The sequence below is a fragment of the Streptomyces sp. NPDC002537 genome (genome assembly GCF_053594975.1).
Window position 1 is genome coordinate 1 of sequence record NZ_JBSFWT010000053.1, and the last position, 52,211, is coordinate 52,211.

General features: G+C 71.8%; 42 protein-coding genes and 1 tRNA gene. 12 read left to right on the forward strand and 31 right to left on the reverse strand.

What is annotated here, in order from left to right; all coding sequences use genetic code 11:
- Positions 1-118 precede the first annotated feature (118 nt).
- Positions 119-847, reverse strand: a complete 729-nt coding sequence (locus ACWD4A_RS22730) for a mycothiol-dependent nitroreductase Rv2466c family protein (protein ID WP_451196642.1) — start codon at positions 845-847, stop codon at positions 119-121.
- Positions 848-926: 79 nt separating this feature from the next.
- Positions 927-1,850 (reverse strand): glucose-1-phosphate thymidylyltransferase RfbA, encoded by a 924-nt coding sequence (gene rfbA, locus ACWD4A_RS22735; protein ID WP_451196644.1) that lies wholly within the window; start codon positions 1,848-1,850, stop codon positions 927-929.
- Positions 1,851-2,079: 229 nt separating this feature from the next.
- Here rfbA and ACWD4A_RS22740 point away from each other — a divergent pair, with 229 nt between their 5' ends.
- The 4 genes from ACWD4A_RS22740 (at position 2,080) to ACWD4A_RS22755 (ending at position 5,775) form a co-directional block, all read left to right on the forward strand.
- Complete coding sequence (locus ACWD4A_RS22740; protein WP_451196647.1) at positions 2,080-3,204, forward strand: hydrolase; 1,125 nt, start codon at positions 2,080-2,082, stop codon at positions 3,202-3,204.
- A gap of 79 nt (positions 3,205-3,283) precedes the next feature.
- Positions 3,284-3,745 (forward strand): nuclear transport factor 2 family protein, encoded by a 462-nt coding sequence (locus ACWD4A_RS22745; RefSeq protein ID WP_451196649.1) that lies wholly within the window; start codon positions 3,284-3,286, stop codon positions 3,743-3,745.
- Positions 3,746-3,763: 18 nt separating this feature from the next.
- Complete coding sequence (locus ACWD4A_RS22750) at positions 3,764-4,834, forward strand: LLM class flavin-dependent oxidoreductase (RefSeq protein ID WP_451196651.1); 1,071 nt, start codon at positions 3,764-3,766, stop codon at positions 4,832-4,834.
- The gene (locus ACWD4A_RS22755) at positions 4,831-5,775 is read left to right on the forward strand and encodes a 3-hydroxyacyl-CoA dehydrogenase NAD-binding domain-containing protein (protein WP_451196654.1); all 945 of its coding nucleotides are present in this window, start codon (positions 4,831-4,833) and stop codon (positions 5,773-5,775) included. The genes ACWD4A_RS22750 and ACWD4A_RS22755 overlap by 4 nt, the downstream gene beginning before the upstream one ends.
- An 85-nt stretch (positions 5,776-5,860) precedes the next feature.
- On the opposite strand, the gene ACWD4A_RS22760 is transcribed toward ACWD4A_RS22755, so the two are convergent.
- From ACWD4A_RS22760 to ACWD4A_RS22810, 11 genes are all read right to left on the reverse strand, one after another.
- Positions 5,861-6,688, reverse strand: coding sequence for an AfsR/SARP family transcriptional regulator (locus ACWD4A_RS22760; RefSeq protein ID WP_451196656.1), 828 nt, complete (start codon positions 6,686-6,688; stop codon positions 5,861-5,863).
- 80 nt (positions 6,689-6,768) lie between these two features.
- Positions 6,769-7,674, reverse strand: a complete 906-nt coding sequence (locus ACWD4A_RS22765; protein WP_451196659.1) for an alpha/beta hydrolase — start codon at positions 7,672-7,674, stop codon at positions 6,769-6,771.
- Between the two features lie 64 nt (positions 7,675-7,738).
- On the reverse strand, positions 7,739-8,704 hold the full coding sequence (locus tag ACWD4A_RS22770; RefSeq protein WP_451196662.1) for a Gfo/Idh/MocA family protein: 966 nt from the start codon (positions 8,702-8,704) through the stop codon (positions 7,739-7,741).
- Positions 8,701-10,110 (reverse strand): NDP-hexose 2,3-dehydratase family protein, encoded by a 1,410-nt coding sequence (locus tag ACWD4A_RS22775; protein ID WP_451196664.1) that lies wholly within the window; start codon positions 10,108-10,110, stop codon positions 8,701-8,703. Before ACWD4A_RS22775 ends, ACWD4A_RS22770 begins: the two co-directional genes overlap by 4 nt.
- The gene (gene rfbH, locus ACWD4A_RS22780) at positions 10,107-11,411 is read right to left on the reverse strand and encodes a lipopolysaccharide biosynthesis protein RfbH (protein WP_451196666.1); all 1,305 of its coding nucleotides are present in this window, start codon (positions 11,409-11,411) and stop codon (positions 10,107-10,109) included. The genes ACWD4A_RS22775 and rfbH overlap by 4 nt, the downstream gene beginning before the upstream one ends.
- A complete protein-coding gene (gene rfbB / locus ACWD4A_RS22785) occupies positions 11,408-12,418 on the reverse strand; it encodes a dTDP-glucose 4,6-dehydratase (protein ID WP_451196669.1) in 1,011 nt (336 codons plus the stop codon). Before rfbB ends, rfbH begins: the two co-directional genes overlap by 4 nt.
- 147 nt (positions 12,419-12,565) lie before the next feature.
- Positions 12,566-13,510, reverse strand: a complete 945-nt coding sequence (locus ACWD4A_RS22790; RefSeq protein WP_451196671.1) for an aromatase/cyclase — start codon at positions 13,508-13,510, stop codon at positions 12,566-12,568.
- A gap of 51 nt (positions 13,511-13,561) precedes the next feature.
- Entirely contained in the window at positions 13,562-14,347 is a 786-nt protein-coding gene (gene fabG / locus ACWD4A_RS22795; protein ID WP_451196673.1) for a 3-oxoacyl-ACP reductase FabG, read from the reverse strand.
- Positions 14,348-14,548: 201 nt separating this feature from the next.
- Positions 14,549-14,818 (reverse strand): acyl carrier protein, encoded by a 270-nt coding sequence (locus ACWD4A_RS22800; RefSeq protein WP_451196675.1) that lies wholly within the window; start codon positions 14,816-14,818, stop codon positions 14,549-14,551.
- Positions 14,819-15,089: 271 nt separating this feature from the next.
- Positions 15,090-15,833 carry a response regulator transcription factor gene (locus ACWD4A_RS22805; RefSeq protein WP_451196678.1) on the reverse strand — a complete coding sequence of 248 codons (744 nt, stop codon included), beginning with the start codon at positions 15,831-15,833 and terminating at the stop codon, positions 15,090-15,092.
- Positions 15,834-16,030: 197 nt separating this feature from the next.
- Positions 16,031-16,798 carry an alpha/beta fold hydrolase gene (locus tag ACWD4A_RS22810; protein WP_451196681.1) on the reverse strand — a complete coding sequence of 256 codons (768 nt, stop codon included), beginning with the start codon at positions 16,796-16,798 and terminating at the stop codon, positions 16,031-16,033.
- 196 nt (positions 16,799-16,994) lie between these two features.
- On the opposite strand from ACWD4A_RS22810, the gene ACWD4A_RS22815 reads away from it, so the two are divergent.
- From ACWD4A_RS22815 to ACWD4A_RS22825, 3 genes are read left to right on the forward strand one after another with little or no spacing between them, the layout of a single operon-like run.
- A complete protein-coding gene (locus ACWD4A_RS22815) occupies positions 16,995-24,218 on the forward strand; it encodes an amino acid adenylation domain-containing protein (RefSeq protein ID WP_451196683.1) in 7,224 nt (2,407 codons plus the stop codon).
- Positions 24,219-24,220: 2 nt separating this feature from the next.
- A complete protein-coding gene (locus ACWD4A_RS22820) occupies positions 24,221-25,423 on the forward strand; it encodes an FAD-dependent monooxygenase (RefSeq protein ID WP_451196685.1) in 1,203 nt (400 codons plus the stop codon).
- Positions 25,413-26,291, forward strand: a complete 879-nt coding sequence (locus ACWD4A_RS22825; protein WP_451196687.1) for an SDR family NAD(P)-dependent oxidoreductase — start codon at positions 25,413-25,415, stop codon at positions 26,289-26,291. Before ACWD4A_RS22820 ends, ACWD4A_RS22825 begins: the two co-directional genes overlap by 11 nt.
- A 441-nt stretch (positions 26,292-26,732) precedes the next feature.
- Here ACWD4A_RS22825 and ACWD4A_RS22830 read toward each other — a convergent pair whose 3' ends face one another.
- The 4 genes from ACWD4A_RS22830 to ACWD4A_RS22845 form a co-directional block, all read right to left on the reverse strand.
- Entirely contained in the window at positions 26,733-28,175 is a 1,443-nt protein-coding gene (locus ACWD4A_RS22830) for an NAD(P)/FAD-dependent oxidoreductase (RefSeq protein WP_451196689.1), read from the reverse strand.
- Positions 28,176-28,200: 25 nt separating this feature from the next.
- Positions 28,201-29,562 carry a LuxR C-terminal-related transcriptional regulator gene (locus ACWD4A_RS22835; protein ID WP_451196691.1) on the reverse strand — a complete coding sequence of 454 codons (1,362 nt, stop codon included), beginning with the start codon at positions 29,560-29,562 and terminating at the stop codon, positions 28,201-28,203.
- Between the two features lie 55 nt (positions 29,563-29,617).
- Positions 29,618-31,372, reverse strand: a complete 1,755-nt coding sequence (gene paaN / locus ACWD4A_RS22840; RefSeq protein ID WP_451196693.1) for a phenylacetic acid degradation protein PaaN — start codon at positions 31,370-31,372, stop codon at positions 29,618-29,620.
- 399 nt (positions 31,373-31,771) lie between these two features.
- On the reverse strand, positions 31,772-32,968 hold the full coding sequence (locus ACWD4A_RS22845; RefSeq protein ID WP_451196695.1) for an MFS transporter: 1,197 nt from the start codon (positions 32,966-32,968) through the stop codon (positions 31,772-31,774).
- 146 nt (positions 32,969-33,114) lie between these two features.
- On the opposite strand from ACWD4A_RS22845, the gene ACWD4A_RS22850 reads away from it, so the two are divergent.
- On the forward strand, positions 33,115-34,029 hold the full coding sequence (locus tag ACWD4A_RS22850; protein WP_451196697.1) for a LysR family transcriptional regulator: 915 nt from the start codon (positions 33,115-33,117) through the stop codon (positions 34,027-34,029).
- 83 nt (positions 34,030-34,112) lie between these two features.
- On the opposite strand, the gene ACWD4A_RS22855 is transcribed toward ACWD4A_RS22850, so the two are convergent.
- The 5 genes from ACWD4A_RS22855 to lanKC form a co-directional block, all read right to left on the reverse strand.
- Positions 34,113-35,894, reverse strand: coding sequence for an ATP-binding cassette domain-containing protein (locus ACWD4A_RS22855; protein WP_451196700.1), 1,782 nt, complete (start codon positions 35,892-35,894; stop codon positions 34,113-34,115).
- Positions 35,891-37,696, reverse strand: a complete 1,806-nt coding sequence (locus ACWD4A_RS22860; RefSeq protein WP_451196701.1) for an ABC transporter ATP-binding protein — start codon at positions 37,694-37,696, stop codon at positions 35,891-35,893. The genes ACWD4A_RS22855 and ACWD4A_RS22860 overlap by 4 nt, the downstream gene beginning before the upstream one ends.
- A 155-nt stretch (positions 37,697-37,851) precedes the next feature.
- Complete coding sequence (locus tag ACWD4A_RS22865) at positions 37,852-37,968, reverse strand: SapB/AmfS family lanthipeptide (protein ID WP_451196703.1); 117 nt, start codon at positions 37,966-37,968, stop codon at positions 37,852-37,854.
- Between the two features lie 45 nt (positions 37,969-38,013).
- Positions 38,014-38,130, reverse strand: coding sequence for a SapB/AmfS family lanthipeptide (locus tag ACWD4A_RS22870; RefSeq protein WP_451196704.1), 117 nt, complete (start codon positions 38,128-38,130; stop codon positions 38,014-38,016).
- Between the two features lie 116 nt (positions 38,131-38,246).
- On the reverse strand, positions 38,247-40,988 hold the full coding sequence (lanKC, locus tag ACWD4A_RS22875; protein ID WP_451196707.1) for a class III lanthionine synthetase LanKC: 2,742 nt from the start codon (positions 40,986-40,988) through the stop codon (positions 38,247-38,249).
- Between the two features lie 738 nt (positions 40,989-41,726).
- Here lanKC and ACWD4A_RS22880 point away from each other — a divergent pair.
- Positions 41,727-42,437 (forward strand): ABC transporter ATP-binding protein, encoded by a 711-nt coding sequence (locus tag ACWD4A_RS22880; protein WP_451196732.1) that lies wholly within the window; start codon positions 41,727-41,729, stop codon positions 42,435-42,437.
- A gap of 5 nt (positions 42,438-42,442) precedes the next feature.
- The gene (locus ACWD4A_RS22885) at positions 42,443-44,980 is read left to right on the forward strand and encodes an ABC transporter permease (protein ID WP_451196710.1); all 2,538 of its coding nucleotides are present in this window, start codon (positions 42,443-42,445) and stop codon (positions 44,978-44,980) included.
- A gap of 65 nt (positions 44,981-45,045) precedes the next feature.
- On the opposite strand, the gene ACWD4A_RS22890 is transcribed toward ACWD4A_RS22885, so the two are convergent.
- The 4 genes from ACWD4A_RS22890 to ACWD4A_RS22905 all read right to left on the reverse strand — a co-directional run bounded on the left by ACWD4A_RS22890 (position 45,046) and on the right by ACWD4A_RS22905 (position 46,818).
- Positions 45,046-45,135, reverse strand: a tRNA-Ser gene (locus ACWD4A_RS22890).
- A gap of 101 nt (positions 45,136-45,236) precedes the next feature.
- The gene (gene tadA / locus ACWD4A_RS22895; protein WP_451196712.1) at positions 45,237-45,761 is read right to left on the reverse strand and encodes a tRNA adenosine(34) deaminase TadA; all 525 of its coding nucleotides are present in this window, start codon (positions 45,759-45,761) and stop codon (positions 45,237-45,239) included.
- Between the two features lie 34 nt (positions 45,762-45,795).
- Positions 45,796-46,323 carry a tRNA adenosine deaminase-associated protein gene (locus ACWD4A_RS22900; protein WP_451196714.1) on the reverse strand — a complete coding sequence of 176 codons (528 nt, stop codon included), beginning with the start codon at positions 46,321-46,323 and terminating at the stop codon, positions 45,796-45,798.
- A gap of 198 nt (positions 46,324-46,521) precedes the next feature.
- On the reverse strand, positions 46,522-46,818 hold the full coding sequence (locus ACWD4A_RS22905) for a hypothetical protein (RefSeq protein ID WP_451196715.1): 297 nt from the start codon (positions 46,816-46,818) through the stop codon (positions 46,522-46,524).
- Between the two features lie 181 nt (positions 46,819-46,999).
- On the opposite strand from ACWD4A_RS22905, the gene upp reads away from it, so the two are divergent.
- Positions 47,000-47,635 (forward strand): uracil phosphoribosyltransferase, encoded by a 636-nt coding sequence (gene upp / locus ACWD4A_RS22910; protein WP_451196717.1) that lies wholly within the window; start codon positions 47,000-47,002, stop codon positions 47,633-47,635.
- Positions 47,636-47,732: 97 nt separating this feature from the next.
- Here upp and ACWD4A_RS22915 read toward each other — a convergent pair whose 3' ends face one another.
- The 3 genes from ACWD4A_RS22915 to ACWD4A_RS22925 form a co-directional block, all read right to left on the reverse strand.
- The gene (locus ACWD4A_RS22915; protein ID WP_451196719.1) at positions 47,733-48,449 is read right to left on the reverse strand and encodes a LytR C-terminal domain-containing protein; all 717 of its coding nucleotides are present in this window, start codon (positions 48,447-48,449) and stop codon (positions 47,733-47,735) included.
- A gap of 180 nt (positions 48,450-48,629) precedes the next feature.
- Complete coding sequence (locus ACWD4A_RS22920) at positions 48,630-48,926, reverse strand: type II toxin-antitoxin system VapB family antitoxin (protein ID WP_003986294.1); 297 nt, start codon at positions 48,924-48,926, stop codon at positions 48,630-48,632.
- 127 nt (positions 48,927-49,053) lie between these two features.
- Complete coding sequence (locus ACWD4A_RS22925; protein WP_451196722.1) at positions 49,054-49,665, reverse strand: helix-turn-helix domain-containing protein; 612 nt, start codon at positions 49,663-49,665, stop codon at positions 49,054-49,056.
- Positions 49,666-49,727: 62 nt separating this feature from the next.
- On the opposite strand from ACWD4A_RS22925, the gene ACWD4A_RS22930 reads away from it, so the two are divergent.
- Positions 49,728-50,459, forward strand: a complete 732-nt coding sequence (locus ACWD4A_RS22930) for a B3/B4 domain-containing protein (protein ID WP_451196724.1) — start codon at positions 49,728-49,730, stop codon at positions 50,457-50,459.
- 14 nt (positions 50,460-50,473) lie between these two features.
- Here ACWD4A_RS22930 and ACWD4A_RS22935 read toward each other — a convergent pair whose 3' ends face one another.
- Positions 50,474-51,388 carry an AEC family transporter gene (locus ACWD4A_RS22935; RefSeq protein WP_451196727.1) on the reverse strand — a complete coding sequence of 305 codons (915 nt, stop codon included), beginning with the start codon at positions 51,386-51,388 and terminating at the stop codon, positions 50,474-50,476.
- Positions 51,385-51,984, reverse strand: a complete 600-nt coding sequence (locus ACWD4A_RS22940) for an HhH-GPD-type base excision DNA repair protein (RefSeq protein ID WP_451196729.1) — start codon at positions 51,982-51,984, stop codon at positions 51,385-51,387. Before ACWD4A_RS22940 ends, ACWD4A_RS22935 begins: the two co-directional genes overlap by 4 nt.
- Positions 51,985-52,211 lie beyond the last annotated feature (227 nt).

Here is a 52,211-nt window from a genome sequence, read left to right on the forward strand (position 1 = left end):
ACCGGCCCGCCGCCTCCGGGCGGCACGGCGGGGCGGGGGGTTTCAACCGGCCGGGGGCCCGGCGGACGGAAATCGTCCGCCGGGCCCCGAGCCGTTTCCATGCGGTGCGCCCAGGGAGTCAGTGCAGCAACTCGGGCCGGGGCAACGGCCGCGGGGTCACACGCCGGAGCTCGAGGAAGTCGTCCTCCAGGGCCAGAGCCCGGAACCCGTCCCACAGGCGGCCCGCGCGTTCCCCGGCCGGAACCGCGCCGAGCACCGGTCCGAAGACGCCGACCCCGCCGTCGACCGAGATCACGGGTACGCCGAGGATGTCGAGTTCCCGGCCGCCGGTCGGTATCGACTCGTGGGAGGCGCGCAGCTGTTCGTCCCACGCGGGGGAGTGCTGCTCCGCGGCCAGGGCGGCGGGCAGGCCGATCTCGGTGAGCGCTTCCGCTATCACCTCGTCCGACCGCTCGAGGAGTTCGCCCTGGAGAGCACGCTTGTCCTGCCGGTCGAGGCCGCGGGCACGCTCCGCGAGGCCGTCGTAGAGCCCGCCCGTCCCGTGGAAACGCCGCGCCGTCGCCTCGTACAGCGGGGCCACGGCATCCTCGCCGTGCTCCGCGCGGGCGGCGGCCAGCACGCGCACCGGCCTGGGCGCCCGCGCCAGGAACCGCGCGTGCTCGTCGTCCAGCCCCGGAGCGCCTTCCAGATACCCCAGGACAGTCGGGCGCAGTGACAGGGAGAGGGGGCGGACCGACTCCGCCTCGCGCAGCCACCGGTAGGTCACATAGGTCCACACGCACACGGGGTCGGCCCACAGGACCACATCGGTGCGGGCGGCGGCTTCGTCTGTGGTGCTCGTCGTCATCGTCAGCTCCTTCGGAAGTCAGACACAGATCATCTCCGGGCCGTGGCCGCGGAGAACGGCCGGGGTCGTCGCACGGCGGTCACGCCGGGGCCAGGCGGGCCAGTGAACCCGCACGCTCCTCGGGTCCGGCGTCCCACAGCGACGTGGCGACGTCCATGATGTAGCGGCCGTAACCGGATTTCCCGAGCTTCTCGCCGAGGCGGTGGCACTGTTCCGGGCTGATGAACCCCATCCGCAGCGCCACCTCCTCGACACAGGCGATCCGCAGCCCTTGGCGGTGCTCCAGCGTCTGGATGTACTGGCCCGCGTCCAGCAGGGAGTCGTGGGTGCCGGTGTCCAGCCAGGTGAAGCCGCGGCCCAGGTCGACCAGGCGGGCGCTGCCCCGCTGGAGGTAGTGCAGGTTGACGTCGGTGATCTCCAACTCCCCGCGCGGCGAGGGCCGCAGGCCGCGGGCGATGGAGACCACGTCGTTGTCGTAGAAGTACAGCCCTGTGATGGCCCGGTTGGAACGGGGCTTCTCGGGCTTCTCCTCCAGGGAGATCAGCCGTCCCTCCGCGTCCGCCTCGCCCACGCCGTACCGCTGCGGATCCCGGACGCGGTAGCCGAACAGCAGGGCACCCTCCGTATGCGGCACGTGCTCCTGCAGGAGGAGCGAGAAGCCCGGCCCGTGGAAGATGTTGTCCCCGAGCACCAGCGCGACGCTGTCGTCGCCGATGTGGCCGGCGCCGATGGTGAACGCCTCGGCCAGCCCCCGGGGTTCGGCCTGCTCGGCGTACGACAGGCTGATGCCGAGCGCGCTGCCGTCCCCGAGCACGGTACGGAACTGCGGGAGGTCCCGCGGCGAGGAGATGATCAGGATGTCCCGGATGCCGGCGAGCATCAGCACCGACAGCGGGTAATAGATCATCGGCTTGTCGTAGACGGGCAGGAGCTGTTTGGACACCCCCAGCGTGATGGGGTGCAGCCGGGTGCCGTTGCCCCCGGCGAGGATGATTCCTTTCACGGCGGTCTCCTCGTGTCGTCGTCACGGCGCCGCCGGTCTCCGGCCGTCGGCAGCCCACAGGGTTCCGAGGCTGGCCGGACCGGATCGAACGCGGGTCGAGACACCCGCCAGGCCGTCCTCCCGCCGGCCGTCGAGCGGCCTTCCAGCGGCCCTGGATCAGCCCTCGCGAAGGTGGCTGCGTCACCACCCGCACCGCGCGGCGCCACGTCGAACGAGGAAGTGGATCCTGATGCCAAGTCGGCCCGCCCCCGCACCGGGGCTACGGAGCAGAGCACGCGATCTCGCCGCCGTCGCGGCCCGTGACGCCCATCAGGCCGACAGCCTCCGGGAGTTGTCGGACGACGTCGCCGACGGCATCGTGGCCGCCGGGTTCGCCCGGCACTTCGTTCCCGCCCGGTGGGGCGGCGCGGCCGGCTCCGTCACCGAGCTCCTCCACGCCGTCTCCCACCTCGCCGAGGGCTGCACCTCCGCCGCCTGGTCCGCCTCCGTCCTCGCGGGCGCGGCCAGGATGGGGGCCTTCCTCCCCGAGGAGGGGCAGCGCGAACTGTGGGCCAAGGGCCCGGACACCGCCGTGGTGGGCGCGCTGATCCCCCGCGGCGGTGCCACCGCGGTGGCCGACGGCTGGCGGGTGACCGGCGAGTGGAGCTTCACCAGCGCGGTCGGCATCTCGGACTGGGCACTGGTGTCCGCGCTGGTCCCCCGGGAAGGCGGCCGGGAGCCGTGGTTCTTCGCGCTGCCGCGCCGGGACTACCGGGTGATGGACACCTGGACGTCGTCGGGCATGCGCGGGACGGGAAGCAACACCCTCCTGGCGGACAACGTGTTCGTCCCGGTGCACCGCGCCTTCCCCCGCCAGGACATGATCGAGGGCCGCAGCGTCGGTTCGGACGCCCGGTGCCACACCGCCCCCCTGCGGCTGCTGAGCGGGCTGCTGTTCGGGGCCCCCGCGCTGGGCGCGGCGCGCACCGCGCTGCGTCTGTGGCGGGAGCAGTCCGGGACGTGCCCGCAGGAGGCGGACGCCGGTGCCCGCAGGGCCCTGGCCAGGACCGCGATCGCCGTCGACGGCGCCGCGCTGCTGATGGAACGCGCCGCGCAGGTCGCCGACGCCCCGCACGCCTCCGCGCACGAGGCGGCACGGACCCCCGCGGACTGTGCCTACGCCGTCGGACAGCTCGTCGACGCCGTGGAGTGGACACTCCGCGCGTCCGGCAGTTCGGCGCAGCTCGCCGGGCATCCGCTGCAGCGGATCTGGCGGGACGTGCACAGCCTGGCGAGCCATGTGGCGCTGCGCTTCGACCCGGCGGCCGCCGCCTACGGCTCCCAGCTCCTGGCCGCCGCACCGGCCGCCGCGTGACCACGAAGAGCGAAGACGTACCGCTGCCGGTCCACCGGCACACCCAGAGAACCGGCACACCCAGAGAAAGGCAGCTCGCATGAGCGACACCCCATCCAGCACCCCCGCGGAGACGGCCGTCCCCGCCGAGCTCTACACCCAGGTGCAGCAGTTCTACGCCCGCCAGATGGGCCTCCTCGACGACGGCCGCCCCGACGACTGGGCGGAGACGTTCACCGAGGACGCCGTCTTCCAGGAGGCGAGCCGTCTCAACGAGCCGCTGCGCGGGCGGGACGCCATCAGGGAGTCCTCGCGGGCCCGCAAGAAGCGGCTCGACGACGACAAGCTCGACTTCCGCCACTGGCTGGGCATGCTGGACGTCCGTCCGCAGCCGGACGGCTCCCTGCGCACCCGTTCCTACGCCCTGGCCATGCGCATCCCCCAGGGCGGCGCGCTCGACATCTTCGCCAGCGTCGTCTGCCACGACCACCTGGTGTCCGTGGACGGCACCTGGCAGGTGTGCCACCGCGACCTCCACCACGACGGCTCCGGCCGCGACTGACCCGGCAGAGGAGCCCTCGTGAAGTTCGGAATCGTCTTCTTCCCCACCGTGGGACCGGCCGACAAGTCGGGCCGGCAGTACTTCGACGAGGCGCTGCGCCTCGTCGACCTCGCCGAGGAACTCGGCTTCGACCATGTGAAGATGGTCGAGCACTACTTCTTCCCCTACGGCGGCTACAGCCCCGACCCGGTGACCTTCCTGGCAGCCGCGGCGGGCCGCACCGAGAAGGTCCGGCTCGGCACCAGCGCCACCATCCCCGCCTTCCAGCACCCGGTGAAGCTGGCGGGCAAGCTGGCCATGCTGGACAACATCTCCGGCGGCCGGGTCGACGCCGCCTTCGGCCGGGCCTTCCTGCCGGACGAGTTCAAGGCGTTCGGCATCTCCATCGACGAGTCCAAGGACCGCTTCGTGGAGGGCGTCGAGGCGATCAAGCGGCTGTGGTCCGAGGAAGACGTGGTCTTCGACGGGGAGTTCCACCGGTTCGGCCCCGTCACGCTGCTGCCCCGGCCGGTGCAGGAACCCCATCCGCCGGTGTTCGTCACGACCGCGCGCAGCGCCGAGTCCTGTGCCGAGGCGGGCCGCCGCGGGCACAACCTCCAGTCGGTGCCCAATGTGATGTCCACCGAGGAGCTCCAGCGCCGGCTGGAGATCTACCGCGCCGAGTGGGCGGCCTCCGGCCGTACACCGGGCACCGAGCAGATCCACTTCAGCTACCCCTGTGTGGTGGCGGAGGACGGCGAGGAGGCCCGGCGCAAGGGCCGCTACGACGACGACCGCAACTCCGCCGCGATCCGCGACGCGGTCGCCTCGTGGGCCGACGTCCGCTCCGACGCCTACCCGGGTTACGAGAAGCTCGTCGAGGCCACCAGGCGTTCGCACTTCGACGAGAAGATGGCGCAGCGGAAGCTGCTCATCGGCGCCCCCGAGCAGGTGCGGGCCCAGCTGGAGCAGATCGGCGAGTGGTTCGGCGACGACATCTCCATCAGCCTCGGTGTGCACTCGGGCCACCTGTCCTTCGAGGACGCGGCGACGACGATGCGGCTGATGGCCGAGCAGGTCATCCCGAAGCTGGGCGGAGGCCGGGCATGAGCGTGACGCGACAGCGAACGGTCACCGTGATCGGCGCGGGGACCATCGGGCTGGGGTGGATCGCCCTGTTCCTCGGCCACGGGCTGAGGGTGCGGGTCAACAGCCGCCGGGAGAACGCCCCGGAGATCGTCGAGGAGGCGCTGCGGCTGTTCGCCCCGTTCCTGCCCGAGGGGACCGACGGTCCGGCCGCGTTCGGCGACCGCCTGGAGTTCGAGCCGGACCTGGAACGGGCCGTCGCCGACGCCGACTTCGTCGTCGAGAACGCGCCGGAGAACCTGGAGCTCAAACAGGAGCTGTACGAGCGCATCGGGAAGGCCGTCCCCGCGCACGCGCTGCTGCTGTCCTCGACCTCCACGCTCAGCCCCGACGACATGGGGGCCCGGATGGCGGACTCGGCGCGCCTGGTGGTCGGGCACCCGTTCAACCCGCCGCACGTGGTGCCGCTCGTCGAGGTGGTCGCCGGGGAGCGGACCGCGCCCGAGGCGGTCGAGGAGGCCGTCGCGTTCTTCGCGTCGGTCGGCCGGGTGCCGGTGGTGCTGCGCAAGCCGATCCTGGCGTTCGCCGCCAACCGTCTCCAGTCGGCACTGCTGCGCGAGTCCGTGCACCTCGTGCGCGAAGGCGTCGTCAGCCTGGCGGAGCTGGACCAGGTGGTCACGCACTCCATAGGCCTGCGGTGGGCGACCATCGGCCCGTTCCTCGCCTTCCATCTGGGCGGCGGGACCGGCGGTCTGAGCAAGTGGCTCACCACGCTGGGAGCCGGTCTGGAGCAGGGCTGGGAGTTGCTCGGGCGGCCCCCGATGGACGACGCGACCGTCGCCCTGCTCATCGACCAGGCGGAGCAGGCCTACGGCGGCACGTCGTACGAGGACCTGGTGCGCGAGCGCGACACCAAGCAGACAGCCGTCCTGCGCGCCCTCGACGAGGTGCGGCGGGCGGGATGAGCACGGCTCGTGGGTGCGGTGCGTTCACCACGCGCACCGCACCCACGAAGGTCTTCCCGCCGCGCCCCGCGCACGGCCCGGGGCGTCAGACGGCGGAGGCCGCGGCGAGCAGCTCGGGCCGGGACCGGCCCCGGGACGACCAGGTGTCCGCGTCGTGGGGGCCCGCGCTCAGCAGCCGGGTCAGCAACTCCCGGAGTTCCACGGAGGGTTCCAGGCCCAGTTCGTCGGCGAGCAGCCGGCGCACGTGGTGGTAGGCCTGCAGGGCCTCCGCCCGTCGGCCCGCGGCCCCCAGCGCGGCGATGAGCTGGGTGTGGAACCACTCGTTGAGCGGGTACTGGCTGATCAGCCGGCGCAGCTCGGGGATGGATTCGCGATGGCGTCCGAGCTGCTCCTCCGCCTCGATCTGGATCTCGAAGGCCCGGATGCGCAGCTCCTCCAGGTGCACGATGTGCCCCTGGAGCACGTCGCCCGCCTGGAAGTTGGACAGGGCGGGGCCGCGCCACAGCTCCAGCGCTTCCCGCACGGTGCGCAGGGCGGACGGCGCGTCGCCGTTGCCGAGGTGGCCGCGTGCCCTCTTCACCAGCTTCTCGAAGACCCGGATGTCCACCTCGGAGTCCTCGACCTGGATCGCGTAGCCGGGCGGAGTGGTGACGATCAGCGGGCGCCCGGGGGCGGTCAGGCCTTCGTTCTGGAACATGCGGCGTGCGTGGTAGATGTACGTCTGCAGGGTGGTGACGGCGCTGCGCGGCGGACGCTCCCCCCACAGCTCCTGGATGAGCGACTCGGCCGTGACGATCTCGTGCGGCCGGGTCAGCAGCAGGGCGAGCGTCTGACAGACCTTCGGAGTTCCCGGACGGTAGACCCGTCCGTCGTCGCTGACGATCTCGAAGGGGCCGATCAGGTTGAAACGCATGGACGCAACTCCTCGTCGGATAACGGCGGTGGCTTGTCGGTCCCGTCCGGCGCGCCACGGCCGTGGCGGTGCCGGATCCGTCACGCGGGGCTCACGGCGAGAGGCGACGGCAACGTGGTGTCCCGGGCCAGCAGGCACTCCTCCAGGAAGGCGAGCGCCCGGAGGTGGTAGGTGCGGGCGGCCCAGCCCTGGCTGATGTTGTGGCCCGCGGACGGCTGCCGGCAGACCTCGGAGCGGGCCGCGGCCAGCGGCGCCAGCAGTGCGGCGACGGACTCCTCGTCGTGGTGCCACCACTGTTCCTGCTCGGCGAAGGTGAACCGCACCGGCACGGTCACCCGCGCGGCGACGCCGGGGTACATCCGCGGCCAGGCGGGGGCTTCCTCCGCCTCGCGCGGGGGAATGGGGGCGACCAGGGACGCGCCGAGCCGGAAGGCGTCCGGCGGATACAGCCGCAGGGGGCCCCAGTGGCGGCGCCAGGCGCCCGGCCCGTCGGCGTGGGGCAGCTCCCGCCGGTCCACCGCGAGGCGGCTGCCGAGTCCGGAGATGTCCAGCCCGATGAGGCCGGCGCCCCGCTCGTCCGCGGCGGCGCACAGGGCGACCTTGCCGCCGTAGGAGTGGGCCACGACGAAGAATCCGGCGCCCGTGTCCCGGTGCGCGGCGAAGTCGGCCAGGGCCAGGTGCAGGGTCCGTGCCTGGTCGGCCAGGCCCTGCCCCTCGGGCAGGTGGGGTGCCGAGGCCCCGTACCCCGGCCGGTCCAGGGCGAGCACGCTGTAGCCGAGCTCGGCACCGAGGGAGAGCAGCGACAGGCCGGGGCGCGCCCGACTGTCGAAGTAGCCCGCGCTCGTCCCTCCGCCGTGCACGGCGACCACGACCGCGCGGGGCGGTGCGGATGCCGGCTGTGCGAGCAGGCCGGACAGGGGCAGTCCCCCGGCGTCGAGGGTGATGGGTCGGGCTTTCGGCGGGGTCTGACGGGACGGCTGATCCATGGGGGGTGCTCCTGGGTGGGGGAGAGGGAGTGCGCACCGGTCCGCGGACGGCGGACCGGTGGCGTCATCCGGTGGTGCCGCGCCGGCGCAGCTCGTCCAGCAGGTCCGCCTGCCGGAGGACCACCGGGCTCAGGGGGGCGGAGGCACGGGCGGCCCGTGCGAACGCGGAGAGCGTGCCCTGGACCTGGTCGTCCGGGGCGAGATCGAGGCGCTCGGTGCCGTCGGGCCGTTCCAGCAGCACGCTCGGCACATGGTCGGCCGGCGGGGTGAAGGCCCGGTCGACGGTGATCCTTCCGGTGCTGCCCCAGATCGTGTACGCGGACCGGTAGGCGTGGTCGAAACCGTAGGTCAGGTGGGCGGTGACGCCTTCGGGCGTGTGCAGCAGCGCGGCGCCCGAGGTGTCGACCGCGTACCCCTGGTCCCGGACGGAGACACTGCCCGCGACGCGCAGCCGGTCACCCAGCAGGTGCAGGGCCGCCCGGACCGGATATACGCCGGTGTCCCACAGGGCTCCTCCGCCGAGCGCCGGGTCGAGCCGGATGTCGCCGTCCGGCAGCCGTGGAATGGTGAACGTGGCCTGCAGGACGCGTGGTTGTCCGATCGCGCCGTCCGCGACGAGGCGGCGTACCGCCGCGTGCTGGGAGTGGTGGACGAACATGACGTTCTCCGCGAGCGCCAGGTTCTTCGCGGCGGCCAGGCGGGCCAGCCGCCTGGTCTCCTCCGCGCCGGTGGTCAGCGGCTTCTCCGCGAGGACGTGCTTTCCTGCCCGGAGGGCCGCCGCCACCCATGCGCCGTGCAGTCCTGTGGGAAGCGGGACGTACACGGCGTCGATGTCCGCACGCTCCAGCAGTGCCGCGTAGCCGTGTTCGGCGTCGCAGCCGAACGCCTCCGCCGTGGCACGGGCCGTGGCCGCGTCGCGGCCGGCGACCGCGACGAGTTCCACGTCCGGGCAGGTCTTCATGGCGGGGAGCACACGGCGCCGCGCGATGCTCGCGCAGCCCAGGACGCCCATGCGCACCGCCGCCGTCAAAGGACCGCTGCTTTCGAGGTCAGGCAGGAGAGGAGGGTGCGGGCCTGCACATTGACGTAGTGGTTGTGCCGTACGCAGTCGGCGAGTTGGTGCGGTGTCACCCACAGGTAGCCGGGTGGCGCCTTGAGCGGTGCGTCGGCCTCGTCCGCCTCCACGATCAGGTAGCGGCTCTCGGCGTTGAGGAAGCGGCCGCCCTCCTCCGAGTGGAGGGCGGCGTAGCGGATCCGCGAGGCGTCGGCGCTCAGTACGAGGTCGAGGTAGGGCGGGCGGTCGGCGCCCGTCAGGTGGGCGTAGTTCGCCGGTGTGTACTGGACGGTCGGCCCCAGTTCGACGGTGTCGGCGAACCCGCCCTCGACCCGGGCGTGCGCCAGCACATGGGGAACGCCCCCGATCCGCCGGGTCAGGAAGGCCGTGACGCCCGGCCCGCGCGGCTCGAACAGTGGCTGGGTCCAGCGGGCGACTTCCCTGCTGCCGGCCGTCACCGAGACGGCCACCACGCTGAAGTAGCGGTTCAGTTCGTGGTCGATGGACCACTCGCCGCGCCGCCAGCCGGGCAGGCCCTTCAGCGGAACCCGCTCGGCGGTGAGCTCGTGCCGGGCGCGTTCCGTGGTGAACCAGGAGAGGAGCGCGGTGTCCGGGTGCAGGGCGGCACCGTCGTCGTCGGCGTACGGGGCGCAGGACAGGACGGTGCGGGCATCCATGTTGACGACGTTGTCCCGGCGCAGCAGGGCTCCGATCTGCCCCAGGGTGAGCCAGCGGAAGTCGTCGTGCGGTGCGACGTCGCCGACGGCCTCGACGATCATGTTGCGGTTGCTCTTGCGGAAGAACCATGAACCGTGCTCGGACTGGAGGACGTCGGTGAGCACCCGGCCGCGGCTGCTGTCGGTGAAGTACTCCAGGTAGGCGACGTCGCTGCCGTGGTGTGCCTTGGTGTAGTTGCTGCGGGTGGCCTGGACCGTGGGGGACAGCTGCAGCAGGTTCCGGTTGCCCGGCTCCATCTTCGCCTGCATCAGGAAGTGCAGGACGCCCTCGAATTCCTTGACCACGATGCCGAGAATGCCCACTTCGGGCTGCTTGATGATGGGCTGGTGCCATGTGCCGTACGGCCAGGCGGTGCTCGATGCCCGCAGGCCCTCGACCGTGAAGAACTTCCCGCTGTCGTGGGCGAGGTTGCCGGTGGGTTCCTGGAAGCTCCACCCTTCCAGCCGCGCGAAGGGGATCCGTTCCACCCGGAAGGGGTGGGCGGCCCGGCGTTCGTCGAGCCAGCGGTGCACGTCCTCGGTGTCCATGTGCGCGCCGTGGACCGTGGCGGCGGAGAGCGCGAAGCGCCGCGCCGCGTCCCGGTCGTGCCTGGGGCGCAGCAGGCCCTCGGCGGGACGGCGGGCCGGCGCGGAGTGCGTGGTCATGAGTTGGCCTCCACGAATTCCTTGACGGAGGCGATGACGTAGTCGAGCATCTCGTCGGTCAGTGCCGGGTAGACGCCGACCCAGAAGGTCTGGTCGGTGACGATGTCGCTGTTGGTGAGGTCGCCGACGACCCGGTGGGGCTGGTCGATGTAGGCGGGGTGGCGGGTCAGGTTGCCCGCGAACAGCCGGCGGGTGCCGATCTTGCGGTCCTCCAGGAAGTCCACCAGCCGCGACCGCTGGAAGGGCGCGTCCGGGGAGACGGTCAGCGCGAATCCGAACCAGCTGGGGTCGCTGCGCACCGTCGCCTCGGGGAGGATCAGATGGGGCACGCCGTCCAGGCCCTCGCGCAGCCGGCGCCAGTTGTGCCGCCGCGCGGCGCAGAAGCGGTCGAGCTTGTCGAGCTGGGTCAGCCCGAGGGCGGCCTGGATGTCGGTGGCCTTCAGGTTGTAACCGACGTGCGAGAAGATGTACTTGTGGTCGTAGCCCTCGGGCAGGGTGCCCATCTGGTAGTTGAACCGCTTGAGGCACTTGTTGGTCTCGCCCGGCTCGCACCAGCAGTCGCGGCCCCAGTCGCGCAGCGACTCCACGATCCGCGCGAGGGCGAGGTTCGAGGTCAGGACGCAGCCGCCCTCGCCCATGGCGAGGTGATGGGCCGGATAGAAGCTCACCGTGGTGATGTCGCCGAAGGTGCCGGTGGGCCGGCCGTCGTAGAGGGAGCCCACGGCGTCGCAGTTGTCCTCGATCAGGAACAGGTCGTGGTCCTGGGCGAGCCGGGCGATCTCGGTGACCTCGAAGGGGTTCCCCAGCGCGTGGGCGATCATGATGGCGCGGGTCTTCGGGCCGATGGCGCGGGCGACCCTGTCGGCGGTGGTGTTGTAGGTGCCGAGCTCGACGTCGACGAAGACCGGGACGAGCCCGTTCTGGAGGATCGGGTTCACGGTGGTGGGGAAGCCCGCGGCCACCGTGATCACTTCGTCGCCCGGCCGGAGCCGGCGGTCCTCCAGCAGGTGCGAGGTGAAGGCCGTCAGCGCCAGGAGGTTCGCGGACGAGCCGGAGTTGGTCAGGTGTGCCTTGCGGTGTCCCATGCGCCGGGCGAAGCGGGACTCGAACTTGCGTGAGCTGGGGCCCGCGGCCACCCGCATCTCCAGGGCGGCCTCGACCAGCGCGGCCCGGTCGCTCTCGTCGAAGACCGCGCCCGCGGGCCAGATCTCGGTCGTGCCGGGGACGAAGGGGCGCTCGTCCTGGACGGCCCGGTGGAACTTCGCGGTCTCGTCGAGGACGAGCCCCTTGTGGACGTTCACGATGCGATTCCTTCCCGGCGGGGCCGGCTGGCGTTGTCGCTGCGCTGTTGTACGGCCTTCCACCACGCCGGGTTGTCGCGGTACCACGCGACGGTGTCGGCGAGGCCCTGCTCGAAGGGAATGCGCGGGGCGTACCCGAGCTCGGCGCGTATTTTGGCCTCGTCCAGCGCGTAGCGCCGGTCGTGGCCCTTGCGGTCGGCCACTCGGCGCACCGACGACCAGTCCGCGCCGCACAGCGTGAGCAGCTGCTCGGTGATCTCCCGGTTGGTCCGCTCGTTGCCGCCGCCGACGTTGTAGACCTCCCCGGCGCGGCCCTTGGCCAGCACGAGGGCGATCGCGCGGCAGTGGTCGTCGACGTGCAGCCATTCGCGGACGTTCTGTCCGTCGCCGTACAGCGGGACGGGCAGGCCCTCCATCAGCCGGGTGACGAACAGGGGGATCAGCTTCTCGGGGTGCTGACGGGGCCCGTAGTTGTTGGAACAGCGTGTGATGGACGCGTTGAGCCCGTGGGTGCGCCAGTACGAGCGCACCATGAGGTCGGACGACGCCTTGGACGCGGCGTAGGGGGAGTTGGGCAGCAGCGGCCGGTCCTCGGTCCAGGAGCCTTCGGCGATGGAGCCGTACACCTCGTCGGTGGACACGTGCAGGAAGCGGTCGACGCCGGTCTCCAGGCAGGCGTCCAGCAAGGTCTGGGTGCCGCGCACATTGGTGTCCACGAATTCGGCCGCCGAGCGGACGGACCGGTCGACGTGGGACTCCGCGGCGAAGTGGACCACCGCGTCGTGGCCGGGCAGCAGGTCCCGCAGCAGGTCCGCGTCGCGGATGTCGCCGTGGACGAAGTCCAGGCGCGGGTGGGCGGCGGGCAGGTTGTCGCGGGTTCCCGCGTAGGTGAGTCTGTCGAGCACCGTCGTCCGGACCGGCCCGAGGCCGGGGTATCCCCCGTCGAGCAGTGTGCGTACGAAGTGCGAGCCGATGAACCCGGCCGCACCGGTGACCAGCAGTCTCATGTCACCGCCAAGGCGCTCGCGACGGCAGGGAGTTGCTGAGCCATGGAAAAGTCTCCTTGCGGATGAATGCAGGGGAAGGCGTGGGGCGGCGGGGCCACGGCGGGGCGGTCGTACGGTCCGCCGTGGCCCGCGCGGTGGTGCGCCCGGTCAGCTACGGCTCTCCGCGTAGTCCTTGGCGTGCTGGAGGGTCGCCCGGCTGTTGGTGCTGAGCGCGGTGCGGACGTAGTCCTTCGCGTCGTCGATGCCCGCGTCGGGACCGAGCACCCTGGCGATGTTCGCCGTGTTGATGGTGACGGTGTGCTGTGAGGACGCGGTGACGCCGTTGCCGTCCTCGGCGAACGTCCAGTACCCCGTGTGCAGCGTCATCAGCAGCGGCAGCGTGGTCTGCTTGTAGGCGATCCGGTGGTGGGGGAAGGTGACCCGCCAGGACTTGGTGGTGTGCACCGAGCCGTCCTTGGCGCGGGTGTCCATCTCCAGTTCCTGCAGACCGGGCGACGGCTCCGTCAGCCGCACCGTGGCCACATGCGGCAGGCGCTCGTTCCAGAGGTGGGCCTCGTTGACGAAGTCGTAGAGGTCCTTCGCGGAGCCGTCGACCCGGACGCTGTCCTCGAAGGAGAAGGTGAGGTCCTCGGCGGCGTGGGCGGCCTCGACATTGGTCTTGAGGGCCGCCAGTTCGGAACGCGAATTGCGGTCGACGGCCCGGTCGATCCACTCGAGATGGGCCGGGTCGTCGTCGACGGCCCGGTAGTCGTGGAGCAGCCGCACCCGGGAGGTGCCGGCGCCGAGGGGCTCGATGACCCAGGTGCCGCCCATGGCGGCCACGGGGTGCGCGGGAACCTCCTGGCGGAAGGTGATGGTCAGTCCGGCCTCGTCGAGGGTGCGCAGCGACGTCCAGGTCCTGGCCTCGCCGTTGGCCGTGGCCCAGATGCGGATGCGCTCCTCCTGCGCGCCGGTCGGGACGTGATCCACGTAGATGGTCGGGGGGAAGATCCGGGGCCAGTTGCCCACCTCGGCGATCAACCGGTACACGGCGGCGGCCGGGGCCGAGATCGTGATCTCGTGTTCCACCTCGCGCAGGCCGGGCTGCGACATGTTCATGCTCCTTGCGGTCGGACGGGGTTGGCTCGGCGGACGGGCGCCGGATCAGAAGTTGCCGAGGCCGCCGCAGACGTTGAGAGCCTGGGAGGTGATGGAGGCGGCGGTGTCGGAGGCCAGGTAGCCGACGAGCCCGGCCACCTCCTCCGGCGTGGAGTAGCGCCCCAGAGGGATCTTGGCCTGGAACTTCTCGAGGATGGCGTCCTCGGTGGTGTCGTAGGCGGCGGCGTAGCCCTGGCGCACACGCTGGGCCATGGGGGTCTCGACGTACCCCGGGCACACGGCGTTGACGGTGATCCCGGTGGGGGCCAGCTCGTTGCCCAGCGCCTTGGTGAACCCGACCACGCCGTGCTTGGAAGCCGAGTACGGGGCGCCGAGCACGACGCCCTGTTTGCCTGCGGTGGAGGCGATGTTGATGATGCGGCCCCAGGACTTGTGCCGCAGGCCGCCCGTGTCGAGTGCCTCGCGGGTCACCCGGAAGACGCTGTTGAGGTTGGTGTCGATGACGTCGTGCCAGAGATCCTCGGAGATGTCGGCGGTGACCCCGCCGCCGGACCGGCCCGCGTTGTTCACGACGACGTCGATGGTTCCGAAGCGGTCCACGGCGGCCTGGATCCAGGCGTGCACGCCCTCACCGGACCGGACGTCGACGACCGCGCCGTCCACGTCGAGGCCCTCTTTCCGCAGTTCCTCGACGACCTCGGCGATGTTGCCGGCGCTGCGGGCGCCGATGAACACGCGGTGGTCCCGGGTGGCCAGGAGGCGGGCCACAGCCAGCCCGATTCCGCTGGTGCCGCCGGTGACGACGGCGACCCGCTTGCCCTGATCCGACATGAGTCCTGTCTCCAATGGAACGAAAGGATGGGGGAGTGATGGTGTGTGCCCGCGGTGCCGGGCGCGGCGGCCGTGCGGCGTGTGCCGGGCGGTCCTGCCGGAGTGCGGTGCGGGAAGGCGTCGGTCCGTGGCTCCCGCCGCGTGGGCGCGACCGGCCGTGGGCGGCCCGCAGTTGACCGGGCTGTCCTTCCGGCGGGGTGCTCAGGCGTCGACGAGGGCCTTGAGGCTCGCGTCGACGGCGGCGAGCAAGGTACGCGGGGTGTTGTGGTCGGTGAAGATCTCGTCGTCGAGGCTGATGCCGTACTCGCGCTCGATGCGGCTGGCCGTCTCGAGGAGCGCCAGCGACTCGTAGCCGAGGGCGTCGAAATCGGTGTCGAGGATGTCGCCGTCGAGGTCCACACCTTCGTCGGCGCCCGCACCCTCCAGGAGGATGCGCTTGAGGTCCTCGATCGTGAACTCCTGCTTGGACAAGGCGGATCCCTTCATCGGTGTGGCCGCGCCGGGGCGGTCACGAGGCCCTGGGGCACTCCCCGGCCGCGCGCCGCGGCCGGGGCACCGGCGGTGGGGTCGCGGGTGGTGGCGGCGGGAAGGCGTGCCGGATCGTGATCTCCAGGTTCTTCGAACCCGAGGGCCCGATCAACAGCGTTGTCTTCAGGAGTTCGTCGAGTTCCGCAAGGGCGTGGCAGGTGCGTCGGGCTGCCGACAGGTGAATGTCAAATCCTGGTGGAGTCGGGGCGGGGCCTCAGCCACGGCCGAAGCGGAACCCCACACCACGGATGGTGATGATCCAGTCGACGCCGATCTTGTTGCGCAGAGTGCTGACGTGGGTGTCGACCGTGCGCCGGGACCAGGTGTCCCCCCAGACCCGTTGCATCAGCGCCTCGCGGGAGATCACCGTGTCGGGGTGCGAGGCGAGGAGGTGGAGCACGTCGAACTCCTTGCGGGTGGTCGGCACGAGCCTGCCGTGCAGGGTCACCTCCCGCGTGCCCGGGTTGATCAGCAGCGGGCCGACGCTGATGGTGGTCGCGGCCGACCGGCGGGGCCGCGCGCGGCGCATGACCGCCTCCATGCGGGCCATCAGCTCACGGAATCCATAGGGCTTGGCCAGATAGTCGTCCGCGCCCGCCTGGAGCCCGAGGACGAGGTCCAGTTCGGTTCCCCGGGTCGTCACGGCGATGAGCGGGGTCTCGTCGGCCGCGCGGATCGCACGGCACACCTCGAGACCGTCGAGGTCGGGCAGCTCCAGGTCGAGCAGCACCAAGTCGGCGTCCGTGTAGGCGTGCAGGGCGTCGCTGCCGGTGGTGACGATGTCCACGGCGTGCCCGTGCCGCCGGAGGTCGCGGGCCAGGACGGTGGCCGCTCCCGTGTCGTTCTCGACGATGAGGATCCGCCACGAACGGTGCACGAAGGCGTCGGTGGTGGGGCGGTACGCATGGGCCGCAGTGGCCACGTCGAGTTCCATCAGAGTATCGGTTCGCTGACTCACGTTGTCCCCCTGTCAACCTTTTCAGGTCGCTGACGTCAGTGAATGGTAAACCTGTTGGTCGGCTTTTCAAGGATTATCAAAACGGCTTCGAGTTCCGCTGGAAGCCATGTGGAAGGCCCGTGCGCGGCCTCTTTACGAGAAGGTGTTCCGGCGCGGTACGAATAGGCTGGAACAAATATTTTTGAGCCGCTCCAGGTCTATCGGCCGGCCTTCGCCAGGAACTCCCCGATCAGCGCCGCCCATTCGTCAGGCCGCTCCGCGGCAATCGCATGTCCGCACTCCAAAGTGGCCAGCGTCGCCCCCGGGATGCCGTCCGCGAGTTCGCGGGAGTGGAGCGGTGTGATGAGGATGTCCTCCGTCGGGGAGACGACCAGCGTCGGTACCCCGATTCCCGCCAGGTCGCCCCGTACATCGATGTGTTCGAAGAGGGCCAGCTGCTCGTCCGTGCCGTGCGGCATGCCCGCCGCGAAGAGCTCCAGCTGTTCCTCGACCTCCTCCGCGGACCGGGCGTCGAGCCATGTGGGGCCGCCCACGGCCAGGGACAGATAGGCCGCCAGCGTCCGCCCGTCACCGCTCCGGCCCAGTGCGCGCCACGTGTCGACGGCGAGCCGCAGCCGCGCGTTCGGTCTGGCGAAGCCGGCGGAGAGGACGAGTGCGGTCACCCGCTCCGGGTGCCGGGCCGCCGCGCGGACCGCGACCGCCGTGCCCATGGAAAAGCCGGAGAGGGCAAAGGAATCCGCGCCCGACCGCACCGCGGAATCCACGATGTGGTCCGCCAGCAGGTCCAGGGAGAGGGGGGTCTCGCCCGGCAGCGGGACACTTCCCGAGCCGGGGAAATCCGGGCCTACGACCGTTCGCGTGCGGGCGAGTTCGCCGAGAATCGGTCCGTAACTGTCCTGGATATCGCTGCCCGCGCCGTGCGCCAGCAGCAGTGCAGGACCCGAGCCCTGAATGAATGTGGTCACGAGCCGGAGGCTAGTCCGTCAACAGGGCGAAAACCACGGTGATTTGTCCAGACTTTTCGGTACACCATCAGGGCAACCACTCGAACGAGTGGTCGGCTTCCACTCGTACAAGTAGTGGTACGGACGGTTATGGAAAATCTAAGGTCGAGGGCGAGAGGCCGGATAACCCCCCTTTGTCGAAAGCGGAAGGAAGGCCATGACGCCTCCCCGTATTCTCCCCCTTACCTCGTACCAGCGTGACATCTGGGCGGCAGAATCACATGCCCCCGGCGATCACCAATTCAATGTGGTCATTCATGAGCGACTCGACGGCCGGGTCGACCTGAATGTGCTGCGCCGCTGCCTGACCGGTGTGCTGCGCCGCAACGAGGCGTTCTCTTTGCGTTTCGACGAGTTGGACGGGGTCCCCGGCCAGTGGCTCGAGGACCCGGACGCCGACACGGCCGACCGGGTCGGGTTCGTCGACTTCTCCGGTGCGGCGGACCCGGCCGCCGCCTGCGCCGCCTGGCGGGACAGCTCCTTCACGCGCCCGTTCCCGCTGCGCGGCGGACGGCTGTTCACCGCGGCGGTGCTGCGCGAGAGCGACGACGTCGCCCACCTGTTCCTGAACGTCCACCACCTCGTCGCGGACGCCTGGGCGGCCAACGAGGTCTCCCTGCAGACCTGGGCGGAGTACGACCGGGTCACGAGCGGCGGACCCCTCCAGGATCCCCTTCAGGACCCGGCCGGCACCCCCGTCCCGCCGTCCCCGCTCGACACCGTCGCCGCCGACGCCGCGTACCGCGCCTCCGCCGCGTACGAGGAGGACCGCGCCCACCACCGGCAGGCCCTCGACGGCGTCGCGCCCGCCCTGTTCACCCGTGCCGCCGCCCCGCGGCACGACCGCGAACACCGCAGCGGCCGCCACACGTTCACCGTCGAGGCCGCGCTCGTCGAGCGGATACGCAAGGGCGGCAGCTCGCCCTTCTCCTTCGTCGCCGCCGCCTTCGCGACGTACTTCTCGCGCGTCCACCGCGTCGACGAGATCGTGCTCGGCGTCCCCTTCCGCAACCGCCGTACGGAGCGGGAGCTGCGTACGGTCGGGCAGTTCGCGAACAACCTGCCCCTGCGGGTGGCCGTCACCGCGGACGCCACGCTGCACGAGCTGGCGGGCCGCGTACGGGCCGCGACCGACGCCCACCGCGGCCACGAACGGCTCGCCTTCGGCGACCTGCTGCGCGAGCTTCCCACGAACGCGGCCACGACCAGCGGTGGCGACCGTCGGCTGTTCGACGTCACGTTGTCCTACCTGCGGCACGCGCGGCCCGCGGCGCCCTCCGGTGCCGTTGTCGAGAGCGTCATCCATGCCCCGGCGCACGTGTCCGACGCCCTGGCCGTCCAGATCCACGCCTTCGAGGACGACGCGGACCTCCGTATCGACCTGGACTACGCCCGGGACGTCTTCGACGAGGACTACCCGATCGAGTCCGTGGCCGGGCACCTGCACGCGCTGATCGTGAACGGCGTCGAGCGGGAGGACCTGCCCGCCGTCACCCTCCCCATGCTCGGCGAGGACGAGTACGAGGAGCTCACCGCGACCCGGCAGGGGCCCCTCGTGCCGTACGCGAGCGACCGCACCCTGCACGGCCTCGTCGAGGAGCAGGCGGCCCGCACCCCCGACCGGCTCGCCGTCGCCGCCGACGGCGACACCCCCGGCCTCACCTTCGCCGAGCTCGACGCCCGCGCCGACCGGCTCGCCCGCGCCCTGCGCGCCGAGGGCGTCCGGCCCGACGACCGCGTCGCCGTCCTGATGCGCCGCTCGCCGAACACCCTGGTCGCCCTGCTCGGCGTGCTCAAGTCCGGTGGCGCGTATATGCCCGTCGACCCCGGCTACCCCGCCGAGCGCATCGAGTACCTGCTCCGGGACAGCCGCGCCAAGGTCGTCCTCGTCGCCGGGGACGCCCCGGAGCCGCGGGTCGGCGCCGACGTACGGGTGCTGCGCGCCGACGCGCCGCTCGACGGCCCGGACGGGCCCCTGGAACCCGCCGCGACCTCCCGCGACCTCGCCTACGTCATCTACACCTCCGGCTCCACCGGCAGGCCCAAGGGCGTCATGGTCGAGCACCGCTCCGTGGTGAACCGCCTCGCCTGGATGCAGAGCCGCTACCCCGTGGGCGAGGGCGACGTCCTGCTCCAGAAGACGCCGATCTCCTTCGACGTGTCGGTGTGGGAGCTGTTCTGGTGGGCGGTCGAGGGCGCGAGCCTGGCCCTGCTGCCCGTCGGCGGCGAGAAGGACCCGCGCGGCATCCTGCGCACCCTCGCCGAACAGCGCGTCACGGTCATGCACTTCGTGCCGTCCATGCTCGGCCCCTTCCTCGACCTGCTGGACGAGCGGCCGGAGCTGCGCGCCGAGGCCGCCTCCCTGCGCCACGTCTTCTGCAGCGGCGAGGCCCTGCCCGCCGCCCGCGTCGAGCAGTTCAACCGGATCTTCGCCGGGGACAGCGCGCCGCGGCTGGTCAACCTCTACGGGCCGACCGAGGCCACCGTCGACGTCTCGTACTTCGACTGCCCCGCCGACGGCCCCGTGCGCCGGGTGCCGATCGGCCGGCCGGTCCACAACACCCGCCTCCACGTCCTGGACGCGCACGGCGGACTCCAGCCCGTCGGTGTCCCCGGCGAGCTGTGCATCGGCGGTGTGCAGGTGGCGCGCGGTTACCTGGAGCGCCCCGAGCTGACCGCCGAGAAGTTCACCGAGGACCCGTTCGTCCCCGGCGGCCGCCTCTACCGCACCGGCGACCTCGCCCGGTGGCTGGCCGACGGCACCGTCGAGTACCTCGGGCGCATCGACGGCCAGGTGAAGATCCGCGGCAACCGCGTCGAGCTGGGCGAGGTCCAGCACCACCTCGCGCAGGTCGCCGGGGTGCGCGATGCCCTCGTGATCGACCGGCACACCCCCGCGCGCGGCACGCACCTCGTCGGCTACTACGTCGCGGACGAACCCGTCGAGCCCGCGGCGCTGCGCGCCGAACTCGCCGCGAACCTGCCAGAGTTCATGATCCCCGCGCTCTATGTGCGGATCGACGCCGTACCGCTCACCCCGAACGGCAAGGCCGACCGCCGCGCGCTGCCCGCACCCGCCGCCGACGGCGGCCCGGCCCGTACGGACGCGGCGCCGCGCGACGCGACCGAGGCGGCGCTCGCCGCGATCTGGGCGGACGTCCTGGAGGTCGGGAGCGTCGGCGTCCACGACGACTACTTCGCGCTCGGCGGCGACTCCATCCTGATGCTGCGGGTCCGGGCGGAGGCCGAGAAGCGCGGCATCCACTTCTCGCTCACCGACCTGATGCGGCAGCCCACCGTCGCCGCGCTGGCCGCCCTGACCACGACCGCCCCGGCCGCCGCCGACGAGCCCGCGCTCGCCCCCTTCGGCCTGGTCTCCGGCGTCGACCGGGCCCGCCTGGAGGGCACCGAGGACGCCTACCCGCTGTCCCGCCTCCAGCTCGGCCTGCTCTACCACAGCCGCGCCCAGCAGGACTCCGCCGTCTACCGCGACGTCTTCCGGTACACCTTCGTACTGCCCTGGGACGAGGACCGGTTCCGGCGGGCCTTCGGCCTGCTCGTCGCCCGCCACCCCGTCCTGCGCTCCTCGTTCGACCTCGGCACCTTCTCGGAGCCGCTGCAGACCGTGGCGCCGTACGTCCGGGACACCAGGGGCGCGGACGGGCTGGAGATCGTCGACCTGCGCGGCCGGGGCGACGCGGCCGCCCGCGCCGAGATATCCCGGCACGTCGAGGAGCGTCGCCGCCACCCGTACGTCTTCGAGCAGGCGCCGCTGTACCACTTCCGCGTGCACGTCCTCGACGGGACCGTCGAGCTCGTCCTCAGCTTCCACCACGCGATCCTCGACGGCGGCAGCGTCGCCAACCTGGTGAGCGAGCTGTTCCAGGACTACCTGCACGCCGTCGGCCTCGGCATCGACGCCGTCGCGGACCGCGAACTGCCGTCCCCCGCACTGCACATCCGCGCGGAGCGGCAGGCCCTGGAGTCCGAGGCCACCCGCGCGTTCTGGCGCGAGCGGCTCGGCGGCGCGGAGCTGCCGCAGCTCGGCGCGTTCCGGCCGCACGAGGCACCCGCCGGCGACGAGCTGGTCATCCGCAAGGTCGAACTGCCCGACGAACTCACCGGCACGCTCCGCGCCTTCGCGCGCGAGCACGCCCTGCCCGTGAAGTCCGTCCTGTTCGCCGCGCACTGCCTCACCCTGCGGCTGTTCTCCGGTGCCACGGACATCACCACCGGCCTCGTCACCCACGGCCGCCCCGAGCAGGACGGCTCCGAGCGCATCGCGGGCCTCTTCCTCAACACCATGCCCGTCCGCCTGGAGACGGCCGCCGACAGCTGGCTCGGCGTCGTCCGCGAGGCGTTCCGGCAGGAGCAGGACAGCCACCCGCACCGCCGCTACCCGCTCAGCTCCATCCAGGAGGACCTCGGCGTCACCGTCCTGGAGACCGCGTTCAACTACATCCACTTCCGCCAGCTCGGCGACGTCTTCCGGCTGCCGGGCGTCGAACTGCGGGAATTCCGGGCCTGGGAGGAGACCAACTTCCAGATCCTGGTCAACGCCATGACCGACCCGACGGACCAACGCATCACCCTGCGCATGGACTTCCAGGGCCGCACCTTCAGCACCGCCCAGGCCGAGCTCTACGCGGACGGCTTCACCGGCATCCTGCGCCGCCTGGTCGAACACCCCGACGAGACACCCGACTTCGCGTTCCTCGCGCCCGCCGACGTGCCCGCCGCCGGGACCGGGGCGCACCCCGACGTCGTCCGTCTCTTCGAGGCGCAGGCCGCCCGCACCCCGGACGCCACCGCCCTCACCCACGGCGACACCACCTGGACGTACGCCGAGCTGGAGCGCGCCTCCGCCAAGGTGGCCCGCACACTGACCGCCCTCGGCTCGGCGCCCGGCGACCGCGTCGGCATCGCCATGAGCCGCTCGCCCGAGACCGTCGCCGTGATCCTCGGCGTGCTCCGGGCCGGGGCCGCCACCGTCCCGCTGGACACCGACTACCCGCAGGAGCGGCTCGCCTCCATGCTGGAGCAGGCCCGTCCCTTCCGGGTCGTCGCCCACGCGGGCCAGGCCCACCTCCTCGCCGAGGGCACCGCCGTGCTCACCGCCGAGGACGTCCTCGCGGGCGAGGCGCCCGCGGACACCCCGCTGCCGGAGATCGCGCCCGGGTCCGTCGCGTACATCCTCTTCACCTCCGGCAGCACCGGGAAGCCCAAGGGCGTCGCGATGCCCCACCGGTCGCTCGCCAACCTCGTCGCCTGGCAGAACCGCGTCCCCAGCGGCGTCGTCGGCGGCACGACCGTCCAGTACGCCCCGATGAGCTTCGACGTGTCCTTCCAGGAGATCTTCTCCACGCTCTGCGGCGGCGGGAACCTGCTGCTGGTCTCCGAGGACGAGCGGCGCGACATGCCCGCGCTGCTGCGCCTGCTGGACCGGCACGGCGTCGAGCGGGTCTACCTGCCGTACGTCGCGCTCCAGCAGTTCGCCGAGACCGCGGTCGCCCTCGGCACCGTGCCGAAGAGCATCAAGGCGCTGGCGTCCTCCGGCGAGCAGCTCCGCGTCACCGACGAGATCCGCGCGCTGTGCGAGCGGCTCCCCGGCGTGATCCTGGAGAACCAGTACGGGCCGACCGAGTCGCACGTCGTCACCGCCCACACCATGACCGGCGACCCCGCCGCCTGGCCCGCGCTGCCGCCCATCGGCACCGCGATCGACGGCGCCGCCGTGCACGTCCTCGACGACCGGCTGCGGCCCGTGCCGGACGGTGTGAAGGGCGAGCTCCACCTGGCCGGCGCCTGCCTCGCCGAGGGCTACGCCGACCAGCCGGAGCTGACCGCCGAGCGGTTCGTCACCCGCACCGCCGACGGGCGCACCGAGCGCCTCTACCGCACCGGCGACCTCGGCTTCCGGCTCCCGGACGGCGCGATCGTCTGCGTCGGCCGCGAGGACTCGCAGGTCAAGGTGCGCGGCTTCCGCGTCGAGCCCGCCGAGGTCGAGCTGGCCATCACCCGCTTCGCCCAGGACCACACCGGGCTGACCGAGGCCGCCGTCGTCGCCCGCCGCCGCGAGGGCAACGACTCCTTCCTCGCCGCCTTCCTGGTCGGCGACCCGGCCCACACCGACCTCGACCAGCTCGGCAAGCAGCTCCGCACGGTGCTGCCCGACTACATGGTGCCGTCGCACTTCGAGTGGCTCGACGCGCTGCCGCTGACCCCCAGCGGCAAGCGGGACGACGCCGCCCTGCGCCGCCTCCAGCTCACCGCGGGCACCACCGGCGACACCACGGCCCCGCGCGACGCGTACGAGCGCAGCCTCGCCGAGATCCTCGGCGAGCTCCTCCAACTGCCCGCCATCGGCGTCCACGACAACATCTTCGACCTCGGCGGCACCTCGCTCACCGCGATGCGCCTCGTCGTCCTGATCGAGCAGCGGTACGGCATCAACGTCCCGCTGTCCGAGTTCGTCGCCTCGCCCACGGTCGCCGAGCTCGCGGACCGGCTGCGCGACGGCGGCGCGGTGGCCGCCTTCGACCCGCTGGTGCCCATCCGGCCCGCGGGCGACAAGCGGCCGGTGTTCTTCGTCCACCCCATGGGCGGCAACGTCCTGTGCTACCTCCGCTTCAAGGACCATCTGCCGGAGAACCAGCCGTTCTACGCCCTCCAGGCGGCGGGCAGCGACGCGGGCACCGAACCGCTGCGCGGCGTCCCGGAGATCGCCGCGAGCTACATCGAGGCCATGAAGCGGGTGCAGCCCAGCGGCCCGTACGCCATCGGCGGCTGGTCCTTCGGCGGCTTCGTGGCCTTCGAGATGGCGCGCCAGCTGCGGGCGGCGGGCGAGGAGATCGCGCGCCTGGTCCTCCTCGACACCACGGCCCTCAACCCGGGCCGCCGCACGGCCACCGGCGACGACGCCCTGCTCACCTGGTTCTTCTGGGAGCTGCTGTGGCTCAAGCGCGGCGGCAAGTCCCCGGAGGAGATCATTCCGGCGCGCCTGGCGACGCTGGAGGAGAAGTTCGACTTCATCGCCCAGCTCGCGGTCGACGAGGGCGTGCTGCCAGCCGGGTCCTCCGGCGCGATCGTCCGGCGGCTCTTCAGCGTCTACGAGGCCAACTGGCGGGCCGCGTTCGCCTACCGGCCCGAGCCCGTCGAGCAGGACATGGTGCTGATCCGCGCCAAGCAGCCGCTGCCCCCGGTCCTGGACAACATGCACACCTCGATCCAGTCCATGCACCAGGACCCCACCAACGGCTGGCGCGAGCGCACCACCGGCGACTTCAGGAAGATCGACGTGGACGGCGACCACCTCACCATCATGGAAGAGCCCTTCGTGAAGCATGTGGTCGAGACCGTCTTCGAATTGATGGGTGAGTGATCATGAGTCGGAAGAAGCAGGCCGGGAAGGCCATCGTCATCGGCGCGGGCATCGGCGGTCTCGCCACCGCCGTCTCCCTGCGCAAGGTGGGCCTCGACGTCGAGGTCTACGAGCGGGCCGGCGAGCTGAAGGCCGCCGGGTCGGGGCTGTCCGTGATGAGCAACGCCATCGCCGCCCTCGACTCCATCGGCGTCGACCTCGGTCTGGAGAAGCGCGGCCAGGTCCTGGAGTCGTACCACGTCAGGACCGCCCGCGGCCGGCTGATCAGGGAGTTCCCGTTCCCCGGCATCATCGAGCGGCTCGGCGTGCCCAGCGTCCTCATCACCCGCTCCGACCTCCAGCAGGCCCTGCTGGAGGCCGCCGAGGGCATACCGATCGAACTCGGCGCCACGGCGAAGGAGTTCGTCACCGACGAGGACGGCGGCGGCGTACGCGTCACCTTCGAGGACGGGCGCGAGGCGCACGGCGACATCCTCATCGGCGCCGACGGCTTCAACTCCGTCGTCCGCCGTCAGCTCGTCGGCCCCGGCGAGCCCTCCAAGGACAGCGGCTACATCGTGTGGCTCGCCGTCGTGCCCTTCGAGCACCCGCGCTTCACCAAGGGCTCCGTCACCCACTACTGGGGCAGCGGCAAGCGCTTCGGCCTGGTCGACATGGGCGGCGGCCGCCTCTACTGGTGGGGCACCAAGAACATGCCGGCCGCGCAGTCCCGTGAGTGGCGCGGCGGCAAGTCCGAGGTCCTGCGCGCCTACGAGGGCTGGGCCGACGAGGTGCAGAAGGCGATCCGGGTCACCCCCGAGGAGTCCATCATCGCCGTCCCCTCCCGCGACCGGCCCTTCCTGGAGCGCTGGGGCAAGGGCCCGGTGACCCTCCTCGGCGACGCCGCGCACCCCATGCTCACCAGCCTCGGACAGGGCTCCGGCATGGCCATGGAGGACGCCGCCGTCCTCGCCCGGGTGCTCGGACGGGCCGACGACCTCACCCGCGGCCTGCGCCGCTACGAGGACGAGCGCCGCGAGCGCGCCCGCGGCATGGTCGCCGCCTCCCGCGGCATCAGCGACTTCGAGCAGTCGGAGAACCCGGTCCGGCGCCCGATCCGCGACGCCTACTTCAAGTTCCTCCCGGCGGCCCGGCTCACCCGGACCCTGGAGGACTCCCTCACCTTCCCCGGCCACGTCCCCGCGGAGGTCCGCCATGCCCGCTAGCCGCCGTGCACCCCTGTCCCCGGCGGGCCGCGCCGTCCTGGTCACCGGGGCCTCCACCGGGCTCGGCCGCGCCGCCGCCCTGCACCTCGCGGAGACCGGCTTCCGCGTCTTCGCCGGGGTCCGCGGGGCCGCCGACGGCGACGGGCTCACCGCCGCCGCGTACGGCGGGCTCACGCCCGTCCTCCTCGACGTGACCGACGACGGGTCGATCGCCGCCGCGGCCGAGGAGATCGCCGGGGCGACCGGCGACGACGGCCTGTGGGCCGTGGTCAACAACGCCGGGGTGTGCGTCTCCGCGCCCCTGGAGTGCGTCACCACGGACGAGCTGCGCCGTCAGCTCGACACCAACGTCGTCGGGCAGCTCGCGGTCACCCGCGCCTTCCTGCCGGCGCTCCGGCGCAGCCGGGGCCGCGTCGTCAACGTGACCTCCGGGCTCGGCAGCGTCGCGATCCCCTACATGGGCGCCTACTCCGCCGCCCAGTTCGCCAAGGAGGCCCTCACCGACGTCCTCCGCCGCGAGCTGCGCGCCTTCGGCGTCGACGTCTCCGTGGTGCAGCCCGGCGCCATCCTGACCCCCATCTGGGGCAAGGTCTCCGACACGGCCCGCGCCGCGCTCGAAGCCGTCCCCGAGCCGGTCGCCGAGCTCTACCGCATCCCTTTCAACCGCTTCCTCCACCAGAACGAGCGCGGCGCGCGCACGAGTTCGACGACCCCGTCGCACTTCGCCCGCGCGGTGACCCGCGCCTTGACGGATGCCTCTCCGCGTACGCGGTATTCCGTGGGCACGGACGCGCGCCGGATGGGAGTCCTCTCCCGTGTCCTGCCGGATGCTGCGCTGGACCGGTATCTGGCACCGATCACGCGCTGACGCGCGGTGTCCTCAAACGCCGGACGGGCTGGATTGCACGGACCGTGGCTCTTTGCCCTGCGGCCCGCAGACTGCGGACTACACCAGCAAAATCAGCCCGTCCGGCGCTTGAGGACGCGGCCGCAGGCCGCCTCCGCCGTAGGCGGCGAACCGGCCCGCAGGTGAGGGCTTCGCTCCTGACTCCTCCCAGCGGTCATGCCCCGCAGTTTCGAGGTCAAGGCCGGCAATTCCAGCCCGTCCGGCGTTTGAGGACGCGGCCGCAGGCCGCCCCCGCCGTAGGCGGCGAACCGGCCCGCAGGTGAGAGTTTCGCTCCCGGCCCCTCTCAGTGGTCATGGCCCGTAATTCCAGCCCGTCCGGCGTTTGAGGACGCGGCCGTAGGCCGCTCCCGCCGCAGGCGGCGAACCGGCCCGCAGCCGGGGGCCCAAGAACTCCCGTACGGGTCAAGGTCGGCGGAACGCCGACGGGTCGATCGACACCAGCCGCTTCACAGGGCCCGGAACGAACGCCCCCCGGTCCTCACGTTCCTCCACCGCCCGGAGGGCGGGAAGCACGGCCCGCGACCCCGCGAACCGGAACGGCTCCGGCGGCAGCACCCCGCCAGGGGTCCGGGCGAAGCCCGAGGAGGACCACTCGTCGCGCGTGCCCAGCACGAGCGACGCCAGAACCTTGGCCATCAGCTTCGACGGCCCGACCCCGTCCCCCGAATACCCGGTGCCGTAACAGACGTTCGGCACCGACCGCAGCCACCCGGCGAACGGCACCCCCGTCACTGCATACTCCACGGGCGCCGTCCACGCCCCGGCGACCGGCACGTCGGCCAGGTCCGGGAAGATCCGCAGGAACTGCCGCCGCATCTCGGCGGGCCGCAGCGGCCGTCCCCACATGGTGTCGGGGCCGGTGCGGCCGTAGGAGATCCCGGAGCCGCCCTTGCCGAAGACGAGCCGCCCGTCGGGGGTGGTGCGGTAGTAGTTCAGCCGCCGCCGCGAGTCGCAGACGGACGTGCCGTCCGTCCAGCCGCGCTCGGCGAGCCGCTCCGGGACGGGCGCGGTGAGGACGGTGTCGCTGGCTATGGTCACCATGCGCCGCCCGATGTCCTCCAGTTGACCGGCCCAGGCGTTGATGGCCAGCACCACCCGGTCGGCGGAGACCGTGCCGCGGGGCGTCACCGCCTCCGTCCGCACACCGGTCCGCAGCCCGGTCAGCGGCGTCTGCTCGTGGATGCGGACGCCCTTCTCCAGGGCCACGCGCCGCATGCCGCGGGTGAGCTTCGCGGGCTGGACGGTCGCGCAGCCGGGGTCGACGACACCGCCGTAGTGGGAGTCCGTGCCCACCATGCGGCGGGCCTCGTCGGCGGAGACCTGGCGCAGCGGCTCGATGCCCGCGCGGTCCAGTTCCTGGAGGGTGTCCTCCCAGGCGCCGAGCTGCGCCCGGTTGGAGGCGGCCCACAGCCAGGGCCCGCGCCGGTGCCCGGCGTCGATGCCGTGCTCGTCGACGAAGGACAGGATCTCGTCGACGGCCCGCTCGGAGGCCTCGCCCAGGCGGCGCGCCTCCTCGTGGTCGCTGATGGACACAAGACTGCGGAACCGCGCCCACATAGGCATCAGGAAACCGGCGTTGGCGCCGCTGGCCCCGCCGCCGCAGATGTCGGCGTCGATGAGCACGATGTCGGTGCCGGGGGCCCGTTCCAGGATCTCCAGGGCGGTCCACAGGCCGGTGTAGCCGCCGCCGACGATGCACACGTCGCACCGGGTGTCGCCTTCGAGCGGCGGCGACTTGCCGTCGTCCGGTTCGGCGGCGAGGGCGTCCCGCAGCCAGGGGGTGCGCCGCCCGGGCTCGGGCGCGGCGCCGTTCGGCCAGGTGCGGGGCAGTGCGAGGGCGGTCAACGGAGCTCCTCCGGAGTGCGTTCGGTCATGGTTCCTGCCTGTCGGCCGGCGAGGGCGCGCGGTGCGGCTCGGCGGCCCTCAGCAGATCGATCCGCGAGTTCACCCCGAAGCACTTGAAGAGCTTGCGCAGGTGGTAGTTGACGGTGTGCGGCGACAGCCCCAGCCGGCGGGCCATCTGCTGGTTGGTGAGCCCCTCGCCGACCAGCCGGATCAGCTCGTGCTGCTGGGCGCTGAGCCGGGGGTGGTCCGGGCCTGGCGCGTACGGCGGCTGTGCGCCGTCCGGTGCGCCGGTGTCGTCGGTACGGACGTCGGTACGGACGTCGGTGCGGTCTTCGGCGCGGGTGTCGGCGCGGTCGTCGGTACGGGTGTTGTTCTCAGGGGTGCGGCGCACGGTCCGCAGCACCGCGGCCTCCCGGTACAGGGCGCGCTTGAGGGCGCCCGGCACCGAGTCGTCGATGATCTGCCGCAGCAGCTCGTTGTGGAAGACGGTCCGCGCGCCCTCGTCGCGGACGATGCCCGTGGCGCAGGCCTCCTCCACGACGGGCAGCAGCGCGGAGGGCGAGGTGTGCAGCATGACGGCCAGTTCCTCGTACTCCACCTCCTCGCCCATGACGGCCGCCACGCACAGCAGTTGGCGGCACTCGGGGGAGTACTGCGCGAGCGTCGTGCGGACCCGGGCGCGCAGTCGCTCGGGGAGGCGGCTGGAGACGAGGGTGGAGCGGTCGTCGACGATCTGGATGTTCTGTTCCTCCCGCATGCCGGTGAGGAGTTCGACGATCAGCCGGGGGTGGCCGTCGAACTCCTCCACGAGGCGGGCGAGGAGCGGCGAGGGCGCCGCGCCCAGGAGGTCGGCCGCGAGCTCCAGCGCGGCGGAGGACGACAGCGCGCCGAGCGCGATGCGTTCGCAGTGGTCGGTGGGGTCCGACAGCAGGAGGCCGGCGGGGTCGGGGCCCAGGCCGGTGCGGCGGGCCACCACCCAGACGACCCGGTCGTGGTGCGGGCCGTTCCGGAGGGCCGCCGCCTGCTCGGTCCAGGCGGGTCCGATGCCCTGGAACTCGTCGATCGGCACGAGGACGGGACGGACCGGCGTGTGGTGCCGGGCGCCCGCCTCGCGGTGGCCGGGCGCCTGGAAGTGGTGGCGCGGCCAGGAGGCGGGGCGGGCCGGGCGCGCGGTCCGCGAGGCGGGCGCGGTGACATAGCCGAGGCGGTCCGCGAGGGCCATGCACTCGCGCATCAGCCGGGTCTTGCCGAGGCCCGGCCGGCCCTCGACGATCAGCAGGGTGCGGCCGCCGTGGCGGCCGTGTTCGAGGATGTCGCGGACGCGTGCCATCTCGCGCTCACGGCCGCGCAGGGGCCGGTCGACGGGTGTGGTGAACGTGGTGAGCATGGGTGTGGGGTCGCCCTTCCCTCGGAGGTCGTGCGGCGCGGGGCGGTACGGGCGGTTAGCGGCCCGTGGAGCCGTGACGCCGCACGCCCACCGTGCGGAAGCGGCCGGCGACGAACGCGGCGTCGCAGTACACCGAGTTGGCGGCCGGGTTCATGCCCGTGCCGTGCAGGTCCGAGTAGACGGCGGACTGCGTGATGTACCACTGCCCCATCAGATTTAGCGAGAGCATGACACCCACTTCGGCGCAGGCGTCCTCGAGCGCCGCCTCGACGTCCGGTGAGGTGGTGTAGGCGCCCGCGGACAGCGCGCCCCGCTCCCGTGCCGTACGGGCCAGCAGGTCGATGCCCGCGGCCGTCGAGTCGACGGCGACGGCGAAGAAGACGGGCCCGAGCCACTCGGCCGACAGCGTCGCCAGGTCCTCGGGCCGGCCTGCGTCCAGCGCCACGACGGTGGGCGTGCGGATCACGGCCTCCGGGAACTCCGGGTGGACGACCGCGCGCGGGGCCACGGCGACCTCGCCGAGCGCGCCCGAGGCGGCCTTCCCGACCCGGGCGAGCACCTCGGGCCCGAGCAGCGCGCCGAGCACGGCGCTCGCCTCCCCGTCGTCCGCGAGCAGCGTGCCGAGGGCGCCGCCGAGGTCCGCGACGATCTCGGCGTACGTCTTGTGCCCCTCGTCGGTGCGGATGCCGGTGCGCGGGATCAGCAGGTTCTGCGGGCTGGTGCACAGCTGCCCGCTGTAGAGGGCGAGGCTGAAGGCCAGGTTGTCGAGCATGTCGCGGTAGTGCGCGGTGGAGTCGATGACCAGGCTGTTCACGGCGGACTTCCCGGCGTACACCTGCGCCTGGCGGGCATGCGATTCCAGCCAGTCGCCGAAGGGCGCGGAGCCCGCGTAGTCGACGATGCGGACGTCCGGGTGCGTGGCGAGGGTCTTGGCCAGGGCCTCGCCGGGCCGCTCGGGGGCCAGACACACCAGGTCGGGGCCGAACCCCGTCTCGCGCAGCACCTCGCGCGCCACGTGCACGGTCAGCGCCAGCGGCAGCACGGCGCGCGGGTGCGGCTTGACGAGGACGGCGTTGCCGGTGGCCAGGGAGGCGAAGAAGCCGGGGTAGCCGTTCCAGGCGGGGAAGACCGCGTTGCCGATCAGCAGGCTGACGCCGCGCGGCCGCAGCGTGAAGGTCTTGTCGAGGACGAAGGGCCCGGCGCCCTCCTGCGGCTTGCTCCACACGGCGGTTCCCGGCAGCCGGGTCTGCTCGGCGACGGCGTGGGCGACGGCCTCCAGCCCGCGGTCCTGCGCGTGCACGGCGCCCGCGTGGAACGCCATGACCGGATTGTGGCCACTGGTGTGCGCGGCGGCCTGCGCGAACTCGTGCGAACGGGAGTTGACGCGGGCCAGGATCTCCACGCAAACGGCCGCGCGCACGGCGGCGCCCGCGTCCCGCCAGGCCGGCATCGCCTCGCGCATCGCGGGCAGCAGCACCGTGGGGTCGTGGTGCGGGTAGGAGATTCCCAACTCCGGCCCGAACGGCGATTTCTCGCCACCTTCGGCGGGGGAGGGTCCCACGACGCCGTCCTGGCCGGGCTGGTCCAGCGCGAAGTGGCGGTCCAGCGAGCGGTGGTGCGCCGCCTCGCCCTCGGCGGCGCCGTCGGGGCCGTAGGAGGCGGGATCCTCGGGGTAGGGGGACCAGTGGGCCCGGGTGCGGATGGTCTCCAACGCGCGGTCCAGGGTGCCGCGATGGCGGCGCACGAGCTCGTGCGCGTCGGTCGTCCTCCTGTCGCCCGGGGCGGCCGGACGCACGTCAGATGATCTCATTCCCACGCTCCTTCCGCTCCGGAAAAGCGCGAGCAAGGTCCCTTGAGTCGGACCGTGGTCGAGCCGCGCCGCAGTAGCCGGATCGCATGGCCATTCCCCCCGTACCCCCTTGTGTCCCCCGTGGCGGCGACCTCTGCCGGTGCCACACACCATTCATGCACAACAAGGGGTGTCTCGCACAAGGTTTGCAATGAATAGCCATAGGGTCTTTAAAGTCACGTCAACTAGGGGTTTCAGTACGGGAAAATGAAAAATTTTCCTCAGCCTGAAGCGGCCGCGGCGGGGGTTCCGCGGCCGCTGGTCCAGAGTGGAACCGGCTGTTCCTATTCCGTCCGATTCCGTTCGATGCGGTCCGGTGCAGTCCGGTACAGCCGGTCCGGCCCGATCGGCCCGATCGGCTCAATCAGCCGCTGTGGCACCGGCCTTGGGCACCCGGCCGAACAGGGTCACCAGCAGGGCGGCGATCGCCAGGCCACCGCCCAGGTACATCACCGACTCGGTGCCGAAGCCGTCGACCATCCGGCCGCCCGCCGTGGCGCCCACGGCGATCGCGCCGTTGAAGATGCCCACGAACAGGGAGGTCACGCCCTCGCGCGCCTCGGGCGCCGCCGTCGACAGCCAGGTCTGCGTGCTGACCGACACACCGCCGTACGAGATGCCCCAGACCGCCAGCAGGATCAGCGCCCCCGGCGTGGACACCCCGAGCTTCGGCACCAGCAGCACCGACACCGCCAGCACCGCGCTGATCATCAGCAGCGTGCCCTTGATGGCCGTCCCGACCCGCGAACCGGCCAGGAAGTTGCCCGCGACACCGGCGACACCGTAGATCAGCAGCAGGGTGCCGATCAGGCTCGCCTTCACGCCGGAGACATCCTCCAGCACCGGACGGACGTAGGTGTACGCGGCGAAGTGACCGCACACCAGCAGCGCCACCACGGCGAGGCCCGTGGCCACCCTGGGGTTGCCGAACAGCCGCATCACACCGCCGAGTCCGACCGCCTGCTCCGCGGGCAGCGGCGGCAGCAGTACCGCCATCGCGACGGTGACCAGCAGCGCGAGCGCGGCGATGGCGACGAACGCCTCGCGCCAGCCCGCCCATTCACCGATGTACGTCCCCGCGGGCACGCCCAGCACGGACGCCACCGCGATGCCGCTGAACACCAGGGAGGTCGCGGGCCCGGCCTTGTCGGGCGTGACCAGCCGTCCGGCCAGGCCGCCCGCCAGCGACCACACGCCGCCCATGCCGATGCCGACGAGCACGCGCGCCGCCATCATGACCGCGAAGTTCGGCGACCACGCCGCGAGCAGGTTGGCCGCGGTCAGCAGCGCCATCAGGTAACAGAGCACCAGCCGCCGGTCCATCCTGCCCACCGCGGAGGTGACCAGCGGCGCGGACAGCGCCCCGACGATGCCGGTGACGGTCAGGGTCAGGCCGGCGGTGCCCTCGGTGACGTCGAGCGCGTCCCCGATCGGGGTGAGCAGGCCCACCGGCAACATCTCCGACGTGACGACCGTGAAGGTCCCGGCCGCCACCGCCACGACGGCCGGCCACCCCCTCACCGTCGTGTTCCCCGAGGCCGGGGCCCCGGTGGTCATGTCATCAACTTTTGCCATGCCCCCAGCCAACTCCGGGGGGCCGGGGGGAACAATCGCGAAGTCCTAATGCTTCCATGAGGGGGATTAATCGACGCGGTGTCAGGGGGCCGCGCACTCGGGGGCCGCCTGCGGAAGTGGGGGCACGAATGACGGTCACGGCGCGGAAGTCCGCGAGCGGCCTGGAGATCCGCGAGCTGGAGTGCTTCCTGGCCCTCTCGGAGGAGCTGCACTTCGGACGGGCGGGGGAACGGCTGTACGTCTCGCAGGGGCGCGTCAGCCAGCTCCTGCGCTCCCTGGAGAGCCGCATCGGCGCCCGCCTCGTGGAACGTACCAGCCGTCGCGTCCGGCTCACCCCGCTCGGCGAGGACTTCCTCCGCTCCCTGCGGCCCGCCTACGCCGCTCTCCGCGCCACCGTCGAGGACGCCCACGCCGCCGCCCGCGGTGTCGCGGGCCGCCTGCGGATCGGCTTCCAGGGCAGCGCCGACGACGCCTTCATGGCCGTCGTCGGCCTCTTCGAGGACCGCTACCCCGACTGCTCCACGGAGATCACCGAGGTGCCGCTCTCCGACCCCTTCGGGCCGCTGCACCGCGGCGAGGTCGACACCGCGGTCGTCCTGCTGCCCATGGCGGAGGAATCCCTCGCCCTCGGTCCCGTCTTCTCCCGCCAGCCGCAGTACCTCGCGGTCTCCAAGCGGCACCCCTTCGCGTCCCGCACGCTCCTGTGCGCGGAGGACCTCGCCGACTCGCCCCTCGTCGGCGTCCGCGGCCCGGCCCCCGTCTACTGGCGCGAGGCCCAGGCCCCCTCCCGCACCCCCGCCGGCCTCCCCGTCCCCGCGGGCCCCATGGTCTCCACCCTCCAGGAGGGCCTCTCCCTCGTCGCCGCCAACCGCGGCGCGATGCTCCTCTGCCACTCCACCGCCGAATACCACCGCCGCCGCGACATCGCCTACATCACGGTCACCGGCCTCCCCGACTCCGCCCTCGGCCTCGTCTGGAACCGCGCCCACGAGAACTCCCGCATCAGGGCCTTCGCGGAGGCGGTGGGGGAGGCGCTGGCCTGAGGGGTGGGTTCAGGGGTGTCCACGGCGTGGCGGAAACGGCTCAGCGGATGGCCTCTCAGCCCGACGGCCCGTCCGGCCGACTGTCATGTTCCGCTCCTCATTCGATGATCGTCGTTCCAATGCCCGACGAGATCGCGATAGAGGGGGGACGTCGTGAGCAGGTCGGTGTGGCTGCCGCTCGTCGCCCGCGTTCCGTCCAGCACGAGGACCCGGCGCGCTCTCAGTGCCGAACTCATGCGGTGGGCGACGACCACGAGGGAGCCCGGGCGGCGGGCGAAGGCCTCTTCGGCCCGTGCCTCCGCCCCCGGATCCAAATGGCACGTCGCCTCGTCCAGGACGACGAGGGGGGCCGGTGAGAGGTAGGCACGCGCCAGGGCGACCTGCTGACGCTCGCCCGCGGAGAGCGCAGTCGGCAGGACGTGTCCCCGGTGTCCTCCTAGCCGCGTCACCAGGTCGGCCATACCGAGCGCCGCTATGGCGCGGTCCAGGTCCTCCGGGGACGCCTCCGGGCGGAGGTAGGTGAGGTTCTCCTCCAGCGAGCCCGAGAAGACGTATGCCTCCTGGGGGATGAGGACCCGACAGCGGGCGAGCGCCTGCGGGTCCAGCGCCGTCGTGGGCGACCCGCCCAGGAGGACACGGCCGCTGTCCGGCGCCAGCATTCCGGCGATCAGGTTCGTCAGGGTGGACTTCCCGATGCCGCTGGGACCGACGACGGCCAGGTGCTCGCCGTGCGGAATCGCCATGCTCAGGTTGTCGATCACAGGATCGGACCGGGCGCCGTACTTGAAGGTCACCTCGTGCAGCAGCAGGTCGCAGCGGCCCCGGTGAGCCGCCGGAGTGGTGGGCCGCCGGGGTGCGCCCGGCCCCGGAGAGCGCGGTGCCCCCGTCTCACAGATCCGGTGCAGCGCGACCGACAGTCTGATGCCGCTCCCGCCCAGGCCCTGGACCAGGGTCCGCAGCGCGGGCAGCAGACCCTGGGTGACGTAGGCGAGACCGCCCATGATCCCGCCTGCGGTCATCCCGTGCCGGAGCAGCCAGGGGGCGGCGGCGACGACCAGCAGCAGAGGCGTCCAGCCTCCCACCGCGACGGCGCCGATGCGGACGGTCGCCATCCAGGCGAGTCGGCGTCCGGCCAGGGCCTGGGCGTCTACCAGCCGCCCCAAAGAGGCACGGAACTCGTCCTCCGCACCGCAGGCCACGATGTCGCGCAGACCTCCGGAGGCAGCGGTCAGGGCCTCGGACAGTTCTTCGTCGGCCAGCATCAGCCGACGCTGCCGGGCGGCCACCTTTCCGGCGAGGAGGAGGAAGCCGGCCAGGCCGAGGCACAGCGGCGGCAGCACGAGGACGAGGAGCGGCGGCGCCAGCCAGAGCATGCCGAGCAGGGCCCCGCCGACGGTGAAGACGAACCCCCGGGTGACCATGACGAGGCCCGCGTACGCCTCACGCGCGATTTCCACCTGCTGAGTCAGCCGGGCGATTCCCGCGGTGTCCGCCGGACGTCCGTCCGCCGCCCGGTGCAGGGAGTTCCCCACCACGCGCCGCAGCAGGCCGTCGCGGAAGGGCTCGACGATGTGCGCCAGCCGGGGATACACCTGTCGCGTTCCCCACGCTCCGGCGCACACGGTCGCCCCCAGCAGTCCGAGCCAGGCCATCCCGGCCAGCGGCCGGTCGGCCGCGAACCCGGAGTCCACAGCGTGCGTCACCAACTGGCCGGTGAGAAAGGCCGGTACGGCCTCGACCAATGACCACAGCAGCAGCGGAAGGAGGAGACGCCGCTTGTCCCTGAGAGAGGCGGCCACTTCGGCCAGCATGACGCGGGACGGCGAGTCGGCCTTGTCCTTACCGCTGTTCGAGCCGCGGCTCATACTGTTCCCTCGGTCGTGACCTTCCCGGTGCGCGGGGTATGCGGCGAAGGGGGGCGAGCCGTCGCGGTCCGGTCGCCGGAATCCGGTGCGAAGAGGGACCGGTAGGCGGGGTCGTGCCACAGCTCCTGATGGCTCCCCAGGGCCCGGACCCGCCCCTCGTCGAGCCACGCGACCAGGTCGGCGCGGGCCGCGGTGGACGCCCGGTGGGCGACGATCAGCCGGGTGCGGTCGCTCAGCCGGTCGGTGAGGACGGAGCCGATCTGCTGCTCCGTCGCGGTGTCGAGGCTGGACGTCGCGTCGTCGAGGATCAGTACGCGGCCGTCGTGGGCGAAGGCACGGGCGAGACCGATCCGCTGCGCCTCGCCTCCCGAGAGGGGGGCGTCCTCGGGCCGCGTGCGGTACCCCTGCGGCAGCCGCTGGATGAAGGCGTGCGCCTGGGCCGCGCGAGCCGCGTGCTCCATGCGCTCGTCGGACGGCTGCCCGGCGCTCAGCAGGATCGTCCGGGCCAGCGTGTCACCGACGAGCGCCGGGCGTTCGAAGGCGTAGCCGACGGCGCGGCGGAGGCCGTGCCGGCCCAGGGAGGGCAGGGGCACGCCGTCCAGCAGGACCACCCCGTCGTCGGGGTCGAGCAGGCGGCCTGCCACGGCTGTGAGCAGTGACTTCCCGGTCCCCGACCGTCCGACGACGGCGAGCGAGGTGCCCGCGGGGACGACGAGGTCCACGCCGTTCAGGACCTGTGACCGGCCGCTGCTCAGGGACACGTCGCGGAACTCCAGGCGGCCCGGCCCGGGGGGCAGCTCTGTCGTTCCGTAGGCCATGACCGGTTCGGACAGCACCTCGTCGACGCGGCGCGCTCCGGCTCGGGCCCGGGCCAGGCGGGCCATCAGCATGGTCGTCATGCCGAAGCCCGCGCCGAGGGAGACGTAGCGCCAGGCCGCCAGCATGTCTCCGGGGCTCATGCGGTCGGCTGCGAGGGCGAAGCCCGCGACGGCGAGCACGGCCACTTCCAGCAGGGGGACGAGGAGGGCGCCCTTGGCGGCCATCGCGGTCTGGGCTTTCCACATGCCGTGCCCCAGGGAGCTCAGCTCCGGGAGACCGCGGAGTACACGGTCCTGCTCGCGGTCCAGGGTCCCGGCGGACCTGACGGTCCGGATGCCGGCGAGGGCGTCGAGCAGGGCGGCGGAGATGCCGCCCTGACAGCGCTGGTACTGCGTCATCAGCTCGGTGGCGTTCCGGGCGAAGCCCCGGAGGAGGACGAACAACGCGGGCAGACCCACGACGAAGGTGACCGCCAGCCATGGGTGGATGAGCCACAGAGCGATCACGCTGCCGATCGTGGGCAGGACGGAAAGGACCGTCCACACCGCCGTGCCGGTCGCGTTCCCCGCTTCCGAGGCGTTGTTCACCACGCGGCTGACCAGGTCTCCCCGCGGGAAGCGACGCGTGGCCCGGTCGCCCATGGCCAGCATCCGGTCCACCAGCCGGTGCCGGAGCCAGGCGGTTCCTGCGGCGGAGACGCTGCCCACGGCCGTCTCCCCGAGCGCGTCACAGACCACCATGAGGATTACGGCTCCGGTGCAGCCGATCGCCCAGGCAAGGGACCGCTCCCCGGACACGAGAGAGTCCACGGTTCGGCCGAGGAGCGCCGGCAGGGCGACTTGGGCGGTCGTGTCCAGCAGTGCGGTGACGGCCAGCACGGCCGTCCAGCCGCGCCCGTCGCGGGACATCCGCAGCAGCAGGCGGTCCGCGCTCCGTGACGGCGAGGAAGACGTGGACCGGCCGGAAGCCGGGGGCTGGGCCATGTCTCCTCCTTCTCGGGGTGGTGTGCACAAGGGTGGCGTGATCAGCCGATCTGTGCTGACCTACAGAGCACGGCTCGGCTGGACGAACTGTGACTTCGTCCAGCCGAGCTGTATGGCTATCGCTGAGCAGTCAGCTCACCGACACCGGACTGGTGTCAGTTGCACCACAGCCAGCTGGAGTTGCTGCAGTCGGAGCTGTTACCGCTGCCCATGGGGATCAGCTCCTCCGCCTCGGCGGGAAGCTCCATCGCCTGAAGGTCGAGCAGGGACATGATTGCCTCCTGTTGTACGGGTCGGACGGGTGGGACGGTTCGGTGTCAGTTGCACCACAGCCAGCTGGAGTTGCTGCAGTCGGTGCTGTTACCGCTGCCCATGGGGATCAGCTCCTCCGCCTCGGCGGGAAGCTCCATCGCCTGAAGGTCGAGCAGAGACATGTGGGGTCACCTCCTTCCGAATGAGTTGTCGCGTGGTGCCCTTGTGGGCCCCCTCCGTCACCGGAGGGGAGTCTGGGGAGCGGCGGGGACGGTTCGGAAGCCCCCGCACTCGGCCGTCAGCGGCCGTTCGACAGCCCGGGGCCGGCGCCCGGCGCGAGGAACGGCAAGTGCACGGGGCTGTCGTGCAGAGCCGCGCCGATCGCGAGCAGGACGCCTGCTGTCCCGGTGGCGAGATCCATCGAAAGCCTCAGCAACTGTTCTCCCGGGAAGGCCAGGTGTCCTTGGTGGGAGAGGGCGTGCCAGGACAGCGCGCGGATGTGCGCGGTCACGGCGGGGTCCGCCGCGGGGGTCCGGGAGCGCGAGACCGCGGCGAGGTGCGCGAGGATTCCCGCACGTCCGTTGAAGAGCCCGGACTGGACGTAGAAGGGCGCCGTCGAGGAGTGCCTCATGCCCGCGCCCGCGGTGACGAAGCGCTCTTCGGTGCGGTGCCGCAGGTAGGCCTGGAGTGCCAGGGCCACGCCGGCGCTGCCGGTCGCGAGGTACGGCATGGAACGCCAGCCCTCGTTGACGTGCACGGCCCCGTCGTCGCGGGTCAGACACCGTCGCAGGTCCTGACCGAGCGCGGTGGCCGCGAGGTCGAGGAAGGCCGTGTCGCCGGTGTCTTCGTAGAGACGGACGAAGAACAGTGCCGGTCCGGAGGACCCTTGCAGCAGTCCGGCGTGCGGTTGCTTGCCGCCGGATACCGTTGCCACGTCGTCCTCTTTGCCGAGCCGGTCCGCGACCAGGTCCGCGGCCCGCAGCGCGGTCTGTCGCAGGGCGGGGTCGCCGGTGGCCCGGGCGAAGTGAACGAGGTTGAGCCCGATGCCGGACAGGCCGGACTGGAGGTCGTTGCCGAGGGCTTCCCAGTTCTCCGCCAGACAGAGCTCCAGGATCTCCAATGCCTTCGCGCGGTGGCCGAGGCGTTCGAGTACGTACGAGACGCCGTGCAGCCCGTCGTAGAAGCCGAGCCGGGCCCGCTGGTCGCGCCGGGCGGCGTGTGCCAGCAGCCACTCCTCATGCTCGGGGAAACGGCCCGCGCCGGTGATGTCGAGCGCGTAGAGTACACCGGCCGCGCCGTGGGCCAGGTTCAGACCGCCGGTCCTGAACTGGGCTATGTCTCCCGGGAAGAGCCGGTCGTCCCGGTCCGGTGTCGCGCTCGCCAGAATGGCATCGGCCATGGACGTGCGCAGCGTCTCCCATGGGAACGCGTCCGTCGGGAGGCGGAGCAGCCGGGCGGGGTGCGGCGACTCTGTCGCAGTGCCGCCGTGCGGCGAAGTGGCCTTTGCCGCCGGACCGTTCACGAAGCCCGGGGTTCCGGCGCCGGAGTGCTTGCCGAGGACATCCCGCACAGCGGTGTCGAGGAATTCGCGCGGCACGGGAAAGAGTTCTGCTATTTCCTCGGCGAGCTGGGTCACCTTCTCCGCTCCCTGGCGCAGCAGCGCGGTGATCGGCAGGAAGAGCGACAGCCGCAGGCAGCCGAGAGAATATTGGTCGATACCGAATCCGGTGCGGTCGCGGGGTGCCGCGAAGGCCGGGTTTCCCAAGGTGGGCCTGATTTTCTCGTGCACGAGCGCGGCGACCTCGAAGTCGATCAGAGCGACCGTGTTGTCGGGCCGGACCATGACGTTGAACGGGTGGAGGTCCCCGAAGACGACGTCACGCCCGTGCACATCGGCGACCGCCTGTTCCACCTGCCGGCAGATATCGAGGGCCCACGCGGTGTAATCGGCGACTTCTTGTTCATCCGTGGTGCAGCCGTTGAGCGGATAGCGTTCCGCGAAGAACTTGTTGAGCGGCCGCCCCTCGATGAATTCCTGCACGAGGAAGTGGTGATCGCCCAGTTGGAAGCAGCCGTGGACGCGGGGGACGCCGGAGAGTCCCGCGAGGCGTTCCAGGATGTCCTTCTCCCGGGCCAGGCGCGCGACAGCGTCCGCTCCGTCGGTGGTCAGGCCCGCGTGCGGACGGGCCTCCTTGAGGATCACCTTCTCGCCGGTGCGCTTGTCCTCGCCGACATAGATTCCGCCGCCGTTGGAGAAATGCAGCGCACGGTCGATGCGATAGGGAAGGTCCCCGACCGCGGTGGCTTTCACCGCGGTCAGGTGCGGCTGCAGGAAGTCCGGCAACGGCACCCACGGCGGCAGGTGGAAGGAAGGTTCCCGGCGGTCCGGTACGAGTACCCCGTCCGGGTCTTCGATTGCCTGCTCCAGAACCCCCTTCGCCGAGACGACATGACGTTCGACGAAACCGCCGTAGCGGACGTACAAGGGGCCGGCGCCCCAACGCAGATCGCTCAGGATGTACGGTCCCGGCTCGCCGCCCACCTCCCGGTCGAGATCTTCCAGTATCTCGCGGAACTGGCGATCGTCCGCCGGGTAGATGGTGATGAGCTTGCCGCTTCCGCCGCGGGGCGCGTACTTCATGTTGCGCGTGTGGTGCACTTGGCGGCCGCGGAGGAACTTGAAGGGGATGCGGCGCGGTATGCAGTAGTTCCAGGCCGCTTCGATGATCTTCTCGGCATTGTCGCGTCGAGCCGATGCGTGAATTTTCCAGCCCTGCAAAGGGCCGCGCGGGCCGTCCGGTCGATATACGAGCCAGTCGTCCTGCTCGAATCGCTGCCAGCCCTCGGGCACGGGACCTTCCGCGACACTGAAGCCGAGGTTTTCCTCTTTGAGCTCGGTGGGCGAGTCGTAAAAGATCGGGTCGGCCATGCAGTACGCGTCATATCGCTGGTCCATCGTGTGCTCCCCCCGGCTCTGCAGTCGCTGCACTATTGACGCCGAATCGGTGCCGATGTTTTCGCATTCACCGATGTGCCTCATGATTCACACGCCATGCAGTGTGCTGCAAGGGGGTCTTGTTTACGTGGCTGAAATACTGTGCCGCACAATGCAAGATCATCTGCCCGCACCCGGAGCGATCTTCTTCGCCTCGTCCCGGGGTGGCGGTTCGGTGGATCGCGCCAGGTGGGCGTGGGTGTGGGGGGCGTGGTGGTGCACGGGTGTCGCGTGTGGGCGCCGGGGGAGCGGAAGATTAATTGGCGGCGAAATGTCCGATGCCCGGTCTTCTCTCCGGTTGGCCTGTTCGCTGCGACTGCAGTTCGAATGCCCGTGGCGGCAGGTTTCGGCCCCCGCTGCCGGATCCGGGACCTTTGAGGGTAGGGGGTCCCGTGGGGAAGTGGAAGTAAAGGGAAGTGCTCTGATTGGTCAAAGAATGCACGGCCGACGGTCGGGGGCGTGGGGAGGGTGGGCGAAGCGGAGTGCCGGCGTCGGTGGTCGCCCGGGGGCCGCCCGTGATCCGGATGCATGACATCAGGTCACGTCGTGAGCGCGGGACGGCCGGAGTTCTCGAACCAGGCGCAGGAAAGGCCCTGTTGGCGGGCTGCGTGCGGCATCGCTAACTGACGGAGCGTCATGAGTGGGTCGGCGTCACGCGGCTGCGAGGCGGCTTAGCATGAGGCAGCACACGACAGGAGTAGACAATTGCTGTCACATGAGCCGGGGTCCCCCCATGGCTGCGACGCGAGGGACGTGACGGGCTTACCCGAGGCCGCTGTTGCGTTGGAGACGGTGAGCAAGGTGTACGGGAAAGGCGCACAGGCGGTCCACGCCCTGCGCGAGGTCTCCATGTCCTTCCCACGCGGGAGTTTCACCGCCGTGATGGGGCCATCGGGGTCCGGCAAGAGCACCTTCCTGCACTGCGCGGCCGGTCTCGACCGGCCCACGTCGGGAACGGTCCGATTAGCCGGTACGGACCTCGCCGCCCTCGACGAGACGGCCCGCACCGCGCTGCGGCGGGAGCGGATCGGCTTCGTCTTCCAGGCGTTCAACCTGCTGCCCTCCCTGACCGTCGAGCAGAACATCACCCTGCCCCTGCGGCTGTCCCGCCGGAAAGCCGACCGCACGTGGCTCGCGCAGATCCTGCGGCGCACGGGCCTCGACGCCCGTGCCGGGCACCGCCCCGCCCAGCTCTCCGGCGGCCAGCAACAGCGAGTGGCCATCGCCCGGGCCCTGATCGGCCGACCGGAAGTCGTCTTCGCCGACGAGCCGACCGGCGCGCTCGACACCACCACCGGACGCGAGATCCTCTTGCTGCTGAGCGAATCGGTCAAAGCCCTGCGGCAGACGGTCATCATGGTCACGCACGACCCCGTGGCAGCCTCATACGCCGACAGCGTTCTCTTCCTCGCGGACGGCCGTCCGGCAGGCTCGCTCGACTCTCCCACCGCCGCATCCGTGGCAGAGCGCATGACCCGTCTCGGGAACGGGTGAACGGCATGCTGCGCTTGGCCTGGCTGACCGTACGAGCGCGGAAGGCCGGATTCGCCGGGGCCTTCGCCGCCCTCGCCTTCGCCCTCACCCTGATCACCGCCTGCGGTGTCCTGCTGGAATCGGCCCTCGGAGCCCCCGAACCCACCGAGCGCTACGCCGCCGCGGACGTCGTCGTCGCGGGCAGCCACCGCATCGCTCCGGCGCAGCCGGTCCTGGACCGACTGCGCGCGCTGCCCACCGTCTCCGCCGTCACCCCGGAGTTCTCCTTCCCGGCGAGCGTCATCACCCGCGGCGGTGAGGTGCTCGACGGCCCCGGCCGGGGCCCCTCCCTGGGGCACTCCTGGCAGAGCGCCGCCCTGGGACCCTTCACCCTCCGGTCCGGCCGTGCCCCGGCCGCCGCCGACGAGGTGGCCCTCGACGCGGCACTGGCCGACCGGGCCGCGGTACGGACCGGTGCTCCCGTCACCCTTGCGACCACGGGCCCGCCGCGCGCCTACACCGTGGTGGGCGTGGCCTCCTCACCCCTTGCGGAGCCCCGTCAAGCGGCGGTGTTCTTCTCCCAGGAGCAAGCCGTACGGCTTGCGGGGGGCGGGCAGCCGGTCGACGCGGTCGGCCTGCGCGCCAAACCCGGCGTGTCCGCGGAGAACCTGGCCGGTCAGGTGCGCGAGATCATCGAGAAGACGTCGTCCGGGGCCTCGCAGCTCTACGCCTCCGACGTGCGGACGGGCGGTCGACGAGGGGAAGCGGAGTTCGCGCACATCGCGAGCCCCAGCGACGCGCTGGGCTCCTTCGCCGGGACCTTCGGCGTCATCGCGCTGTTCGTCGCCCTCTTCACGGTCTCGGCCACGCTCGCCTTGTCGGTGCGCCAACGGACCCGGGAAATCGGCCTGTTGCGCGCCATCGCCGCCACCCCGCGGCAAGTGAGGCGCATGATCGCCGCCGAGACGCTGATCGTGACCCTGGCCGCCGCGCTGCCCGGGCTTCCCGCCGGAGCCGGGCTGGCCGCGCTGCTGCGCATCGAACTGGCCCGCCGGGGGGTGATCCCGGACGACTTCCCGCTGAGGATCGGCCCGGCGGCACTGCTGACGGTCCTCGCGCTGGGCATCGTGGCCGCGCAGCTCGCCGTCCTGATCGCCGCCCGCCGGGCCTCCCGCGTCCATCCCGCTCAGGTGCTGAGCGAGGCTTCCGCTCCCGCACGGCGGGCCGGGCTGCTGAGGGCCGTGGCCGGAGCCGTGGTCGTCGCGGTCGCCGCCGTCCCGCTGGTGTCGACGGCCCGCAGCCGTTCCGGAGAGGGCGCGGGAACCGCGGACGGCATGGTGATGGTGCTGATGCTGGGCGTCGCCCTCCTCGGGCCCGTTCTGGCACGCGCGGGCGGCACCCTTCTGGGGGCGCCCGTGGCCAAGCTCTTCCCCGTCGGCGGCTTCCTGGCCGGCGCCGGGGTCCGTGTCCAGTACCGGCGCCTGGCCGCTGCCGTCACGCCGTTGGTGCTGGCCGTCTCCTTCGGCGGCACCCTCCTGTTCGTTCCCCCGATCAAGGCCCAGGCCGCTCAGGACCAGGAACGCCAACGCCTGCTCGCCACCCACGTGGTGCGCAGCTCCGGCATCGGCATCCCCGGCGAGTTCGCTGCCGAGGCGAGGAGCGTGCCCGGAGTCGAGGCGGTCAGCGGACTCATGCCGATCACGACCGTCCTCACCGCCGAGCACCACGGACACACACAGACCCATGGCGGCCCGGGCTACGGAGTGGATCCGGGACTCCTGAAGAGCCTCCTCGACCTGGACGTCCGATCGGGTTCCCTCTCGGACCTCCAGGGCCGGGGCATCGCGCTGGGCGAGCGCAGGGCACGCACCCTCGGAGTCGCCGTGGGGGACACCGTGGCGGTCGACTGGGAGGACGGCACGCGCTCCGACGGGCGCGTCGTCGCCGTGTACGGGCGGGACAAGGGCTTCGCCGACGTGCTCACCGCCCGGGGCCTCGCCGCGCCGCACACCCCTGGGCCTCTGGACGGCACCGTCCTGTTGCGCGCCTCAGCGACCGCCGACCCCCGAGCCGTCGGGCAGCGGCTCGACGCCCTCGCCGCGCGGTACCCCATGGCACGGCCGCAGGACCGCGCCGCCTACGACCGGGGGAGGCACGCCCAGCACGACGCCTCGAACTCTTTCGCCCTCTTCCTGCTGGCCATGATCGGCTCCTTCACGGCCATCGCCGTCGTCAACACCCTCGCGATGTCCACGATGGACCGCGCCGAGGAGTTCGCAGCGCTGCGCCTCGTCGGGGCGACGAGGCGCCACATCATGCGCATGATGTGCTGGGAGGCGGTGATCGTCGTCGCGCTGGCGCTCCTGCTCGGCTCCGCGGTCGGTGCGGCGGTGCTGGTTCCGGTCAGTCTGGCCCTGACCGGCTCGGCGGTGCCGGCCCTCCCGGGTGCCCAACTCCTCGGCATCCTCGCCGCGGCCGCGGGGCTCGGCATCGTCACCACGCTGCTTACCACGCGCCTTGCCCTGCGCGCGGCACCGTCCGGAGTGGCCGTCTCGAGGCAATAGACGGCAACAGCCGAGGACGGGACAAAAGCAAGACGTCCCCCGACCGTGAGGTCGGGGGACGTCGTTGGCGGTAGCGGTGGGATTTGAACCCACGGTGGAGTTGCCCCCACACACGCTTTCGAGGCGTGCTCCTTAGGCCGCTCGGACACGCTACCGAGAGAGAGCTTAGCGGACGTGGGGCCGTGCTCTGAAATCGGTTCCCGGAGGTGGGTCCGGCAGGGGCTCGGGAGGGGGCGGTGGGCGGGCGGGCCGCGGGTCAGCGGTTGCGGAAGAAGTCGGTGAGGAGGGCGGCGCAGTCGTCGGCCAGGACGCCCTGGATCACCTCGGGCCGGTGGTTGAGGCGGCGGTCGCGGACGACGTCCCAGAGGGAGCCCGCGGCGCCCGCCTTCTCGTCGACCGCGCCGTAGACGACGCGGTCCAGCCGCGAGAGGACGATCGCGCCCGCGCACATCGTGCAGGGTTCCAGGGTCACGACCAGGGTGCAGCCGGTGAGGCGCCATTCGCCGACGGCCCGCGCGGCGTCGCGGATGGCGAGGACCTCGGCGTGGCCGGTCGGGTCGCCGGTGGCCTCGCGCTCGTTGTGACCGCGGCCGATGACGGTGCCGTCCGGGGCCAGGACGACGGCGCCCACCGGTACGTCACCGGTGCCGGGGGCCAGCGCGGCCTCCGCCAGCGCGGCCCGCATCGGGGCGTGCCAGGGATCCCGTACGGGATCGGGCCCGGAGGCGGGTACGGGATCGGGCCGGTGGTCGGGCCGGCGGCCGGCGACGGCTTCGTTCATCGCACCAGTGTGCGCGAGCTCGCCCGGCGGGCCGTCAGCGGACGGCCTCCAGGACCTCGGTGCAGCCGAGCGCCTCCGCGATGCCGCTCAGCGCGTCGCTGTCGAAGGCCAGCAGCTCCTGCTTGCCCACCCCGTAGTCGTCGAGGATCAGCTGGTCGCCCAGCGGACCGGCGGGCGCGGGCAGGGCGGAGTCGGGGGCGTCGGCCTCGTCGTCGTCCGGCTCGGGTTCGCCGTCCTCCGTGCCGTCCAGGTCCGGGAGGCTGGCCAGGTCGCTCTCGGTCCGGTCACGCCCGAGGAGCTCGTCGGCGAGCAGCGAGCCGTAGGCGTTGCGACTGGCCGCCGCGGCGTTGGAGAGGTAGACCCGGGGGTCCTCCTCGCCGTCCACCCGGACGACACCGAACCAGGCGTCCTCCTGCTCGATGAGCACCAGGACCGTGTCGTCGTCGACCGAGGACTCACGGGCCAGGTCGGCGAGGTCGGACAGGGTTTCCACGTTGTCGAGTTCTGTGTCGCTCGCTTGCCACCCGTCTTCGGTGCGCGCGAGCAGTGCGGCGAAGTACACCGTGACTCTCCCACTGGTCATAGGCGGTGCCGGGCTGGACGGGGACCACCCCGCCCACTCGGAATCGTGGCAGAAACCCGGCCGTTGCGAGAGGTCTTCCGCGCTGCGTCGTGCAGCAGTCCGAAGAGATGTGCCTCACGTGGGCTCCATACGGGCGTCGTCGGTACGGGCGTGTCACCGGCCGCGCCGCCGGGCGCGTCACCAGCGGAAGGTCCGCATCCGCATCTGCTGGCGCATCCGGGCGGCCCGCGCCCGGCGGGGCTGCACCCGGTCGCGCAGCTCCTTCGCCTCGTTGAGCTCGCGGAGGAATTGCGCGCGTCTGCGGCGTCGCTCCGCGTCGCTCTCGTCCTCGCTCCCGCCCGGGGTCTCCTGGACCCCGGTCCTGCTGTCGGGGCCGTGCCCGGGGGGTTCCGGAGCGTTCGGGGTCTCCGTCCGGTCCGGGGTGTCCGTCGTGTCCGTGGTGTCTGGATTCTCGCGGATCTCGCGGTCAGCCATGGGCGTCACCACCTCGCGCCGAGGTCTTCGCCCGGAGTGACAGACCGGGCGTACGTGCCCACTTTCCCCCTAAACGGTGGTTTGATGCCAACGCTGCGACAGACTGTCGGAGGGCTCCGTACGGCCGCCGGGGCCGACCGCGCGGGAGCTGGCGCCCAAAAGCTCGGTTAATGTCGATGTCATGCGTATCCACGTCGTCGACCACCCGCTGGTGGCGCACAAGCTCACCACGCTGCGCGACAAGCGCACGGACTCCCCCACCTTCCGGCGCCTCGCCGACGAGCTGGTCACCCTGCTCGCGTACGAGGCCACCCGCGACGTGCGTACGGAGCAGGTGGAGATCGAGTCCCCGGTCACGGCGACCACCGGCGTCAAGCTGTCCCACCCCCGCCCCCTGGTGGTGCCGATCCTGCGCGCCGGGCTCGGCATGCTCGACGGCATGGTCCGGCTGCTGCCGACCGCCGAGGTCGGCTTCCTCGGCATGATCCGCAACGAGGAGACCCTCAAGGCGGAGACGTACGCGACGCGCATGCCCGACGACCTCTCGGGCCGCCAGGTGTACGTCCTGGACCCGATGCTGGCCACCGGCGGCACGCTGGTCGCGGCGATCAACGAGCTGATCGAGCGCGGCGCGGACGACGTCACCGCGATCTGTCTGCTGGCCGCCCCCGAGGGCGTCGAGGTCATGGAGCGCGAGCTGGCGGGCGCGCCGGTGACCGTGGTCACCGCCTCCGTGGACGAGCGTCTGAACGAGAACGGCTACATCGTCCCGGGCCTGGGCGACGCGGGCGACCGCATGTACGGCACCGCGGGCTGACGGCCCCGGAACCCCTGAGAACGCCGACAGGCCGGACGGTCCCCCGACCGTCCGGCCTGTCGTACGACTCGGCGCTTCCCGGCGCGTCGTCAGGGCCTCAGCACTTGGTGACGGCCCGCGCCGAGGACGGCTTCGGGCTCGGGTGCGCCGACTCCGAGGGCGAGGCCTCCTGGGACGGAGGCTCCGACGCGGGCTCGCCGCCGATCTCGGTGAGCGCCTTGTCGGCGTCCTGTTTCGCCGAGAGCTCCTTGAACTCGGCGCCGAGGATCAGATCGACGTCCTCGCCGCTGCGCTGGTCGTTCCTGACATCGGTGCCGGAGAGCTGGGTGCCGAGCACCTTCAGCGCCCCGTCGGCGACCTCCGGCGCGCCCAGCAGCAATCCCGTGTTCGAGACCTTCTTGTCGTAGAGCTCGGGGGCGTTCCCCACTTTGCCGATCCTGAAGCCGCGCTTCTTGAGCTCATCCGCGGTGATCTTGGCGAGCCCGCCGCGCGGTGTGGCGTTGTAGACGTTGACGGTGATCTCGTCGGGCCTGGGCAGTGGCTTGGGGGCGTCCTCGCCCTCCTTGCAGTCGCCCTTCCCGCCCGTGGCGCTCTTGCCGCCCTTGCCGTGTGCCGCCTGTGTCGTGTCCTGGCCTCCGCCGGAGAAGACGTCGACGAGTTGCAGCGTCCCCCACCCGGCCAGCGCGAGCGCTGCGGTGACGGAGGCGGCGGCGAGCACGATCCTGCGGCGATTTCTGGGGCGGCGCATGTGCGGGAACCGACGACCCGTGATGCGGTACTTTCCGCCCATGCCGGGAGGGGTGAGCATGCTCATGGGCGCAGCGTAGTGCTGGGCGGAGCCGCTGCCTACTAAATGATCAATGGGTTCGCCCACCCCAACCCGAAAGGCCGAACAACGGCCTGAAACAGGCTCCATTCGGGCCGCCGGCCCGATGTCGGAGTGGTGTCGGCGCGTCGGCCGGTCAGTCGTTGACCTGTCGACTGATCAGCCGGATCAGCCCAGTTCGAGCACGCGCGCGTGCAGCACCTGGCGCTGCTGGAGCGCGGCGCGCACGGCGCGGTGCAGACCGTCCTCCAGATAGAGGTCGCCCTGCCACTTCACGACGTGCGCGAAGAGGTCGCCGTAGAACGTCGAGTCCTCGGCGAGCAGCGTCTCCAGATCGAGCTGCTGCTTGGTGGTCACCAACTGGTCGAGCCGCACCGGGCGGGGGGCGACGTCCGCCCACTGCCGGGTGCTCTCCCGGCCGTGGTCGGGGTACGGCCGCCCGTTTCCGATGCGCTTGAAGATCACACGGAAAGCCTACCGGGCGAGTGGTCCCCGGCGCAGCCACGGCGCGGGAGTGCGAAGGCGACAATCGGCCGCATTCCGGGAGTGAATCATGAGTCGGTGCCCCGGAATCGACGATTCGGGCCGCCGGTCAGCTGTTCGGGGGGACGAGCACGACGCCCGTGTACGCGACGGCGGAGGCGCCCCGGTTGGCGTACGTGTGCGGCCGGTCACCCGCCATGCGCAGCCCGTGTCCGGCAGGCAGGACGGCCTCCTGGCCGCCGACGGTGACGGTCAGGGTGCCGTGGTGCACGTGCAGCAGCTCCACCGTCCCGGCGAGGTGGGCCTCGCTCCGGTGCTCCTCGCCGGGTGCGAGCCGCCAGTGCCACAGTTCGCCGCCCGCGGGCTGGGTGGCGCCGGTGACCAGGGTGCCCGTGCCGCCGTCGGGGCCGGTCCACAGGACGGGCTGCTCGTCGGGCGGCGACGGCTGGAGCAGGGGTGTCGCGGGCTGCTGGAGCAGATCGGTGAGCGGGACGCCGAAGGCGTCGCAGAGGCGGATCAGAGTGGCGAGGTTCGGGTTGGAGCGGGCGTTCTCCAGCGCGACGAGCATGCCCTTGCTGACGTGGGCGCGGGCGGCCAGCGCGTCGAGGCTCCAGCCCCGTTCCTTGCGCAGCGCGCGGGCACGGGCGGCCACGGCTTCCATGACGGATCTGTCGTCGGCGGGCATGCCTTCCGCAGTATTGCCGCTCGTGTCGGGCCTCATGCCGCCCATCTTCGCGCAACTTCGGGCTCCGGTCGTTCAGTGTTACCGTCGATTGCAGTGAAATGACTGACGAAGGGTGGCTGACCATGGCGGTGGATCTGGAAGCGGGTCTGGAAGCGGTGGCCGGGAGCGTGCGTGTGGACGACGCCGTGCGCGCTTTGCGGCCCGACTTCGCCGTGCTGGCGATCGCGGCGGACGGGCTGCCGACGGGCCCGACCGATGCCTGGTCGCGCGGCCTCCTCAAGGACGCCGCCGCGACCGCCGCCGAGCTGGACGTCACGGCCGAACCGCACATCGCCGCCTGGCGGCAGGCGTACACGGCGTTCGGCGCCAAGCCCGGCCGTACGCGCAACAGCGCCGAGGCCCTGGCCCGCCGGGCGGCCGCGGGCCTGCCCGAGGTCAATCTCCTCGTCGACGTCTACAACGCCGTCTCCGTCACCCACCGACTCCCCATCGGCGGCGAGGACCTGGCCGCGTACGAGGGCGCGCCGCGCCTGGTGCGCGCGACGGGTGACGAACCCTTCGACACGGTGGCGAACGGAGCGCCCGCGGTCGAGCACCCGGAGCCCGGCGAGGTCGTGTGGTGCGACGACCGCGGGGTCACCTGCCGCCGCTGGAACCACCGCCAGTGCGTCCGCACGCGGATCACCGGGACGACGACGTCGGCCCTCTTCCTGCTCGAACGGCTCGACCCCATGCCGTTCGAGGCCCTGGACGCCGCGGCCGACGACCTCCTCGCACGCCTCCGCGAGCGCGCCCCGGGGCTGCGGGCGGTGTCCCGCCTGGTGCGCTGAGCCGTACCGGCGGCTCACCCCAGCAGCCAGGAGATCAGTGACAGCGTGACCAGGGACAGCAGGGTGGACCAGATCACCACGTCCCTGGGCACGTCGGTGCGCAGCCGGTACTCGCTCGCGTAGATGAAGGCGTTCTGCGCGGACGGCAGCCCGGAACACAGCACCACGGCGAACAGCGCGTGCCCGTCGAGGCCGAAGACCCAGCGGCCGAGGGCGTACGCGAGCAGGGGCTGCGCGGCCACCTTCAGCGCGACGAGGGTCAGCCGCTCGCCGATCCCCTTGGCATCCAGCGCCACCCGGGTGTTCAGGGACATGCCGAGTGCGAACAGTGCGGCGGGCACCCCCGCACCACCGACCGTCCGGATCGCCTGGACCACCTCGGCGGGCAGCCGCCAGCCGAGGGCGGACACCACGACGCCCGCCGCCGAGGCGGCGATCACGGGGTTGCGGAAGGGCAGTTGGACGAAGCGGCGCCACTGGCCGCGGACGCCCCGGTGCACGTCCAGATCGATCAACACCATGATCAGTGGGGTGACGAACAGCATCTGGAACACCGCGGCCGCCGCGATGAACGTGGTGTCGCCCAGCACGCCGACCGCGACGGGAATCCCGAGGTTGGCGGAGTTCACATAGGACGCCGTCATCGCGTTGACCGCACGGTCGGCGGGCCGCATCCGGAACACCGCACGCGACAGCAGCAGGCCCACGCCGAACACCGCGAGCAGACCGATCGCGAACACCGCCACACCAGGATCGGCGATCTTGCCCACCGGTGCCGCGGACAGCGTGAGGAACAGCAGCGCCGGCATGGCGAACGTGAACGCGAAGCGGCCCAGCACGGGCTGGGCGTGCGGCCCGAGGACCCGGAACCGGCCCGCCGCCCAGCCGAGCGCGGTCACCGTCCAGACGGGTATGAACCCGGATATCACTTCGTCGGCTTCCCCGCCGCCGCTGCCTTGGCCGCCCGCTTCATCTCCTGCTTGTGCGCCCGCACCTTGGCGAGCGACTCGGGCCCGGTGATGTCCGCGACCGAGCGGTACGAACCCTCCTCGCCGTACGCCCCGGCGGCCTCGCGCCAGCCCTTCGGGGCCACGCCCAGCCGCTTGCCCAGCAGCGCCAGGAAGATCCGGGCCTTCTGATCACCGAAGCCGGGCAGCTCCTTCAGCCGGGCCAGCAGCTCCGCCCCGCTCCCGGCACCGCGCCACACCGCGCTCGCGTCACCCTCGTAGTGCTCGACCAGGAACTGGCACAACTGCTGGATCCGCTTGGCCATGGACCCCGGATAACGGTGCACCGCCGGCTTCTCCGACAGCAGCGCGGCGAACTCCTCCGGGCCGTACGAGGCGATCTCGTACGCGTCCAGGTCGTCGCGCCCCAGCCGCTGCGCGATCGTGTAAGGGCCGGAGAACGCCCACTCCATGGGGACCTGCTGGTCCAGCAGCATGCCGATCAGCGCGGCGAGCGGACTCCTGCCGAGCAGCTCGTCGGCCTCCGGCTGCTGTGCGAGGTGAAGAGTGATGTCCATGCCCCGATGATCACCCCGGGGCGGGCGCGCGGAGTGCTCCCACGCCCCACCACTTCATGACCTCGCCGGGACGGACCGGCCGACAGGGACCGGCCGGCAGGGGCCGCCGCCGGGAGCGGCCCGCACGCCTACTAGTGCTCGATTCCTCAAAGGCGGTACTCAAAACGGCGCCTGAGGATGCGCGTGGGTGGGGCTGGTCTGCCCCAGATCCAGGGTTTGGCGCGTGC

Excerpts from the sequence above, each read along its gene's own strand:
- tadA (WP_451196712.1), bottom strand. The coding sequence starts at position 45,761 with ATGAACGAAGCCGTCGCCGGCCGCCGGCCCGACCACCGGCCCGATCCC.
- ACWD4A_RS22790 (WP_451196671.1), bottom strand. The coding sequence starts at position 13,510 with ATGTCGCAGCCCGGCCTGCGCGAGGTGGAACACGAGATCACGATCTCG.
- ACWD4A_RS22870 (WP_451196704.1), bottom strand. The coding sequence starts at position 38,130 with ATGTCTCTGCTCGACCTTCAGGCGATGGAGCTTCCCGCCGAGGCGGAG.
- ACWD4A_RS22940 (WP_451196729.1), bottom strand. The coding sequence starts at position 51,984 with ATGGACATCACTCTTCACCTCGCACAGCAGCCGGAGGCCGACGAGCTG.
- paaN (WP_451196693.1), bottom strand. The coding sequence starts at position 31,372 with ATGAGATCATCTGACGTGCGTCCGGCCGCCCCGGGCGACAGGAGGACG.
- ACWD4A_RS22930 (WP_451196724.1), top strand. The coding sequence starts at position 49,728 with ATGACTGACGAAGGGTGGCTGACCATGGCGGTGGATCTGGAAGCGGGT.
- ACWD4A_RS22765 (WP_451196659.1), bottom strand. The coding sequence starts at position 7,674 with ATGGATCAGCCGTCCCGTCAGACCCCGCCGAAAGCCCGACCCATCACC.
- ACWD4A_RS22855 (WP_451196700.1), bottom strand. The coding sequence starts at position 35,894 with ATGAGCCGCGGCTCGAACAGCGGTAAGGACAAGGCCGACTCGCCGTCC.
- ACWD4A_RS22825 (WP_451196687.1), top strand. The coding sequence starts at position 25,413 with ATGCCCGCTAGCCGCCGTGCACCCCTGTCCCCGGCGGGCCGCGCCGTC.
- ACWD4A_RS22820 (WP_451196685.1), top strand. The coding sequence starts at position 24,221 with ATGAGTCGGAAGAAGCAGGCCGGGAAGGCCATCGTCATCGGCGCGGGC.
- ACWD4A_RS22815 (WP_451196683.1), top strand. The coding sequence starts at position 16,995 with ATGACGCCTCCCCGTATTCTCCCCCTTACCTCGTACCAGCGTGACATC.
- ACWD4A_RS22905 (WP_451196715.1), bottom strand. The coding sequence starts at position 46,818 with ATGGCTGACCGCGAGATCCGCGAGAATCCAGACACCACGGACACGACG.
- ACWD4A_RS22885 (WP_451196710.1), top strand. The coding sequence starts at position 42,443 with ATGCTGCGCTTGGCCTGGCTGACCGTACGAGCGCGGAAGGCCGGATTC.
- rfbB (WP_451196669.1), bottom strand. The coding sequence starts at position 12,418 with ATGAGACTGCTGGTCACCGGTGCGGCCGGGTTCATCGGCTCGCACTTC.
- ACWD4A_RS22915 (WP_451196719.1), bottom strand. The coding sequence starts at position 48,449 with ATGAGCATGCTCACCCCTCCCGGCATGGGCGGAAAGTACCGCATCACG.
- lanKC (WP_451196707.1), bottom strand. The coding sequence starts at position 40,988 with ATGAGGCACATCGGTGAATGCGAAAACATCGGCACCGATTCGGCGTCA.
- ACWD4A_RS22740 (WP_451196647.1), top strand. The coding sequence starts at position 2,080 with ATGCCAAGTCGGCCCGCCCCCGCACCGGGGCTACGGAGCAGAGCACGC.
- ACWD4A_RS22835 (WP_451196691.1), bottom strand. The coding sequence starts at position 29,562 with ATGCTCACCACGTTCACCACACCCGTCGACCGGCCCCTGCGCGGCCGT.
- upp (WP_451196717.1), top strand. The coding sequence starts at position 47,000 with ATGCGTATCCACGTCGTCGACCACCCGCTGGTGGCGCACAAGCTCACC.
- ACWD4A_RS22865 (WP_451196703.1), bottom strand. The coding sequence starts at position 37,968 with ATGTCCCTGCTCGACCTTCAGGCGATGGAGCTTCCCGCCGAGGCGGAG.
- ACWD4A_RS22925 (WP_451196722.1), bottom strand. The coding sequence starts at position 49,665 with ATGAGGCCCGACACGAGCGGCAATACTGCGGAAGGCATGCCCGCCGAC.
- ACWD4A_RS22745 (WP_451196649.1), top strand. The coding sequence starts at position 3,284 with ATGAGCGACACCCCATCCAGCACCCCCGCGGAGACGGCCGTCCCCGCC.
- ACWD4A_RS22760 (WP_451196656.1), bottom strand. The coding sequence starts at position 6,688 with ATGCGTTTCAACCTGATCGGCCCCTTCGAGATCGTCAGCGACGACGGA.
- ACWD4A_RS22755 (WP_451196654.1), top strand. The coding sequence starts at position 4,831 with ATGAGCGTGACGCGACAGCGAACGGTCACCGTGATCGGCGCGGGGACC.
- ACWD4A_RS22730 (WP_451196642.1), bottom strand. The coding sequence starts at position 847 with ATGACGACGAGCACCACAGACGAAGCCGCCGCCCGCACCGATGTGGTC.
- ACWD4A_RS22850 (WP_451196697.1), top strand. The coding sequence starts at position 33,115 with ATGACGGTCACGGCGCGGAAGTCCGCGAGCGGCCTGGAGATCCGCGAG.
- ACWD4A_RS22845 (WP_451196695.1), bottom strand. The coding sequence starts at position 32,968 with ATGACCACCGGGGCCCCGGCCTCGGGGAACACGACGGTGAGGGGGTGG.
- fabG (WP_451196673.1), bottom strand. The coding sequence starts at position 14,347 with ATGTCGGATCAGGGCAAGCGGGTCGCCGTCGTCACCGGCGGCACCAGC.
- ACWD4A_RS22860 (WP_451196701.1), bottom strand. The coding sequence starts at position 37,696 with ATGGCCCAGCCCCCGGCTTCCGGCCGGTCCACGTCTTCCTCGCCGTCA.
- ACWD4A_RS22775 (WP_451196664.1), bottom strand. The coding sequence starts at position 10,110 with ATGACCACGCACTCCGCGCCGGCCCGCCGTCCCGCCGAGGGCCTGCTG.